This window comes from Aliagarivorans taiwanensis DSM 22990 (assembly GCF_000429505.1).
GTDB lineage: Bacteria > Pseudomonadota > Gammaproteobacteria > Enterobacterales > Celerinatantimonadaceae > Aliagarivorans > Aliagarivorans taiwanensis.
The window spans coordinates 1-55,819 of the sequence record NZ_AUBZ01000006.1; the positions used below are offsets into that span (position 1 = coordinate 1).

57 protein-coding genes (1 of these 57 cut by a window edge) are annotated in these 55,819 nt (G+C 51.6%); 24 read left to right on the top strand and 33 right to left on the bottom strand.

Going from position 1 to position 55,819, the window contains the following annotated elements; all coding sequences use genetic code 11:
* Positions 1-141: IS4/Tn5 family transposase DNA-binding protein (locus G462_RS21820; protein ID WP_035476872.1), on the bottom strand; the 141-nt coding region annotated here is incomplete at its 3' end.
* Between the two features lie 142 nt (positions 142-283).
* On the bottom strand, positions 284-1,936 hold the full coding sequence (gene pgi / locus G462_RS0105545) for a glucose-6-phosphate isomerase (RefSeq protein ID WP_026958117.1): 1,653 nt from the start codon (positions 1,934-1,936) through the stop codon (positions 284-286).
* Positions 1,937-2,242: 306 nt separating this feature from the next.
* Between pgi and G462_RS23800 the strand changes: the two genes are divergently transcribed.
* From G462_RS23800 to G462_RS0105590, 9 genes are all read left to right on the top strand, one after another.
* Positions 2,243-3,388 (top strand): GGDEF domain-containing protein, encoded by a 1,146-nt coding sequence (locus tag G462_RS23800; protein WP_051326553.1) that lies wholly within the window; start codon positions 2,243-2,245, stop codon positions 3,386-3,388.
* On the top strand, positions 3,385-3,657 hold the full coding sequence (locus G462_RS0105555) for a YihD family protein (RefSeq protein WP_342664362.1): 273 nt from the start codon (positions 3,385-3,387) through the stop codon (positions 3,655-3,657). The genes G462_RS23800 and G462_RS0105555 overlap by 4 nt, the downstream gene beginning before the upstream one ends.
* A gap of 113 nt (positions 3,658-3,770) precedes the next feature.
* The gene (gene ccoG / locus G462_RS0105560) at positions 3,771-5,168 is read left to right on the top strand and encodes a cytochrome c oxidase accessory protein CcoG (protein WP_026958119.1); all 1,398 of its coding nucleotides are present in this window, start codon (positions 3,771-3,773) and stop codon (positions 5,166-5,168) included.
* Between the two features lie 156 nt (positions 5,169-5,324).
* Positions 5,325-5,711: an MAPEG family protein gene (locus G462_RS0105565; RefSeq protein WP_026958120.1), complete on the top strand. Its 387-nt coding sequence runs from the start codon at positions 5,325-5,327 to the stop codon at positions 5,709-5,711.
* An 81-nt stretch (positions 5,712-5,792) separates the two neighbouring features.
* On the top strand, positions 5,793-6,764 hold the full coding sequence (locus G462_RS0105570) for a serine/threonine protein kinase (protein ID WP_026958121.1): 972 nt from the start codon (positions 5,793-5,795) through the stop codon (positions 6,762-6,764).
* Between the two features lies 1 nt (position 6,765).
* On the top strand, positions 6,766-7,239 hold the full coding sequence (locus G462_RS0105575; protein WP_026958122.1) for a CYTH domain-containing protein: 474 nt from the start codon (positions 6,766-6,768) through the stop codon (positions 7,237-7,239).
* 47 nt (positions 7,240-7,286) lie between these two features.
* Complete coding sequence (locus tag G462_RS0105580) at positions 7,287-8,954, top strand: AMP-binding protein (RefSeq protein ID WP_026958123.1); 1,668 nt, start codon at positions 7,287-7,289, stop codon at positions 8,952-8,954.
* A 110-nt stretch (positions 8,955-9,064) separates the two neighbouring features.
* Positions 9,065-9,667 (top strand): thiol:disulfide interchange protein DsbA/DsbL, encoded by a 603-nt coding sequence (locus tag G462_RS0105585; RefSeq protein WP_026958124.1) that lies wholly within the window; start codon positions 9,065-9,067, stop codon positions 9,665-9,667.
* 5 nt (positions 9,668-9,672) lie between these two features.
* Positions 9,673-10,155 (top strand): 2-thiouracil desulfurase family protein, encoded by a 483-nt coding sequence (locus G462_RS0105590; protein ID WP_026958125.1) that lies wholly within the window; start codon positions 9,673-9,675, stop codon positions 10,153-10,155.
* 155 nt (positions 10,156-10,310) lie between these two features.
* On the opposite strand, the gene G462_RS0105595 is transcribed toward G462_RS0105590, so the two are convergent.
* The 3 genes from G462_RS0105595 to G462_RS0105605 are packed head-to-tail and all read right to left on the bottom strand — an operon-like array spanning position 10,311 to position 13,658.
* Positions 10,311-11,045 (bottom strand): substrate-binding periplasmic protein, encoded by a 735-nt coding sequence (locus G462_RS0105595; protein WP_084404947.1) that lies wholly within the window; start codon positions 11,043-11,045, stop codon positions 10,311-10,313.
* The gene (locus tag G462_RS21830) at positions 11,036-12,721 is read right to left on the bottom strand and encodes an ABC transporter substrate-binding protein (RefSeq protein ID WP_425393727.1); all 1,686 of its coding nucleotides are present in this window, start codon (positions 12,719-12,721) and stop codon (positions 11,036-11,038) included. The genes G462_RS0105595 and G462_RS21830 overlap by 10 nt, the downstream gene beginning before the upstream one ends.
* Positions 12,722-12,728: 7 nt before the next feature.
* Entirely contained in the window at positions 12,729-13,658 is a 930-nt protein-coding gene (locus G462_RS0105605; RefSeq protein WP_026958127.1) for an acyltransferase, read from the bottom strand.
* Positions 13,659-13,793: 135 nt separating this feature from the next.
* On the opposite strand from G462_RS0105605, the gene G462_RS0105610 reads away from it, so the two are divergent.
* Both G462_RS0105610 and G462_RS0105615 read left to right on the top strand, forming a co-directional pair.
* The gene (locus G462_RS0105610; RefSeq protein ID WP_026958128.1) at positions 13,794-14,216 is read left to right on the top strand and encodes an HIT domain-containing protein; all 423 of its coding nucleotides are present in this window, start codon (positions 13,794-13,796) and stop codon (positions 14,214-14,216) included.
* Between the two features lie 47 nt (positions 14,217-14,263).
* Entirely contained in the window at positions 14,264-14,500 is a 237-nt protein-coding gene (locus G462_RS0105615) for a hypothetical protein (RefSeq protein WP_026958129.1), read from the top strand.
* A 46-nt stretch (positions 14,501-14,546) separates the two neighbouring features.
* Here G462_RS0105615 and G462_RS0105620 read toward each other — a convergent pair whose 3' ends face one another.
* The 7 genes from G462_RS0105620 to gmk form a co-directional block, all read right to left on the bottom strand.
* The gene (locus G462_RS0105620) at positions 14,547-16,163 is read right to left on the bottom strand and encodes a methyl-accepting chemotaxis protein (RefSeq protein WP_026958130.1); all 1,617 of its coding nucleotides are present in this window, start codon (positions 16,161-16,163) and stop codon (positions 14,547-14,549) included.
* Positions 16,164-16,372: 209 nt separating this feature from the next.
* Positions 16,373-17,059 carry a cache domain-containing protein gene (locus G462_RS0105625; protein WP_084404948.1) on the bottom strand — a complete coding sequence of 229 codons (687 nt, stop codon included), beginning with the start codon at positions 17,057-17,059 and terminating at the stop codon, positions 16,373-16,375.
* 144 nt (positions 17,060-17,203) lie between these two features.
* Positions 17,204-17,917, bottom strand: a complete 714-nt coding sequence (gene trmH, locus G462_RS0105630; protein WP_026958132.1) for a tRNA (guanosine(18)-2'-O)-methyltransferase TrmH — start codon at positions 17,915-17,917, stop codon at positions 17,204-17,206.
* Between the two features lie 88 nt (positions 17,918-18,005).
* Entirely contained in the window at positions 18,006-20,072 is a 2,067-nt protein-coding gene (locus G462_RS0105635) for a methyl-accepting chemotaxis protein (RefSeq protein ID WP_026958133.1), read from the bottom strand.
* 57 nt (positions 20,073-20,129) lie between these two features.
* The gene (gene spoT, locus G462_RS0105640) at positions 20,130-22,238 is read right to left on the bottom strand and encodes a bifunctional GTP diphosphokinase/guanosine-3',5'-bis pyrophosphate 3'-pyrophosphohydrolase (RefSeq protein ID WP_026958134.1); all 2,109 of its coding nucleotides are present in this window, start codon (positions 22,236-22,238) and stop codon (positions 20,130-20,132) included.
* A 131-nt stretch (positions 22,239-22,369) separates the two neighbouring features.
* Positions 22,370-22,645 (bottom strand): DNA-directed RNA polymerase subunit omega, encoded by a 276-nt coding sequence (rpoZ, locus tag G462_RS0105645; protein WP_026958135.1) that lies wholly within the window; start codon positions 22,643-22,645, stop codon positions 22,370-22,372.
* 72 nt (positions 22,646-22,717) lie between these two features.
* On the bottom strand, positions 22,718-23,344 hold the full coding sequence (gene gmk / locus G462_RS0105650; protein ID WP_026958136.1) for a guanylate kinase: 627 nt from the start codon (positions 23,342-23,344) through the stop codon (positions 22,718-22,720).
* A 171-nt stretch (positions 23,345-23,515) separates the two neighbouring features.
* Here gmk and ppk2 point away from each other — a divergent pair, with 171 nt between their 5' ends.
* The 3 genes from ppk2 to ung all read left to right on the top strand — a co-directional run bounded on the left by ppk2 (position 23,516) and on the right by ung (position 25,869).
* Positions 23,516-24,301, top strand: coding sequence for a polyphosphate kinase 2 (gene ppk2 / locus G462_RS0105655; RefSeq protein WP_026958137.1), 786 nt, complete (start codon positions 23,516-23,518; stop codon positions 24,299-24,301).
* A 122-nt stretch (positions 24,302-24,423) separates the two neighbouring features.
* The gene (locus G462_RS0105660; RefSeq protein ID WP_026958138.1) at positions 24,424-25,161 is read left to right on the top strand and encodes a glycerophosphodiester phosphodiesterase family protein; all 738 of its coding nucleotides are present in this window, start codon (positions 24,424-24,426) and stop codon (positions 25,159-25,161) included.
* Between the two features lie 51 nt (positions 25,162-25,212).
* Positions 25,213-25,869 carry a uracil-DNA glycosylase gene (gene ung / locus G462_RS0105665; protein ID WP_026958139.1) on the top strand — a complete coding sequence of 219 codons (657 nt, stop codon included), beginning with the start codon at positions 25,213-25,215 and terminating at the stop codon, positions 25,867-25,869.
* Positions 25,870-25,942: 73 nt separating this feature from the next.
* Here the strand turns inward: ung and G462_RS0105670 are convergent, their stop codons facing one another.
* Positions 25,943-26,389 (bottom strand): NfeD family protein, encoded by a 447-nt coding sequence (locus tag G462_RS0105670; protein WP_245579536.1) that lies wholly within the window; start codon positions 26,387-26,389, stop codon positions 25,943-25,945.
* 16 nt (positions 26,390-26,405) lie between these two features.
* Positions 26,406-27,341, bottom strand: coding sequence for an SPFH domain-containing protein (locus G462_RS0105675; protein ID WP_026958141.1), 936 nt, complete (start codon positions 27,339-27,341; stop codon positions 26,406-26,408).
* Positions 27,342-27,587: 246 nt separating this feature from the next.
* On the opposite strand from G462_RS0105675, the gene trpB reads away from it, so the two are divergent.
* Positions 27,588-28,811, top strand: coding sequence for a tryptophan synthase subunit beta (gene trpB / locus G462_RS0105680; protein WP_026958142.1), 1,224 nt, complete (start codon positions 27,588-27,590; stop codon positions 28,809-28,811).
* A 6-nt stretch (positions 28,812-28,817) separates the two neighbouring features.
* Here trpB and G462_RS21835 read toward each other — a convergent pair whose 3' ends face one another.
* The 4 genes from G462_RS21835 to G462_RS0105700 form a co-directional block, all read right to left on the bottom strand.
* Positions 28,818-29,237 carry a YbaN family protein gene (locus G462_RS21835; protein WP_051326555.1) on the bottom strand — a complete coding sequence of 140 codons (420 nt, stop codon included), beginning with the start codon at positions 29,235-29,237 and terminating at the stop codon, positions 28,818-28,820.
* A gap of 80 nt (positions 29,238-29,317) precedes the next feature.
* Positions 29,318-30,553 carry an OmpP1/FadL family transporter gene (locus tag G462_RS0105690; RefSeq protein ID WP_026958143.1) on the bottom strand — a complete coding sequence of 412 codons (1,236 nt, stop codon included), beginning with the start codon at positions 30,551-30,553 and terminating at the stop codon, positions 29,318-29,320.
* Positions 30,554-30,912: 359 nt separating this feature from the next.
* Positions 30,913-31,194, bottom strand: a complete 282-nt coding sequence (locus G462_RS0105695; protein ID WP_026958144.1) for a hypothetical protein — start codon at positions 31,192-31,194, stop codon at positions 30,913-30,915.
* 117 nt (positions 31,195-31,311) lie between these two features.
* On the bottom strand, positions 31,312-31,611 hold the full coding sequence (locus G462_RS0105700) for a hypothetical protein (protein WP_051326556.1): 300 nt from the start codon (positions 31,609-31,611) through the stop codon (positions 31,312-31,314).
* Positions 31,612-31,794: 183 nt separating this feature from the next.
* Between G462_RS0105700 and G462_RS0105705 the strand changes: the two genes are divergently transcribed.
* Positions 31,795-32,628, top strand: a complete 834-nt coding sequence (locus tag G462_RS0105705; RefSeq protein ID WP_026958146.1) for a mechanosensitive ion channel family protein — start codon at positions 31,795-31,797, stop codon at positions 32,626-32,628.
* A gap of 57 nt (positions 32,629-32,685) precedes the next feature.
* On the opposite strand, the gene G462_RS0105710 is transcribed toward G462_RS0105705, so the two are convergent.
* The 4 genes from G462_RS0105710 to G462_RS0105735 form a co-directional block, all read right to left on the bottom strand.
* Complete coding sequence (locus tag G462_RS0105710) at positions 32,686-33,330, bottom strand: nitroreductase family protein (RefSeq protein WP_026958147.1); 645 nt, start codon at positions 33,328-33,330, stop codon at positions 32,686-32,688.
* 519 nt (positions 33,331-33,849) lie between these two features.
* Positions 33,850-34,134, bottom strand: coding sequence for a helix-turn-helix domain-containing protein (locus G462_RS0105725; protein ID WP_017043871.1), 285 nt, complete (start codon positions 34,132-34,134; stop codon positions 33,850-33,852).
* Positions 34,131-35,825 (bottom strand): DUF927 domain-containing protein, encoded by a 1,695-nt coding sequence (locus tag G462_RS0105730; protein WP_026958149.1) that lies wholly within the window; start codon positions 35,823-35,825, stop codon positions 34,131-34,133. The genes G462_RS0105725 and G462_RS0105730 overlap by 4 nt, the downstream gene beginning before the upstream one ends.
* A 246-nt stretch (positions 35,826-36,071) precedes the next feature.
* Positions 36,072-36,407 (bottom strand): hypothetical protein, encoded by a 336-nt coding sequence (locus G462_RS0105735; RefSeq protein ID WP_026958150.1) that lies wholly within the window; start codon positions 36,405-36,407, stop codon positions 36,072-36,074.
* Positions 36,408-36,551: 144 nt separating this feature from the next.
* On the opposite strand from G462_RS0105735, the gene G462_RS0105740 reads away from it, so the two are divergent.
* Both G462_RS0105740 and G462_RS0105745 read left to right on the top strand, forming a co-directional pair.
* Positions 36,552-37,394, top strand: coding sequence for a hypothetical protein (locus G462_RS0105740; RefSeq protein WP_035476876.1), 843 nt, complete (start codon positions 36,552-36,554; stop codon positions 37,392-37,394).
* Positions 37,395-37,410: 16 nt separating this feature from the next.
* On the top strand, positions 37,411-38,127 hold the full coding sequence (locus tag G462_RS0105745; protein WP_026958152.1) for a hypothetical protein: 717 nt from the start codon (positions 37,411-37,413) through the stop codon (positions 38,125-38,127).
* Positions 38,128-38,304: 177 nt separating this feature from the next.
* On the opposite strand, the gene G462_RS24450 is transcribed toward G462_RS0105745, so the two are convergent.
* Positions 38,305-38,580: a hypothetical protein gene (locus tag G462_RS24450; protein ID WP_157378562.1), complete on the bottom strand. Its 276-nt coding sequence runs from the start codon at positions 38,578-38,580 to the stop codon at positions 38,305-38,307.
* 5 nt (positions 38,581-38,585) lie between these two features.
* The gene (locus tag G462_RS0105755) at positions 38,586-39,551 is read right to left on the bottom strand and encodes an integrase domain-containing protein (protein WP_026958154.1); all 966 of its coding nucleotides are present in this window, start codon (positions 39,549-39,551) and stop codon (positions 38,586-38,588) included.
* 1,032 nt (positions 39,552-40,583) lie between these two features.
* Here G462_RS0105755 and G462_RS0105765 point away from each other — a divergent pair.
* Positions 40,584-42,119 (top strand): DNA cytosine methyltransferase, encoded by a 1,536-nt coding sequence (locus tag G462_RS0105765; RefSeq protein WP_026958155.1) that lies wholly within the window; start codon positions 40,584-40,586, stop codon positions 42,117-42,119.
* Here the strand turns inward: G462_RS0105765 and G462_RS0105770 are convergent.
* Positions 42,103-43,473: a hypothetical protein gene (locus G462_RS0105770; protein WP_026958156.1), complete on the bottom strand. Its 1,371-nt coding sequence runs from the start codon at positions 43,471-43,473 to the stop codon at positions 42,103-42,105. The two genes, G462_RS0105765 and G462_RS0105770, sit on opposite strands and share 17 nt — an antisense overlap.
* An 8-nt stretch (positions 43,474-43,481) precedes the next feature.
* Positions 43,482-45,629, bottom strand: a complete 2,148-nt coding sequence (locus G462_RS0105775) for an ATP-binding protein (protein WP_084404949.1) — start codon at positions 45,627-45,629, stop codon at positions 43,482-43,484.
* A 400-nt stretch (positions 45,630-46,029) separates the two neighbouring features.
* Between G462_RS0105775 and G462_RS24745 the strand changes: the two genes are divergently transcribed.
* Positions 46,030-46,626 (top strand): hypothetical protein, encoded by a 597-nt coding sequence (locus G462_RS24745; RefSeq protein ID WP_211234191.1) that lies wholly within the window; start codon positions 46,030-46,032, stop codon positions 46,624-46,626.
* 188 nt (positions 46,627-46,814) lie between these two features.
* On the opposite strand, the gene G462_RS0105790 is transcribed toward G462_RS24745, so the two are convergent.
* Together G462_RS0105790 and G462_RS0105795 are read right to left on the bottom strand one after the other, a co-directional pair.
* Positions 46,815-48,020 (bottom strand): tyrosine-type recombinase/integrase, encoded by a 1,206-nt coding sequence (locus tag G462_RS0105790; protein WP_026958159.1) that lies wholly within the window; start codon positions 48,018-48,020, stop codon positions 46,815-46,817.
* A 184-nt stretch (positions 48,021-48,204) separates the two neighbouring features.
* Positions 48,205-49,065, bottom strand: a complete 861-nt coding sequence (locus G462_RS0105795; protein ID WP_026958160.1) for a YicC/YloC family endoribonuclease — start codon at positions 49,063-49,065, stop codon at positions 48,205-48,207.
* 134 nt (positions 49,066-49,199) lie between these two features.
* Here G462_RS0105795 and rph point away from each other — a divergent pair, with 134 nt between their 5' ends.
* The 3 genes from rph to G462_RS0105810 all read left to right on the top strand — a co-directional run bounded on the left by rph (position 49,200) and on the right by G462_RS0105810 (position 51,291).
* Positions 49,200-49,916, top strand: a complete 717-nt coding sequence (gene rph, locus G462_RS0105800; RefSeq protein ID WP_026958161.1) for a ribonuclease PH — start codon at positions 49,200-49,202, stop codon at positions 49,914-49,916.
* A gap of 21 nt (positions 49,917-49,937) precedes the next feature.
* Positions 49,938-50,582: an orotate phosphoribosyltransferase gene (gene pyrE / locus G462_RS0105805; RefSeq protein ID WP_026958162.1), complete on the top strand. Its 645-nt coding sequence runs from the start codon at positions 49,938-49,940 to the stop codon at positions 50,580-50,582.
* A 250-nt stretch (positions 50,583-50,832) separates the two neighbouring features.
* The gene (locus tag G462_RS0105810) at positions 50,833-51,291 is read left to right on the top strand and encodes a hypothetical protein (protein ID WP_026958163.1); all 459 of its coding nucleotides are present in this window, start codon (positions 50,833-50,835) and stop codon (positions 51,289-51,291) included.
* Here the strand turns inward: G462_RS0105810 and G462_RS24455 are convergent.
* The 5 genes from G462_RS24455 to coaBC form a co-directional block, all read right to left on the bottom strand.
* Complete coding sequence (locus tag G462_RS24455; RefSeq protein WP_157378563.1) at positions 51,288-51,440, bottom strand: hypothetical protein; 153 nt, start codon at positions 51,438-51,440, stop codon at positions 51,288-51,290. The genes G462_RS0105810 and G462_RS24455 overlap by 4 nt on opposite strands.
* A 649-nt stretch (positions 51,441-52,089) precedes the next feature.
* The gene (gene mscS, locus G462_RS0105820) at positions 52,090-52,920 is read right to left on the bottom strand and encodes a small-conductance mechanosensitive channel MscS (protein ID WP_026958164.1); all 831 of its coding nucleotides are present in this window, start codon (positions 52,918-52,920) and stop codon (positions 52,090-52,092) included.
* Between the two features lie 114 nt (positions 52,921-53,034).
* Positions 53,035-53,628 (bottom strand): nucleoid occlusion factor SlmA, encoded by a 594-nt coding sequence (slmA, locus tag G462_RS0105825; protein ID WP_026958165.1) that lies wholly within the window; start codon positions 53,626-53,628, stop codon positions 53,035-53,037.
* 32 nt (positions 53,629-53,660) lie between these two features.
* On the bottom strand, positions 53,661-54,116 hold the full coding sequence (gene dut / locus G462_RS0105830) for a dUTP diphosphatase (protein WP_026958166.1): 456 nt from the start codon (positions 54,114-54,116) through the stop codon (positions 53,661-53,663).
* Complete coding sequence (gene coaBC / locus G462_RS0105835; RefSeq protein ID WP_026958167.1) at positions 54,113-55,348, bottom strand: bifunctional phosphopantothenoylcysteine decarboxylase/phosphopantothenate--cysteine ligase CoaBC; 1,236 nt, start codon at positions 55,346-55,348, stop codon at positions 54,113-54,115. Before coaBC ends, dut begins: the two co-directional genes overlap by 4 nt.
* A gap of 167 nt (positions 55,349-55,515) precedes the next feature.
* On the opposite strand from coaBC, the gene radC reads away from it, so the two are divergent.
* Positions 55,516-55,819: the start of a RadC family protein gene (radC, locus tag G462_RS0105840; RefSeq protein WP_026958168.1), read on the top strand. Its footprint extends 371 nt past the window's final position; only the first 304 of its 675 coding nucleotides appear in the window; it begins with the start codon at positions 55,516-55,518; its stop codon lies off the right edge, out of view.

The following is a 55,819-nucleotide window of genomic DNA, read 5'->3' on the forward strand; positions in this document are numbered from 1 at the left end:
AGCCAGTTTAGACACAGCGACTCCGGGTTGGCTGGCAAGTGAAGCAGCTAGCGATATAAGCCTTTGAGTACGTCTGGGGTCATTGAGCTCTGCCTGACTAAACTGCGCTTGTGCCCACTCCATTGGGTTTGAACTGTCCATCGTAACCATCTCATTGAGAAATCTAAATGATCTGATCACAAGGTGAGGATTGAGTTCAAAAAAAATCCCCGAACGATGTTCGGGGATTTGTGTATAAGAGACAGGCATATGCGGCCTTTTTCGTTACGCGTTTGAGCTTAGCTTAGCGCCATGCTTTGAATGCGTTGATCAAGCCGTTGGTTGAGCTGTCATGGCTTGCGATAGCTTCATCGCCAGCCAGCTCAGGCAAGATCTGGTTAGCCAGCTGTTTACCTAGCTCAACACCCCACTGGTCGAAGCTGAAAATGTTCCAGATGATGCCTTGAACAAAGATCTTGTGCTCGTACATGGCAACCATCGCACCCAGGCTGAATGGGGTCACTTTCTTAACCAGCATCGAGTTGGTTGGCTTGTTGCCATCGAAGATCTTGAACGGAACTAGTTTGGCCACCTCTTCCAGGCTCTCACCGGCTTTGACGAACTCAGCTTCCACGGTAGCGCGGTCTTTACCAAAGGCCAGTGCTTCGGTTTGTGCGAAGAAGTTCGACATCAGCTTCTGGTGGTGATCAGACAGCGGGTTGTGGCTGATAGCAGGAGCAATGAAGTCACATGGGATCAGCTTGGTACCTTGGTGAATCAGCTGGTAGAAGGCGTGCTGGCCGTTGGTGCCAGGCTCACCCCAGATGATTGGACCGGTTTGATAGTCAACCGGGTTACCGTTACGGTCTACGCACTTACCGTTCGACTCCATGTCACCTTGCTGGAAGTAGGCAGCAAAGCGGTGCATGTACTGGTCGTAAGGCAGGATCGCAACGCTCTCTGCACCGTAGAAGTTGTTGTACCAGATGCCTAGCAGGCCCAGGATAACCGGCAGGTTTTGCTCGAAGTCGGCGTCAGCAAAGTGCTTGTCCATGGCATGGGCGCCATCGAGCAGCTCGATGAAGTTGTCGTAGCCAACGGTTAGAGCAATCGACAGGCCAATGGCTGACCAAGACGAGTAACGGCCGCCAACCCAGTCCCAGAACTCGAACATGTTGTCGGTGTCGATGCCGAACTCAGCCACTGCGGTTGCATTAGTTGATAGCGCCGCAAAGTGCTTCGCAACGTGGGCTTGATCGCCTGCAGAAGCCAGGAACCAATCACGCGCGCTGTGGGCGTTGGTCATGGTTTCTTGGGTGGTGAAGGTTTTCGATGCAATCAGGAACAGGGTGGTTTCTGGGTCGACTTTCTTCAGGGTCTCTGCGATGTGGGTGCCATCAACGTTGGATACGAAGAAGGTCTCGATGTGCTCAAGTTTGCAGGCGCCCAAGGCTTCGGTAATCATTACTGGGCCCAGATCAGAGCCACCGATACCGATGTTTACAATACTTTCGATCGCTTTACCGGTGTAGCCTTTCCACTCGCCAGAGTGAATCTTCTTACAGAAGCCTTTCATCTTCTCCAGTACCGCGTTTACGCCCGGCATAACATCTTCGCCAGCCACCATCACTGGGGTGTTTGCGCGGTTACGCAGTGCAGTGTGCAGTACTGCACGACCTTCAGTTTGGTTGATGGCTTCGCCAGAGAACATTGCCTTGATGGCTTGGTCCAGCTTGGTTTCCTTGGCCAGGTCTACCAGCTTCTGCATGGTTTCTTCGGTGATCAGGTTCTTCGAGTAGTCCAGTAGCAACTGGCCTTCGAAGTTCACCGAGAATTTGTCAAAGCGCTGCGCATCGGCTTTGAACAAATCAGCAAGTTGCATCTCTTTGTTGGCGTCAAAATGCGCCTGAAGGGCTTTCCAAGCCTCGGTTTGAGTTGGATTGATATTTTCCAGCATGGTGGCTTCCTAATTATGTTGACCGAATATCGGCGCAGCCCGCGCCAATGGAGAAGAATTGTCCTTATGAACGGCACAAAGCGCAAGGGTATTAGATCAATGTTTATTGCGGGTTAAATCGACAGTGCGCCTTGAAACTTGGTGAAAACGCTAAGAAACACCAGTTTAAACTGCTATCCATCTGAAAATACGATGGTTTTGTGAAGAAAACCGTCCTCGCCGCGAGCCCTTGCATTGTTGTCGCTCAGCCTTGGTTATACAATTTGTTGCGCAAATGATGATCAATATCCACAAGGAACAGAGTACTTGCCAGCCACCAGCGCCCCGATTCGACAGGCCCACAACCAGTTCTTGCGCTTAGGTGGCAGTATTACTGCTTTGGTGCAAGCTGGGTTTGCCTGCCTGTGGTGGTGGCTGCTTACGCCAAGTATCGATGCCTTGCTACCTTCGGTTTGGCTGATAGCCTGCCTGATACTGTGTATTGCCACCTCACTGCATATTCGTCGCCATCTGGCGCACCACTCCCTTACCTACCTGGTTCAGCAGCGCTGGTATTTTGTGCTGTCTAGCTGCAGCGGTCTGCTGTGGGGGCTGGGTATCTTACTGTTTGCTCCGGCGCTGGATAGTGAATGGCAGCTGGTGATTGTGCTGTTGGTGGGCCTGATGATGGGCCTGTTGGCGATCCCCAACCTGCTGAGTATTCGCAGTTTCTCCGGTACCGTGCTGCCCTCATTGATTGCCTTGGCGGTGATGGCGGTCTCTGCCAGTCCTGCGGTGATACTGGCGGTAGTACTGGTGTGGTTGGTGTTCGGTATGTTGATATTGCTGCTTAAGCGCGCCAAGTTTTGGTTGGGCAGCAGCTTGGATCAGCACCATCGCGACCGGGAGCTGCTGAGCGAGCTGACTTCTGATCATCAGGCGATGCGTGAGCGCAGTGAACTGGACTCGCTGACACAGGTGTATAACCGCGCCAAGTTTGAGCAGATGCTTGAGCATTACTGGCGCTTAGCCAGCCGCGCCTCGACCAGCATGAGCGTGCTGATGATCGATGTCGATTTCTTCAAGCCCTATAACGATAACTATGGCCATGTGGCGGGTGACCAATGTTTGCGCTTGGTGGCGGATACCTTACGGGCGGCACTGCAGCGGGAAGATGACTTGCTGGCGCGTTATGGCGGCGAGGAGTTTGTGATGATCCTACCCACCACCTCGAGCAAAGGAGCGATCCAGGTCAGTGAGCGAATAAAGCAGCACATGGCCACGGCAAGTTTGCGACATGAATACTCTGCGGTGGCAAGTCATGTTACTGTTAGCATCGGAATCTGTTGTTTAACACCCAGTTATCATAACAGTAGCATTGAGATACTAGAAAAAGCCGACCAAGCCCTCTATCAAGCCAAGCTGAGAGGACGAAATCAGGCTGTGATCGCCGCACGTGGAGAGCCTTTATGAGCATGCAGTTGCATCGAGTCGAAGAACTAATTGAACTATTAACCCCAATCTGGAAACGCCAACCGGAACTCAACTTGGTTGAGATGTTGGCGCTGGTAGCCGAGCGTGCCGGCTTCGAGCAGCCGCTGAGCGAACTAAGCGACGACATTTTGATCTACCAATTGAAGATGTGGGATGCCGACAAGAGCGAGATGATCCCCGGTATCGCCAAAGATTGTGAAGATGACTTTAAAGCGGCGCTATTAAAGGCACGCGGCATCAAGCAGTAATCCCCTGAAATAACTAAAAGCTACAACATAATAAAGGCGGGCTTAGCCCCGCCGTCGACTCCCCAAGGAAGGGAGCCCCGTTAATCGGGAGCAACGTGGAGAAGGAGTGAGCCATGAGTGAGCGGATCCCCGTAAAGCAGGTCGAACCCAAAAAACGCAAGCCCCAGGGCGACCGCTATAACCCCAAAGACAAGATCTATGTGCGTGCCCAGCTAGGGCGCTTCCAGCTGTTGCGTAAGTACATGGGCTGGCTGTTTATCGTGGCATTTTTGTTGGTGCCGTTTATCCCTTGGGGAGAGCGGCAGGCGATCTTGTTAGACATTGGTGCCCGCCAATACCACTTCTTTGGTTTGACCTTGTGGCCGCAAGACCTGCTGCTGCTAGCCTGGTTCTTTATCGTGGCGGCCTTCGCCCTGTTCTTTATAACCACCTTCTTGGGGCGGGTGTGGTGTGGCTATCTGTGCCCACAAACCGTGTGGACCTTCATCTTTATCTGGTTCGAAGAGAAGATCGAGGGCTCGGCCAACAAACGCCGCAAGCTCGACCAGATGCCGATGGATGGCAGCAAGTTCTTCAAGAAGTTTCTTAAGCACTTCGCCTGGCTGGCGGTCTCGTTATTCACCGCACTGGCCTTTGCCGCCTACTTCGTTCCGGTGAAGCAGCTTTGGGTAGAGTTCTTTACCTTCCAATCCAGTGCTGCCGTAACCTTCTCGGTGCTGTTCTTCACTTTGGCGACCTATGCCAACGCTGGCTGGATGCGCACCATTGTGTGTACCCATATGTGCCCTTACGCGCGCTTCCAAAGCGCCATGTTCGATAAAGACACCTATATTGTGGGTTACGACGAGCAGCGTGGTGAGCAGCGCGGCCCGCGCAAGCGCAAGGCCGATCCAAAAGCGCTTGGCTTGGGCGATTGCGTTGATTGCGACCTGTGTGTCCAGGTCTGCCCGGCGGGGATCGATATCCGCGACGGCCTGCAGTACGAGTGTATTAACTGCGGCGCCTGTATCGATGCCTGTGATGTCACCATGGAGCGGATGAACTATCCGAAGGGGCTAATCCGCTATACCACCGAGCACAATCTAGCGGGCCAGCAAACCTCGGTGGTGCGATCCAAATTGATTGGCTATGGCTTGGTGCTGTCGGTGATCGTCGTCGCCTTTGTCATCACCTTGTTGAATGTGAAGCCGATGCAGCTGGATATTATTCGTGATCGGCAGGCCCTGTTTGTCACCAACAACGAGGGCTGGGTGGAGAACTCCTACACCTTGAAGATCATTAATAAATCCAGCGAGCCCCAGCAGTTTGAGTTAAGCCTGCTTGGCTTGGAAGACTATCAGTGGATAGGTCCGCAGGCCCTGCAGATCCCGGCCAATACGGTTTGGACTCAACCGATCACCATCGCTGTCGACCCCTATGAGTTGGAGAGCCCTAATCTTGAGGTGCAGTTTGTGCTGAGCAGTCGCGGTCATCGTTTGGAGCATAGCAGCCGCTTTATCAGTGGTGGTTAACAGCTAAAGGGCTGCCTGCGTTCGTTGCGGGCTGCCCTTTTCCGTTATCTGCTCGGATCCGCCAACGCGTACTAGCGCACAGTTTAAATTCAAACGCCTGTTCAATTTTTCAAACTGGTCTAACCTTATCGTTCTTAATCTACATGGAGGTAGAGCGTGAGCACGGCGTTACTAACACTGACTTGTTTAATCATCTTGCCCTATTTGCTGGCAGCCTACGGCGGCCTGCTGAAGATGCGCCAGCATGGCAAGATCGACAATCGCGACCCGCGCCAACAGGCGGAGCGCCTCGATAACTATGGCAAACGGGTCTATGCAGCACAGCACAATGCCTGGGAGGCGCTCGCTGTGTTCTCTGCCACCTTGCTTATAGCCTATATTCAACAAGTGTCAGATACTCTGCTCAGTATTGCCTCCTTGGTTTATCTGCTTACCCGGATTGCCCATCCCTTGCTATATCTAAAGGGTTTGGCAACCTTGCGTTCGCTGGATGTGGTACTCGGTTGGTTAAGCTGTTTGGTTGTGATCACTGCAGCGCTTTAGAGTATTTACTCTAGACTGGTAGGAACAGTTTGATTACCCAAGACTGGTACACTCCCCCAATATTTTATCCGGTGAATAAGAATGAGCGCCTTTTTATTTTCTGATTTAACCCCTGAACGGATCCTTGATGCCTTGGAATCTATCGGCGTGTATCCGGCCAGTGGGTTGTTGGCGCTTAACTCCTATGAAAACCGGGTCTATCAGTTTGCCGCCGAAGATGGCCAGCGTTACGTGGCCAAGTTTTATCGCCCCGAGCGCTGGAGTGAGCAGCAGATCCGCGAGGAGCATGCCTTCTCTATTCAGCTCAATGAAGCGGATATTCCAGTGGTGGCCCCCATCCAGCGCGATGGCGAGAGCCTGTTTAACTTCCAAGGCCTGTGGTTTTGCTTGTTCCCCAGTGTCGGCGGTCGCACCTATGAGGTGGACAACCTCGATCAATTGGAGCGGGTTGGCCAGTATTTAGGGCGAATTCACCAGCTAGCGGGCGCGCAAACCTTCACTGCACGCCCAACCATTAGCTGTAGCGAGATGCTCGATGGGCCTTTGGCGCTACTGCGCCAGTTTGTGCCTGAGAATCTGCAAGACGCCTTCTTTACCATTGCCGACCTAGTGGCCAATGAAGCGCGCGAGCGTTATCAACCCGAGCAAGTTATCTGCCTGCATGGCGATTGTCACCCCTCCAACATCTTGTGGCGCGATGGCCCGATGTTGGTGGACTTAGACGATGCCCGTAACGGCCCGGCGGTCCAGGATCTATGGATGCTACTGGCCGGCGATGAAAACGAGCAGCGCCTGCAGCTAGAGGTATTGCTGGAGTCCTACGAAGAGTTCGCCAGCTTTGATACTCGCCAGTTGGCCTTGATTGAGCCGCTACGGGCGATGCGGATGATTCATTACATGGGGTGGTTGGCCAAGCGCTGGCAAGACCCGGCCTTTGGCCGCGCCTTCCCGTGGTTTAACACGCAGCAGTATTGGGAGCAGCAGGTGTTGGCGCTGAAAGAGCAGATGGCGGCAATCCAGCAAGGACCGATTCGATTAACACCGGGGTACTAGGATGGCACAGGAAATCGAGCGCAAGTTTTTAGTAAAGAGCAGTGACTATCGCGCGCAAGCCAGCTCTGATGCACGTATCGTGCAGGGCTATCTGAACAGCGCGGCTGAACGGGCGGTGCGGGTGCGGATCTATGGTGAGCAGGGTTTCCTGACCATTAAGGGCAAAAGTAATGACAGCGGCACCAGCCGCTATGAGTGGGAACGGGAGATCCCGCTGCAAGACGCCGAAGAGCTACTAGGCTTGTGTGAGCCGGGAGTTATCGATAAGCGCCGCTACCGGGTAGAGATCGATGGCTATTGCTTTGAGGTGGATGAATTCGCCGGTGACAACCAAGGGCTGATTATGGCTGAGGTTGAGCTGAGCGACGAAAACGAGTCCTTTCCCCGCCCTGATTGGCTGGGAGAGGAGGTAACCGGACAGGTTGCCTACTATAACAGTGCCTTAAGTCGGCACCCTTTTAAATCCTGGGCTTAGCCCAAGGCTGGCCAGCGCAGCCAGCGTAAACAACAACGAGGAATAGCATGACTCAGCTACTCACCCCCGTGGACGCTTTGTTGCATTGGACGCAAGAACACCCTGAACGGGTTTATCTCCGTCAGCCGATTGCTGGCGAGTTCCAAGAACGCACCTGGGCAATGGTCGCCGATGAAACGGCACGCATTGCGGCAGGCCTACAAGCGCAGGGGCTGGAGCGTGGCGACAAGGTCGCTATTCTGGCCAAGAACTCTGCCGAGTGGTTCATCATCGACCTAGCGATCACTATGGCCGGTTGCGTGAGTGTACCGATCTACTCCACTGCCAATGCTAACACCGTGCGCTACATTCTGGAGCACAGCGAGTCGAAGCTGATCGTGGTCGGTAAGCTGGATAACCCGGATGCGCAGGCGAAAGGTATTCCAGAGGGTATTGCGCGTATGGCGATGCCTTATCCGACTATTGAGTCAGAGCACCAGTGGTCTGATTGGCTCAAGCAGTACGCACCGCTGGCTGAGCCGGCCCAGTGGCAAGAGCAAGACATCATGACCTTGATCTACACCTCGGGCAGTACTGGTGAGCCAAAGGGCGCCGAGGTGAGCTTTGGCGCTTACCGCGCCGGTAGCTTGGGTTGGATGGAGGTATTCCAACCGACCAAAGAAGATCGCGCCATTTCCTACCTGCCGTTGGCGCACATCACCGAGCGCGTGTTGCTGCAAGGTGTGAGCCTGTACAATGGCGGCGTTGTGGTGAGCTTTGTTGAGTCGCTGGATACCTTTGCCGATAACCTGCAAAGCGTACAGCCGACCATGTTCCTATCGGTGCCGCGCCTGTGGGCTCGTTTCCAGCAAGCGGTATTTGAGAAGCTGCCACCGAAAAAGCTGCACTTCCTGCTAAAAGTGCCAGTCATTGGCGGCCTTATCCGCAAGAAAATCCGTACCAACCTCGGCCTGCATCATGCCCGCTTACTTGGCTGTGGCAGCGCACCGGTGGCACCGGCGCTGCTGGAGTGGTACCGCGACAAGCTGGGGCTGAACATCGCTCAGGCTTGGGGGATGACCGAAAACATGGCATATGGCACGGTGAACCTGCCGTACCGCGCGGATAAGTATGACACCATCGGCAAGGCCTCGCCGGGTGTTGGGCTAAAGATCTCCGATGAAGGCGAGCTGCTGATGCGCAGCGAGGCCATGATGACCGGTTATTACAAGCACCCTGAGCTGAATGATGAGTTCTTTAGCGACGGCTGGATGCATACCGGCGATAAAGGCAGCATTGATGCAGACGGCTATGTGAAGATTATTGGTCGGGTGAAAGAGAGCTTTAAAACCACCAAGGGCAAGTATGTCGCCCCGGTGCCGATCGAGCAGAAGCTCGCTGAGAACTCGATGGTTGAGCAGGTATGCGTATGTGGCCAAGCGCTGACCCAGCCGATCGCCTTGGTGGTGCTGGCCGATGAGCTTCATCACCATAGCCAGGAACAAATTGTTAACAGTTTGACCCGCACCGTTAAAGAGGTGAACAGCCAGATCGAGAGCCACGCACGGATCGCCCATGTGCTGGTGGTCGATCAGCAGTGGAGCATCGAGAACGGTCTGCTGACGCCTACTCTCAAGATCCGCCGCCCACAAATCGAAAAGCACTACGATGCGCTGATCCATCAGCAGCATAGCCAGTTGGTCGACTTTGAGAGAGACGACAACTGGGGACGTTAAGCAATTGTAAATTAGCGTAAATCCCCACAAGCTGCGGGTGGTGTCATTGACGCCACTCGGTTGGGGATTTAAGCTCATGGCTTGCGATTAACCGAATCTAGGGAATTTCAATGAAACGCATCATTATTGCTGTACTGGCAATGCTTACTCTTCCCAGCGCCATGGCCAACTTCAAAGAAGGTACCCACTTTGAGGTGGTGCGCCAAACGGCGACGGCCAAGCCTGAAGTGATCGAGTTTTTCTCCTATTACTGCCCCCACTGTTTCCGCTTTGAGCCGGTGGCTGAAGAGATCAAAGCCAGCCTGCCTGAGGGAGTAAGCTTCAAGAAGAACCACGTGAGCTTCCTGGGTGGTCCAATGGGCGAAGAGATGGCCCGTGCCTACGCGACCGCAGAAGTACTGAAGACCGAAAAGACCTTCTCTGCTGCCATGTTTGATGCGATCCATCGCCAAGGCCAGCGTTTCAGCGGCCGTGATGATATCCGTAAGATCTTCGTTGCCACCGGTGTAGACGGCGCTGATGTTGACGCTGCCTCTGAGAGCTTTGTGGTTAACGGCATGCTGGCGCAGATGGATAAAAACACCATGACCTACCAAATCCGCGGCGTACCTGCGGTAGTCGTGAACGGTAAGTATCAGGTGAACACCGGGTCGGTGAAAAGCGTTGAAGAGCTGGTGGAGTTAGTGAACTTCCTGGTTGCCAAAAACGACTAATCCTTTTGCACAAGATCCTGATTAGCCGCTGCCTGTTAGGTGAAGCGGTGCGCTACGATGGCCAGGCTAAACGCCTGGCCTCTGAGTATCTGAGCCTGTGGCAGCTACAAGGTCGTTTGGTGCCAGTCTGCCCTGAGGTGCTGGGCGGCCTACCCACCCCACGCCCACCTGCCGAGCGGGTCGCCAATAAGGTGCTTACTGCTGAGGGTGAGGATGTAACGGCGGCCTTCCAGTGCGGTGCGCAACTTGCCGCCAAGTTGGCTCAGCAACAACTGTGTCGCTTTGCCCTGCTTAAAGCCAACAGCCCTTCCTGCGGTAACCTGCAAATCTACGACGGAAGCTTCTCAGGGCGTTTATGCCCGGGTAAAGGGGTGAGCGTCGAGGCCTTGCAAGCATGCGGTTTGCAGGTGTTTAATGAATTTCAACTAGAAGAGTTGCAGCAAGCGCTGTTGCAGGCAGATGCCTGTAATACCAATCCACATAAGTAACTGCTCATTCTTACCGGTTAAAATCATTGATGACAGCGTCAGCGCTTTTGTAATTAGCCCACTAGTCACGGCAAACGTTTCCTCGTCCTCAATGATTTTCCCTGCGCAATCTCTGATCACTTACTTATCCGGATTGGTATAAGCAATGCCTCAGCCTACAAGCCCATTGATAGCTGGTACTGCTGTTCGTAGCGCTGTAACAGCTTGGCCAACCCCCCACTTTGATAGAATGCATCGAGGCTTTGCTGCAAGGGCTGCAGTAGGGCTTTGTCTGTTTCTGGATGGCAAGCGATGGAGCGTACTGAGCTAAAAAACTCCACCCCGTTTTGCGGCAGCGGCAGTTGTTGGCGCAAGTAGGCGGCGGTGAGCACATCGCTGGCCCATACCTGAACCCGCTCGCGTAGCAACAGCTTGGCTCCCTGTTCTGGGGTTTTCGCCACCACCACATCCATATCAAAAGAGCGCAAGTACTCAGCAACCCCGCTACCAAAATGGGCGCTGATTTGCTGGCCTTGCAGCGCACTCAAACCGGGTTGAGTGGCCTGCTCAGGATCGGCATTAAACAGTGCATAACGGCTGATGCTTAGCGGGCTTACCCAGGCAAACTGCGCTTCTCGGCTTTGGCTACGCTCAATCGCAAACACACAATGATTGGGCTTGGTTTGCGCCAGCTTATAGGCGCGTCGCAGCGGGTGTAACTCGATTATCAGCTCTACCTCACTGTCGCTTTGCAGATGGTTAATGATGTCGATCCACAACCCGCCGAGTGAGTAGTCTTGCTGCATCACATAGGGAGGATTCAGGTAGCCGTGTAGCACCAGTTGCTTGGCCGAGGTAAGCGCTGGGCTAAACAGGCAACTAGCCAGCAGTGCGGCTCGTATCATTCCCATCGCTTGAGTAACTCCGAATAGCTAAGGGTGCGCCCTGCTGGGTTTTCGTTATCCAGTTTGGCTTTCGGTGAGCCGGGCTGAGCGAACCAGACGCCCTTCTCTTGCTGTGGGTTTAGCCGCGGTGCGCAGGGAGAGTCGCTGCTATTGGCAAGCTGCTCCAGTTTGCTATCCATTGCTACGGCGAGCTGCTGCATCACCTCGGGAACTGGCTCATTTTCGTAGCTGGCCAGGCCAGCATACTGCCACCATAGCGTCGCCATTTGTGGGTAGTCGGGGACGTTGCTGCCGGTTGGTGTCCACTCTTGATGGGCACTGCTTTGGTAGAACTCCACTAGACCACCGAGCTTCGGTGCCATGGCGCTGAACGCCTCTGAGTGGACATCGCTGTAACGGATTGGGGTTAGGGTCTCGAGGGTTTTGGTCAGTGATACGCTTTTTGAGACCGCAAACTGGGCGTATAGCCAGGCGGCTTGCTGCCGTTTAAGCGGCGTTGATTTCAGCAAGGTCCAGGCCCCTACGTCCTGATAGCCCGACTTCATTCCCGCTTGCCAGTATGCGCCAGTGGGCGACGGTGCGACCCGCCATAGCGGCTTGCCGTGCTCATCGGTGATTGGCAGCTCTGGGCGGGTGAGCTCAGCGGTAAAGGCGGTGTACCAGAATATCTGTTGGGCGATATGGCCCTTGGCGATCTCGGCACCGGCTTCACTGAAGTTCATGTTCTGCGCTTCGGGTGGGGCGTAATCTTTAAGCCAGTCGACGTACTTTTGAATGGCATAGATACTGGCAGGTGCATCGATAGCGCCGCCGCGTGCCACACTGGCACCCACTGGGCGACAGTCTTCAACTCTGATGCCCCACTCATCAACGGGTATCCCATTGGGCAGGCCTTGATCTCCGGTTCCGGCCATCGACAGCCAGGCATCGGAGATGCGCCAGCCTAGCGAGGGATCGCGCTTGCCGTAGTCCATGTGCCCGTACACCCGTTGGCCATCGATCTCTCTGACATACTCACTGAAGAACTCGGCGATATCTTGATAGGCAGACCAGTTGACCGGTACATCTAGCTCGTAGCCGTACAGCTCCTTAAACTGCTGTTTTAGCTCGGGGCGGGAGAACCAGTCTTGGCGATACCAATAGAGGTTGGCAAACTGCTGGTCGGGTAGCTGATAGAGCTGGCCATCGCTGGCGGTGGTAAAGGGCAGGCCCATAAAATCGTCGAGATCGAGCGTGGGCAGTGTGACCGCCTTGCCCTCTCCCTCAGTAAAACGGCTCAAGCTGACCACCTGCTGATTGCGAAAATGGGTGCCGATTAGGTCACTGTCGTTGATGTAGGCGTCGTAGATATTCAAGCCGGTCTGTTGTTGGGCCTGCAGTTTCTTGATGACATCATCTTCGCTGGTTAGCTCATGGATAACCTGGATCCCAGTCAGCTCGCTGAACAGCGGCGCGAGTACATTGGACTCATACCAGTGGGTGTAGATCCGCTCCGATACCACCCTGACAGTCATGCCTTGGTAAGGTTTGGCGGCATCGGCAAACCACGCCCACTCCGCGAGTTGTTGCTCTGGGCTTAGGGTTGATTGGGGAAAATGCTGAAGGAGTGCGGTGTGTTCTGTATTTGCTGCGGCTTGCCAACTACAGCAAACCACGAGCAGCCTCCACAATGTCGATCCCATAGCTTACTCATTGCTCGTCCTTGGAAATAAGCGTAGTAAGGGATTGATTGTCTTGCCCTTGGCGAGTGATTAAACGTGATAAGTAGCGATCTTTTTGCCGCCAGCGTTGCTCGAGCCAACGTTTGAAGTGCTGCTTGTAGTGCTTATCTGCCAGGTAATCGCCACGAAGCGCTTGGGTGACTGGGATACTATCGAGCTTGACCACTACACTGGAGAGCTCGCCGCAAAGCAGGGCCAGAAAGGGGCTCTGCGATTCATCGAGCCCGGGGTAACACAGTGTGACATCGATAACTTCTTCAAACTGCTCACCGAGTACCGATAGCGCTTGAGCCATACCCAATGCTTTCGGTGGGAGCAGGTGCTGGTAGCTGCCTTGTTGTTTATCGTGGCTATAACGGGTGCCTTCAACAAAGTTCACCACCGTGGTGGGCACGCTGCGAAACTTCTCGCAGGCGCGGCAAGTGGCTTCGAGGTCTTTGCCGCGTTTCTCTGGGTGACGCAGCAAGTAGCTTCGAGAGTAGCGGCGCATAAACGGCATATCCAGCGCCCAGCACGCTTGGCCGATAAAGGGAATGTACAGCAGCTGTTGTTTTAGGAAAAACTTTGGCACCGGGGTGCGCTTTGCTAGCACCATGCAAAGGATGACGATGTCCGCCCAACTGCGGTGGTTGCTGATCACCAGATACCACTTATCGCGGCTAAGCTGGGTGTTATCGTCAATCTCAAAATGGCTGCCGTTGATCAGCCAAAAGATTGCTTGGTTGACGCTTATCCACTGGCCCATCAAGACGTTGGCAATCCGTGTGACGCTTGGGTAGGCTCCTTTTGGCAACAGCAATTTAATAAGTCCGCACAGCGTGACAGCACTACCAAACAGGATTGAATTGGCTATCACCAGCGAAGCTGATATAAAGGCGGTCAAAATCTTTAGCAACATCCGTGGCGGGTCCTTTGTATCGCGGCGGCTTGATAAGCGGGCTGACATGGCTTTGCCCAAGCCATGGGCTAAAGTGTAACAAATTGAGTAACATGCGAAAATGCTGAAAGATTGATCAGCCAAGTGAGAGAAACAATGAGCGAGTTCCAGCTTCACCCCCAGCTTGAGAAAGACTGTTATGTAGTTGGGGATCTAGATATCTGTCGGGTACTTTTGATGAACGACAGCAACTACCCTTGGTTTATCTTGGTTCCCATGGGCAGTGAGTTACGCGACATCCATGAGCTGGATTTTTGCCAGTCATCGCAGTTCTGGCGCGAATCGAAGCGCTTTGCCAAGGCGTTGATGGATATCTTCGACGGCTACAAGATGAACGTTGCGGCGCTGGGCAATATGGTTGAGCAGCTGCACATACACCATATCGTACGTTTTAAGGACGACCCTGCGTGGCCTGCGCCAGTATGGGGCGCCGTGCCAGCTAAGCCTTATGCTGAAGAGCAGGCTCAGGCGATTATCCAGCAGGTGCGTGAAGCACTTAGCGAGCACTGGGTTGCTTAAAGCGGTCGCCTAGAACGGGTTACTAGTCGCTGATCCAAGGAGGGGTTATGCGCTTTTTCAAACTGATATTGCTGCTGGCGATGCTAACGATGTTGGTGCGCTGTGATATTCAGGCCGATCTCTACAAAGCCAGCAACAACAGTATTCACCTGACCTTCCCGCGGATGGTGGAGACGCCGATCTTTTGGTTGGACAAAGAAGTCGGTCAGCCGCTGGAATGGGGCTTTAACGCGCCATGGTCGGAAGACTATCAGTGGCGCTGGCTAAGCCTCGAGGAGCAGTAAACAAGGCCTTGCTCACTGCTCCTGTTATTGGCTTATAGTGGCTTAGTTAGGCGATTTTCAGTTCAATTAGCAACTGGCTTAAGCCGTTCGCCACGTTCTTAAGGTGGCTAAGCGCCTGTTCGCTGCGCTCGGCGGCTTCGGCGCTCGCCTGACTATCATCTCGCAGAGTATATACGTTGCGCGTGAACTCTTCTGAGGCCTGACGCTGCTGGTCGGTGGCAACGGCAGTTTCCTGACTACGCTGCTCCAACCGTTCGATAGCTTGGCGAATGGTCTCCACTGACTCGATGTTTTGGTTGGCCAAGCCACACTGTTCCTTAAGCTCCTTGATGGTGTGGGTTAGCTCTTTGTCCACGGTGGTGGAGACGCGCTGCAGTTGGCTGATGGTCTCCATAATCTCCGAGGTCGACTCCTGAGTCCGCGACGCTAGGTTGCGCACCTCATCAGCCACCACCGCAAAGCCGCGTCCATGCTCGCCGGCACGGGCTGCTTCAATGGCGGCATTTAACGCCAGTAGGTTGGTCTGCTCAGAGAGGTTGTTGATCACATCCACCACGTTGCCAATGTTTTGGCTACATTCACGCAGCTCTTCAAGAGCAGGCTGACTTAGCTCTACTTGTTGGCTAAGGCCTAACAAGGCTTGGGCGGCATCAGAGGAAGCCTGAATACTTTGCGAGGTGCGATCACAGGTTTGCTGGCTGACCGAGGCGGTCTCGGCGCTGTTGCTGGCGACTTCCTCGACCGAGGCATTCATCTCGGTAATGGTGCTGGCCATGCGCTCAATCTCGCCAAACTGGCGCTTAGAGCTTGAGGTGGCCACATGGCTGCTCTCCTCCAGCGTTTGGTTGGCAAGCAGCAGGGTATTGCTGGCTTCGCTGATACCTAGCAGCATCTCTTGCTGGTCGCGTCGTAAGCCCTCTAGTTGACGACCCAGCTGGGCAAAGTCATTGTCACCGTCTACGGAGATAGGGCTGGTGAAATCCCCCTTGGCCATGGTACGCATGCTCTCAGAGAGTTGCTTACTCTGCACCTCGACTAAGCTCTTCATACGGTAAACCAATACGCTAATGATTAGCATGGCCAGCAAGGTGCCGATTAGGGTGCGGTAGAGTGAGCGGGCTAGGATGGCATCGATATTGGCGATGCTCACGCCGGTGCCCAGTATCCAGTTCCAGCCGTCAATACGACGAACATAGCTAAGCTTGGGAATAATCTCGTTGCTAGACGGATGCAGGAAGTCGTAGCGCACAGCGCCCTCGCCCTGTGCTTGAACCACACTGCGCATCGCTTGCCAATGGTGGTTGCCACTGGCATCGGCCACCTGAGTCATATTGCGGCCAATACTGCTGGCACGGATCGGGTGCATCAGTAGTTCTAGCTGCATGTTGTTGATCCAGAAATACTCTGGACCATGGCGTAGTGCGGCAACCGCGTCCATCGCTAAGGCTTGCGCTTGCTCGGTGCCGAGTTCTTTCTCCTGACTGCGGTAGTGCTCAACTAAGGTGACCGCAATATCCATACTTGCTTGCAACTGGCGCTCGTAGGCGAGATACATGTCGTGTCGGTTCTGTGCCCGAATCAAGCTTGCCTGACTAACAATGGCGACAAGGGTAAGGATGCCAAACAGCATAAAGACGCGGCTTAGCTTAATGGTTTTTAGCATTTAGCGGTTCCTGTTTTCGATTTGCGCTTTCGAGTGAGTGCAACGCAGTGGTTCCCAGACAGATGTCGGCAGGACGCTTGCGTTATTTAGCAATTACTTTTCATTTTGCGTGATGGTAGCGAATCATATCTCATTAATGAGAATAATCAGCGAAAAAGTAGGTTTTTGGGCCGGTATCCCTAGAAATTAACCAAAGATACCGGACATGTTTATAACGGGAGAGGGTCTTCGCGAGTGGATTTTGGCTCGTCGCCGGGGTTTTTCAAGGTCTGGTGCATGGCGCGGGCGAGCAATAGACAGATCACCAGGCAAAGGCTGAAGATGCCGATGGTTATGTACAAGCCGTTTTTCACAGCGAGCTTGATATTGGTGAGGTAGATACCTGTGCCGATGATCCAGTCCCAATCTGAGATACGCTTTACGTAGCTCATCTTGGCTGACACATTGCCACTTTTGGGGCATAGATAGTCGTATTTCACATAGCCATGATCGTTGGTTTCGATTTGATGTTGCATGTCACGCCAATGGTAGTTGCCTTTAGCATCACTGACTCGCAGCATGTTGTTGCCTTCTTCATCCGCCCGATGCGGATGCATCAGCAGGTTCATCTGCAGGTCGTTAACCCAAAAGTACTCGTTACCTTGATAGCGCAGATCGCGCAATGCATCCAACGCGAGCTGTTGAGCCTGTTCACGGCCAATGCTGGCTTCCAGCGATTGGTAGTGTTCGACCAAGCTGTTAGCAATATCTACGTTGGCGGATAGCTGTTGCTGGTGGGCTAACTCTAACTCGTAGTTGAGGTGTTGAAGGTTAAACCATGCTTGACTGGCAAGCATCGATAAGGTCACTAAGCACAACAGGGCTATTGACTGTGATGCTCGTGGCTGAGCTGACATGTTGGGCGATCCAAGGTTAATTGCTGGTAACAAAGCCGGCTGCAAAGCCAGCTATCGCTCATTATTATCCAAGCTATCGATAAAAAACTGTTTGATTTGAATCAAAAGGTAATCGGCTTGTTATCAGCTGGTTGGGGAATGGTTTTATTCATCGTCCAAATGTTGCCATGCATCCTGGCTCATCTGCATTTTGCTCCACCACTCTTCATCGGCCACGATCTGCCCTTGGTCATCGATGGCTGGAATCGGCAGGCCTTTGCGCTTACAGGCTTTGGCGAATATCGGGTGACCACCTTCGAACAGGATGCGGTTCTGTTCCTGATCGCTCACTTTACAAGGACCTTGGTACATCCCGGCTAGCGAGCGCTGGCGCTGGGCTTCATATAGCACGGTTGCTGCCGCTACCGATACGTTGAGCGATTGCACCATGCCCACCATGGGAATAATGATGTCTTGGTCGGCTAAGGCTAGGGCTTCATCGCTGATGCCGTATTTCTCTTGGCCAAGCAGGACGGCGGTAGGTTTGGTGTAGTCGATTTCACGGAAATCTACCGCTGAATCAGAGAGGTTAGTGGCCAGGATCTGCATGCCTGCTGCGCGCATTGCCTTGACTGCCTCCTCAATATTGTTGTGGCTGTTTACGGTGACCCAGTTTTGGCTGCCCGTAGCGGTGCCACCAGCCAAGCGGTTGGCATCTTCGGCCCAAGTGGCATGTACGTGGTCGACCCCAATGGCATCACAGGTTCTGACGATGGCGCTTAGGTTGTGGGGTTTATGGACGTTCTCCATGCAGATGGTCAGATCGGTCTGACGGGCATCGAGCATCTGACGGATCCGTTGATAACGTTCTGGGGTCATGACAATAGCCGTATGAAAAAAGGCTGATTATAGCGTTAATCAGCCTTTTACACGAACAGCCTATGTAACTAGGGCTAGGCGCTACCCGTTAGCCGGGTTGGTTATCCAGCGACATCCCGTGTGGATCTGGGATCGCATAGCCACGTTTGTGGGTATCGCTAAACTCACTCTTCATCCGCTTGTAGGCAAAGATTTCCTGTAGCTGGTCACGTTGATCCTGATTGAGGCTCTGGTATTCAATATGGTAGCTGCGTTGGCCGGCATCACTATTGGTATCAACGATACGCCCTACCACCTCAATCTGCTTATTCTGGCCTTCGTACAAGTAACTGATCGACAAGCCCACTGGCTGAGAGGGATTGAACGGCGTTGTCAGAGCTGTCACCACTTTAAGCCCGCCCATACTGACGTCCTGGGTGAGTCCCTGAGCGCGCAGCTCGCCTTGGGTGAGTACATAGCTTAGGGCGACATCTAAGCGAGGGAAGTTGCGCTTATCGTTGCTGTCGCGCTGGATGGCGTGATGGCTGGTATCTAAATCGAAGCGATCCAGCAGGTCGCCAACGGTTTCGCTGACCTTGGAGAGCTGATCAGCCACCATGGAAGAGGTCTCGGTTTTCTGGTGACTGTCCTCGATGATCTGATGTAGCTCTGCTTGCGAGGTGGCCATCACATCTAAGTGCTGATTTTGTGCCTCGATCTGATGGTCGACCTGTTGCTGGGAGTTGGCCACGCTTTGGATGGTCTCGCGTACCTGATTGATGCCTTTGGCGGTCTCCTGAGACTTGGTTCGACTGTCGTTTACCTTCTCGCTGACCGATTCCATGCTGGTCACCACCTGCTCTACGCCATCGGTTAGGCGGGTAATCAAGCTGGCAATTTCATCGGTGGACTCACCGGTGCGCGCAGCCAAGGTTCTTACCTCATCGGCAACCACCGCGAAACCGCGTCCTTGCTCGCCGGCGCGAGCTGCCTCGATGGCGGCGTTCAGTGCCAGCAGGTTGGTTTGCTCGGAGATGGCGCGGATCGCGTCAACAATACCGTAGACCTGTTCTGCGGTTTGGCTCAAGTCGCGGATCAGCACCGAGGCCTTCTCGGTTTGCTGGGTGGTGGAGTCCATCATTTGGATGTTTTCGCCTACCAAGTTTGAGGCATTTTCCGATAGATCGAAGCAGGAGCCGACCAGTTGCACGGTATCTTCGGAGATCTCGTTAAGGCGCTGCGACGCTTCTTTCAGTGCCGAGGCACTGTCGCTCATGGCATCGAAGCGTTGCTGCTCAGACAGGTTAGAGGCGTTGATCTGCGAGGCCAGTTCGCTCACTTGATTTGACGAAAGGGTAATGCTGGAAGAGGCCTTATGCACATCGGACAGCGCTTCTTGCAAGGATTCGCGCATCAGCTCGATATGGTGGGCCAGCATGCCGACTTCGTTAGCGGTGATATATTGGGTGATCTCTTCGTCTGGTTGCAGGTTACCGCGGCTAATGCGACGGCTGACTAACACCAGGTAGTTGATCGGCTTCATGATGTCGCTAACCAGCAGCCAAGACAGGCCGATGATCATCGCAAGAAACAGCGCGCCTAACTGCAAGCTTTCGACAATCAGATGATCCAGCTTCTGATTGGCATAGCCAGTGTAGATACCCACCGCCTTGTTCATCTCCGCCATAGCTTTATGGTTTTGCAGCAAAAAGCGGCTGGCTAGCTGGGAGCGTTGGGTGTCGTCGGTGGCTGCCTCAAGCTGACGGGCCAAGTCGAGTTGCTGTTGCCAGTTTTGCTGAACGATATGCAGCTGATCGATAAACGGCTTATAGCTTGGGGTCGGCAGCTGGATTGGCTTGGTCATGCCCAGATCGGCGTAGGTGGTGCCACCTTTGAGCAGGGCATCGAGCGAGGTCTGATAAAGATCCGCGGTTTTACCTGCCACTAGCGCGTTAGCCAGCGCTGATTCGCCAACGGTGACCCGGGCCAGCTCTTCCGCCGAGAATTTCTTGGTGAGCATACGCTGTCGTCCGGCAACGTTTATCACAGTGGCGTCGTCATGGTTTTGGCTCAACGAGTAGTACTCGAGGCCAACCATCGACAACAGCGCGATGGCAAAGAATACAGGTAAGGCAATCAGCTTATTGCGGATCGAGATCGACTTGAGACTTAACATGGCGCATCCTTGCAAATAATTTCATTGTCAGTATAGAAGCTGCGCCTGATTTTGCTATTAGTTACGCGTCCTTACAACTCGCAGTACCTCAGGCATTACGCGGATTTTACGCATGATGTCTGCGAGGTGAATTCGGCTGTGGGTGGTGAGCAGCAGATCGACGGTATAGACCCGGCCTTCCTTCTCTTCAGTGACAATGTTCGAGATATTGGCACCGGTTGAGGCAACCACCGTAGTCAGGTTCGCCAAGATACCTTGGTGATTGACCATGTCGATGCGTACTTCGGTCTTGTATTCGGCCTCTGAGGCGGCTTCTTCAGACCAATCCACATGGATGTAGCGGTCCGGTTCTCGCTGGTAGCCGGCGATGTTCTTACAGGATTCGAGGTGGACCACCAGACCCTTACCCGGGCTGATATGGGCAACCACATGGTCGCCTGGAATCGGGCGGCAGCAGTTGGCGTAGGTGATTAGCAGGCCTTCTGCGCCCTTAATCGCAATCCGCTTACCCTGCTCTTCTTGGCTTAACTCTTCGCTGCTGCCAAGTAGGCGACGGGCAATCACGATGCTCATGGCATTGCCCAGGCCGATCTCGGCCAGCAAATCGTCCAGATTCTCTGCTTTCAGGTCATCGAGAACCTGCTCTAGGTTTTGCGGGTTGATTTGGTCGAGCTTGGTCTTGCCAAGGGCATGGTTGAGCAAGCGGCGGCCGAGGTTCACCGACTCTTGGCGACGCTGGTTCTTCAATAGCTGGCGGATCTTACCGCGCGCCTTACCGGTCACCACAAAGTTCAGCCATGCTGCATTCGGGCGAGCCCCCGGTGCAGTAATAATCTCAACGCTCTTACCGTTGGTCAGCGCCTTGCTTAATGGATAAGGCTGGCGGTTCACCCGGCAACCGACACAGGCGTGGCCAACATCGGTATGTACTGCATAAGCGAAGTCGACCGGGGTCGCGCCTTTGGGCAGCTCGATAATCCGGCCTTTTGGAGTGAATACGTAGATCTCATCCGGGAATAGATCGGTTTTTACGTTCTCGATAAACTCGAACGAGCTACCGGCGCTTTGCTGCAACTCTAGCAGGCTTTGCATCCATTTCTGGGCGCGGATCTGCGCGGTGGTGCCACTCTTACCGCCTTGCTTGTACTGCCAATGGGCGGCGACACCCTTATCGGCCATCTGGTCCATATGCTCGGTGCGGATCTGCACCTCCACCGGCACCCCGTGTGGGCCCACCAGCGAGGTATGTAGGCTTTGATAGCCGTTACCTTTAGGAATGGCGATGTAGTCTTTGAAGCGGCCTGGGCGCGGCTTATACAGACTGTGGGTAATCCCCAGCACCCGATAGCAGGTGTCGAGCTGATCGACGATGATGCGGAAGGCATAGATGTCCATCACCTCGTGGAACTGCAGCTCCTTGTTCACCATCTTTTTATAGATGCTGTAGAGGTGTTTCTCGCGGCCTTTTACTTCAGCTTTGATACCGGCTTCTTCGATACGGCCACGGAATTCTTCGTAGATACCGTTGATCAGCTCTTTGCGGTTACCACGCGCGCTTTTTACCGACTCTTTAAGGACCCGATAGCGCATTGGGTAGAGCGCTTCAAAGCCCAGCTCTTCCAGCTCATTCTTGATGCTGTGAATACCCAAGCGGTTAGCGATGGGCGCATAGATATCGAGGGTTTCGCGGGCAATCCGGCGGCGTTTGTCTGGGCGTAGCGCGCCTAAGGTGCGCATGTTATGGGTGCGGTCGGCCAGTTTAATCAGGATAACCCGAATGTCCTGGACCATCGCCATCATCATCTTGCGGAAGTTTTCCGCCTGCGCTTCTTTTTTATCGCGAAACTTAATCTTGTCGAGCTTACTGACCCCTTCCACCAAGTCGGCTACATCGATGCCGAACTTTTGCTCAAGTTCCTCGTGAGTGACCGAGGTATCTTCGATGGTGTCATGCAAGATGGCCGCAGCCAGGGTCTCGTGGTCGAGGCGTAACTCAGCCAGTAGCCGGGCAACCGCCAAAGGATGGGTAATATAAGGTTCGCCACTAGAGCGGAACTGCCCTTCGTGGGCATCGCGCCCCAATAGGTAGGCTTGCTTGAGGATTTCTACTTGGTCATTGCTCAGATAGCCGACGGCTACTTCGCGTAAGCTCTCAAATAAATACAATCTCTACCTCGTAAGCGGGCGGTAAGGGGCTAACTAGTGGTTTTAAGTATGAAAGCTTTGCCGTGCTTAGTAAACCAGCACGGCAGGCTTAGAGCTTGGAAGGAGATTCAGACTCTGATGGAGACGCTGACTTACAGACGCTTGTCAGCGATAGCCGCTACTGCAGCCAGTTCTGCCGCTTCACGCTCTTGGCGTTCTTGACGGTCTTGAGCGTCCATGGTCTCGGTGTTTACCAATCCTTCTTCGATTTCACGCAGCGCGATAACGGTGGGTTTGTCGTTATCTTCTTCCACTAGCGGCTCTTTGCCTTCTACTGAAAGTTGACGTGCGCGACGCGCGGCGATTAGTACCAGGTCAAAGCGGTTGCCAACCTGTTCTACTGCATCTTCTACTGTAACTCGTGCCATGCACAGCTCCGTTGACTAAAAATGACGCAAGATCCTAGCCGATCTGGCAGTGTTTTACCAGACCCGCAGGGGCTATTTTGCCAGTAAATCGGCGAGTAATTCTCTATGTTTAGCAGCTTGGCTTGCGCTCTGCAATCGCTGCGCGGTGATGATCGCTGTCAGCTCGCTAACCGCTTCATCGAAATGGGTGTTGATTATCAGGTAGTCGTACTCGTTGTAGTGCGACATCTCGCTTTCCGCTTCATTCATGCGTTTGGCGATGACTTCTTCGCTGTCTTGGCCGCGCATGTGTAGGCGTTGCTCTAGCTCATGGCGGCTTGGCGGCAGGATAAACACCGATACCGCCTCTGGCATCATCTGCTTCACCTGACGGGCGCCCTGCCAGTCGATATCCAGGAACACATCGATGCCTTTAGCGAGGGTTTCTTCGATGGTGCGGCGCGAGGTGCCGTAGTAGTTACCGAATACTTCGGCGTACTCGAAGAAGGCCTGCTCTTCGATAAGCTGCTCGAACTGGGAATGATCAACGAAGTGGTAGTGTACGCCATCTTGCTCACCGGGACGGGCGGCGCGGGTGGTGTGTGACACCGAAACCTGAGCGGGGAAGGCCTTATGGCGCGACAAATACGCATTAATCATACTGGATTTGCCCGCTCCGCTTGGAGCCGAAACGATATAGAGGGTGCCTGTTGCTGCCATGGTGCGCTCGTTTACAAGATGCGTGGAATTAAAGGCGCCTAAGGGTACCATTTTCTGGTTAATTTTAAAGCCCGTTGGCAACTTTGCTGTGCGATGGTTGACAGTAAAACCCGCCAACCGCTAGTACAGAGTGTAGAGCACGGAATTTACAGTTGTCGCAGGGGATGTCATATGGGCAAGAAGCTAAGCAAAGAGCGCTATGAGAGTGAGCTGCTGAGTCTGCAAACCGAGCTGGTTAAATTGCAGCAATGGGTGGTGGCGGAAGGGCTGAAGGTGGTAGTGGTGTTTGAAGGGCGCGATGCTGCCGGCAAAGGTGGGGCCATCAAGCGCATCACCGAGAAGCTCAATCCGCGGGTATGCCGTATTGCGGCGCTGCCCGCGCCCAGTGAGCGGGAGAAGAGCCAATGGTATTTCCAGCGCTATGTGGCGCACCTGCCTGCCGCCGGTGAGATGGTGTTGTTTGACCGCTCCTGGTACAACCGCGCTGGGGTTGAGCGGGTGATGGGCTTTTGCAGCGACGATGAGCATGAGGAGTTTCTGCGCGCCTGCCCGGAGTTCGAGCGCATGCTGATCCGCTCTGGGATTATCTTGCTCAAATACTGGTTCTCGGTCTCCGATGAGGAGCAGGAGAAGCGCTTTAGCGAGCGCTTGAGCAACCCCTTAAAACGTTGGAAGTTCTCGAAGATGGACCTACAATCGCGGGCCCGCTGGGTGGAGTACTCCAAAGCCAAGGACGAGATGTTTGCCTACACCGACACTAAGCACAGCCCTTGGTGGGTGGTGGAGGCCGACAACAAAAAGCGTGCACGGCTCAACTGCATTCGCCATCTGCTCAGTCAAATCCCCTACCAGCAAGTGAAGCACCAAAAGATTGAGCTGCCGGAGATAGATAAGAGCGGCTATGTGCGGGTGCCGATGCATGAGCAGAGCTTCGTGCCGGATTACTACTCGCATTGAGCTGGAATTAGACCTCCTTTGTGCTGGTTTCGACAAAGAGTGCCAAACTGTCACAAAGCCATGCTATAACGCGCTTTTTGTTGCTGTAAGAGCCCTGAGATTGTCGAGGCAGTGAAGAGATTATGATTATTGCGGGACACCGCGGGGTGAAAAGTGTTTGCCCTGAAAACACCCTTGTCGGGATCGCTAAAGTGGCGGAGTTGAGCTTGCCGTGGGTTGAGATCGATGTGCAGCTAAGCGCCGACGGGGTGCCGGTTATCATCCATGACCGCACGGTGAATCGTTGCAGTAATGGCCGCGGCAAGGTGGGTGAGTTAACGCTCGAGCAGCTGCGAGAGCTAGATGCTGGCAGTTGGTTCGATGCAGCCTTTGCCAATGAGCGAATCCCCACGCTTGCGGAAGCATTAGCACTCTGCCAACAGCTTAAGCTCAAGCTTAACCTCGAGCTTAAGGTCTATCGGGGCGATAACGTTGAAGCGCTCTGCCGGGCGGTGGCGCAGCAGCTCGCCGACTGCCAGTTTGCCAGTGCCGATCTGGTGCTCTCTAGCTTTGAGCACCAAGCCATGTTGCTTGCCAAACAGCTTATGCCCCACTACCTGCGAGGCCAGTTATGGGAAGGCGTACCGCGCAACTGGCAGGCGCAGTTGCAGGCCTTGGACGCCTACAGCGCTCATTGCGATTGGACACACCTTAGCGAGGCTGAGGCGCGCGCCATCAAGCAAGCGGGCTATCAGCTCTACTGCTATACCGCCAATGAGCCGGCCAAGGTGCGAGCCCATCACCAGTGGGGCGTGGATATGTTGATCAGCGACAGCCCCCAAGCATTTATTAATGACCGCGAGCACGATTGGCTTGCGTGAGCGATCACTTATCCCTAGGCTAGTCCCCGAGCTAATTTAACAGGGGGCAGTATGCAGTGGAGTGACTTGCTGGGCGAAGAGAAACAGCAGCCATATTTTCAGGAATTGATGGCCAAGGTGGCCGCCGAGCGTGACGCTGGCAAGGTGGTGTACCCACCGCACGATCTGGTGTTTGAAGCCTTCAAAGCTACGTCCTTGGACCAGCTAAAGCTGGTGATCCTCGGCCAAGACCCCTACCACGGCCCCAACCAAGCCCACGGCTTGTGCTTTAGTGTTCAGCACGGCGTAAAAACGCCGCCGTCACTGGTCAATATGTACAAAGAGCTGGCGCAGGACATTCCCGGATTCCAGATCCCCCAACATGGCTACCTGCAAAGCTGGGCAGAGCAAGGCGTGCTGTTGCTCAACACCGTGCTCACCGTTGAGCAGGGTCAGGCCCACTCCCACGCCAAATTTGGCTGGGAGCGTTTCACCGACACGGTGATTAGTCAGGTTAACCAGCATTGCGAAAACGTGGTGTTCCTGTTGTGGGGCTCACATGCTCAGAAAAAAGGTGCGGTTATCGATGCGCAGCGCCATCATGTGTTGAAAGCGCCACACCCATCGCCACTGTCGGCTCACCGCGGGTTCTTCGGCTGTCAGCATTTCTCTCAGGCAAATGCCTACCTGCAAAGCATCGGCAAGGCACCGATCAACTGGCAGGTCTAGCCGTATAAGCCGAGAACAAAAAAAGGTCGCCGAGGCGACCTTTTTACGTTTGGCTGTTTTAGGAAGGGCCGTGTTAGCTGACGGGCTTAACCCAGAACACCGCCACTTCCACATCGACCACTTCAACTTCGGTGCCGGCTTCGATGGGCTGTTCACTTTTCAGCGCCCAGCTCACCCCGCTGTGGCGATACTGGCTAAGTCCGCGCTTATCGATTTCTTGCTCGCTGTAAAAACGCAGGCCATGGAAATCGCTGGTGACCCGCTTTGGGCTTTGCTTGTTCTGCATCTTCTTCAGCGGTTTCCACAGCAGGGCTGCGAGCAGCGCAGTGAGTACCGCGTTGCTCAGGGCAATGGTGTTCCAGCTGTCGCCCATCCACCCCAAGGCGATGAAGGTGCCGCTGAGTACCATCGACAGGCCGAGAAACGCCAGGATAAAGGTAGAGAACCCCAATGCCAGCACCTCGAACAAGATCAGTACAAAGCCGCCGACAATCAACAGTTGTGGGATGTATTCGGACATAAACAGCACCATAGGCTTAGCCTTTGTTTAACGCATTCAAAATGGTGGTCGCTTGCGCTACCAGTGAGCCAGCCTCGGTTTGACCATCTGGTAGCAATACCACGCTGCTCTCTTTAGCGATGGCGGCCTTGGCTTCAATGGCCTTGGTGGCCAGCTCCAGTTGTACCGCTTTTTGACCCATTTCGGTAGAGGCGGCTTCACCGACTACGCGCAGCGATTCAGCTTGGGCCTCTGCAACCGCGATGATCGCTTGGGCTTCACCCTGCGCTTTCAGTACCTGCTCTTGCTTCTCAGCTTCTGCCTGCAGAACGCGCGATTGTTTTTCACCTTCGGCAATGTTGATCGCCGCTTGACGCTCACCCTCTGACTCTAGAATCTTAGCGCGACGCTCACGTTCGGCCTTCATCTGTGATTCCATGGCGTCCATGATCGACATCGGCGGGGTAATGTCTTTAATCTCGTAACGCAGTACCGCAACGCCCCAGGCTTGCGAGGCCTCGTTGATTTGCTCAACGATCTTGGCGTTCAAGGCATCGCGCTCTTCAAAGGTTTTATCCAGGTCAATCTTACCGATCTCTGAACGCATGGTGGTTTGCGCCAGTTGGATTACCGCGAAGGCATAGTCTTCTACGCCGTAGGTCGCTTTGTAAGGGTCAAGTACGCGGAAGTAAAGTACGCCGTCTACGGTCAACGAGATGTTGTCTTTAGTGATCGCACCTTGGCTAGGCACGTCGTAGGCCTGCTCTTTCAGTGAGCGCTTGGCAGATACCTTATCGGCAATCGGGATCAGGAAGTTGATACCCGCTTCTCGGGTTGAGTTGAATTTACCGAAACGCTCGACGATCCACGCCTCGTTCTGAGGAACGAATTTGATCGACGATTTCAGGATCATAATGGCAAGTACCAGCAGTATCACTGGAACGGTAAACAATGCATCAACTATGTAAGGCATAACAGGTCCTTCGTTGTTTTGAGGGGATAAACAATCTGCTCACTATACTCGCAATCGATGGGGCTTAACATCGCCTCAAGCGCAAATAACGATGATATTTTAATGACTTAGTTTCTGTAGGTGGTTACACCTCACATTAACCATACGCAAATTGTGTTTTTTGATTTGGGTCTCTACTCAGCCTGCCTGCTCTCGCGGTAATCTTTCCCCCAGTGCATCTAACACACAGATTTTCAAGGAGAGAACATGCGCAACAGCTTTGACCATCCGTTGCCCGACGCGGCTGGCTATTTTGGTGAGTACGGTGGCAGCTTCATCCCTGCTGAACTGCAGGCGATTATGGATGAGATTACCCAAGCCTATCTGGAGATCCGCCAAGAGCCAGATTTTCTGGCTGAGCTAGCTCGCCTGTACAAGCACTTTGTGGGTCGCCCTAGCCCAATCTTCCACGCCCAAGCCTTGAGCGAAAAGTACGGTTGCCCGATTTACCTCAAGCGTGAAGACCTCAACCACACTGGCGCCCACAAGATTAACCACTGTCTGGGCGAAGCGTTGCTCGCCAAGAAGATGGGCAAAACCAAGCTGATTGCCGAAACCGGCGCGGGCCAGCATGGGGTAGCGTTGGCCACCGCTGCTGCGCTGGTGGGGCTGGAGTGTGATATCTACATGGGCGAGGTGGATATTCGCAAGGAGCACCCGAACGTGGTGCGTATGCGTATCCTTGGCGCCAATGTGATCCCCGCAACCCATGGTCGTAAAACCCTAAAAGAAGCTGTGGATGCAGCCTTCGAGGCCTATATGGGCGACCCGGTTAATCAGTTCTATGCCATTGGCTCGGTAGTGGGGCCACACCCCTTCCCGATGATGGTCCGCGATTTTCAATCCATCATCGGCAACGAAGCCCGCGAGCAGTTCCAAGAGATGACCGGTCAGCTGCCAGACAACTTGGTCGCTTGTGTCGGTGGTGGCTCCAACGCCATGGGCCTGTTCTCGGCCTTCCTGAACGATCAAGGCGTGGCGATTCATGGGGTTGAGCCGGCTGGCCGCACCTTAGATGAGCTGGGTGAACATGCGGCAACCTTAACCTTGGGTGAGCCGGGTGTGATGCATGGCTTTAAGTCCTATATGCTCAAAGACTCACAAGGTGAGCCGGCCGAGGTGTACTCGGTGGCCAGTGGCCTGGATTACCCGTCGGTGGGTCCGCAGCACGCCTTCTTAAAGGATGCTGGTCGGGTGGCCTACGGTAGCGTGAACGATAAAGAGGCCATCGACGCCTTCTTCGAGCTGTCGCGTTTGGAAGGGATTATCCCGGCGATTGAATCGGCCCACGCGGTGGCTTACGCCATCAAGCTGGCTAAACAAGGGGAGCAAGGCGCTATCTTGTTGAACCTATCTGGTCGTGGCGACAAAGACATCGATTTTGTGGTGGAGCACTACGGCAAAGAGTACGGTATCGAATCGTTGCTGTAGCCTGCGTTAGTCTGAATCAGCGCGCTGCGAGTCTTCTGGCTTGGCAGCGCGTTGCTGTTTTTGGGCCGGCGCTTGTGAGGGGCGACTCCATAGAAATACCAGCACCGCGCTTAGGCAGCTTATCGCCACTAAACGCAGGGTTAGCGGCATGTCGTTGAGCAGCATGATGGCCAGTGAGATCCCCACAAACAGCGTGGCCATCCGCTTGGCCTTCAAGCTGATCACCCCATCACGCCGCCAATCTATAATCGGCGGGCCAAACTTAGGGTGATTGAGCAGCCAGTGCTCAAAGCGTGGTGAGCTGCGCGAAAAGCCCCAAGCGCTCACCAGTAGAAACGGCACCGTGGGCAACAGTGGCAGGGCAATACCAAGGATGGCCAACAACAACGACATCCAGGCCAGGGCTTGGTAGAGCAGCTTTAACATCGCAAGATCCGGTGAGAGAAAACGCCAGTATTTACCCTTGCCCGGTTTCAGGCAAGGGCCTTAGTGCGCTTTTGCGGCGCTTAGAAGCGGTGGTTGTACTGCAATCCGGCTAGCCACACATCGCCGCTGGCACGGCCGTTAAATACATCAACCGATTGGCCAAGCTCGGTGTACTCGGTGATATTGGCTGATCGGAAGTGAATATAGGTCAGGCCAAGATCGATACTGGCGTTGGGGCTCAGTTGATAACCAACACCCGCGCTGTACCACAGGCGATCCGAATCAGGGATGGTGATGGTACGGAACTCATCGTCTACCGCGCCCTTGTCATAGGCAAAGCCTGCACGCAGCAGCCATTGCGGGTTGAGCTGGTAGCTACTACCTATAGCCAGGCGGTAGGTGTCGTCCCAGTTCTCTTGTTTAACCGGCACGGTTACGCCTTCTACGTTGGCGGTCAGGCTTTCAAAGCGCGACCAGCCGGTCCAGTTGAAGCTAAAGTGCAGGCGCAGTGCATCGCTTATCTGGTGTTCACTGGCAAGCTCGGCCATTGCTGGCAAATCGATAGGCAGGTTACCGTTACCCACAGGGCCACCGATATCGCTGTTCGCGCTACCTTCCAGATCCAAGGTCACATGATGCTTGTAGGTCAATGCTACGCGATGCTGAGGATTAATCTGCCACATCGCCCCCACATTCCAGGTCCAGGCGTGGTTATCGCCTTCCATATCTAACATGGTGGCGCCACCGACTCCCGGGAAGTTGGCGGGCAGCGTGCTGCGGATGCGGCCTTCACCAATGATCAGGCTTGCCCCTGCGCCCACGCTTAGCTGCTGATTCACTTTGTAAGCAGCGCTGAAGTTGATATCGGCGGTGGTAATCTCCGCCAACTGGCCAAAATGGGTGGCGCTAAAGTCTGAGCCAAACTCGACCCCGGTATTGAAGTTGGAACTGGCTGATAGCCCCAGCCACCAGCGATCGTTTAGTGGAACGACGATAGAGGCGTTCGGCACGATACCGCTTTGCGCAACGTCGTTGGCCGTCGACGGGCCAAAGGCGGCCGAACTGCCGGAGATATCTACGCGTGGGTCGACGTAGGTGCCACCGACCGCGAAGCTGATGCTGTCGAAGTAGCTCATGGCGGCTGGGTTGCGGAAGATAACCGCAGTGCTTTCAACGTTGGCGGCTTCACCGGCATAGGCGCGGCTCAGGCCTCCAACAGAGTGTTCATTTAGCTGAAATCCAGCGCCGTAGGCCAGGCTGCTGCCGAGTCCGGCCAGCACAACAGCGGTTCGAAGAGTAGAAGTAGAGATGCTCACGTTGCGTCCTTTTAGTTGTTACAGAGGATTGAAGGAAGCAGGTGATGGTCTGGGCAAAACGTATCCGTACATAGTTGTAGAGCGATGTTGTGGAGCGATTCAGGCCGACGTAGCGCATTCAGCGAGCTTACTTCAGGGCGACGCATCCTAACTCTGGAGTTTTAACTCTAACAAGAGAAAATTTACTAAAAATAAAATACAGGATTTTATTCTGTTTGAGTTGGCCAAAGGCTGGTTTTGTGGTGTGTAACTAGCTGATATAGCTGCATTTTAAGCTAACGCTTGTACGCTGTATCGGCGTACGGGCGTTAGCTGAATTGGCTCAATTTTCGCTTAGTTTTTTATGAGCTGGGTGGCGGTTAAACGAAGGTGTCGATGCGCTTATACAGGCCGCGATCATCGGCTTGCGCTTGGTTATTGAAGCGCTGCTCGGTATCGAGTTGGGTACCCTGCACGCCCTGACCGGAGGGGCGATAAAGTTGGCTGGCCTCCACATCGCCAGAGGGTTGATTGAGTCCGACCCGATCATCCGGGCGAGCGGCGGTGGGGTTGTTAAGATCTTGCTGCTGCACCTTCTCTTGCGCAGTGTCTGGCTTTTGGACCACCAGAGTATTGAGGCTGTTAACGGCTCCGACTTGCATGGCGAACTCCTTGTCTTGACCAGACAAGTATAGCCAAGCTTGCCGATTTGGCTGGGCACGCTGGTATCGGAGGCGCTACTGTATCGCTTAGAGCATGGATTGAGTTAAAGAGAGTGATTACACCGCCAGTGCAATCAGGCTACCGATGGTGGCGGCGGCCTTAAGGTACTGCCCCATGGTGTAGCTCTTATCTTCGGTTTCTTCGACTTGGGCAGGATGGTCCATGCCCAGAGCGCCATAGCTAAACGACTTTAATTTACTGGGGTTTTCATTGTCCTCGACGTCGGCTGCGGTGTTTGCTGTTGCTTGAACGGGCACTGTTTGCTCTGCGGGTTTCTCCGCTGGTGCGGGTGCCTTCACAGGCTGGGATGCTGCGGGATAATAGGGATTTACTGAGCTCGCTGAGTTGATGTTCATTCGCTTTCCTTGCCGAGTACTGCATATAGCTAGGGTTATCGGCAGCGAGCAAGGTTAGTTTAGTGAAGGCTTAATTATTTGAAACTTGGGTATGCGCTCAACATACCTGACAGTTATCGGTGATAGCACCTATAGTTAAGCGAGAAAAATCAAGAGTTAAGCGAGAAAAATCAAGGAGGTAGAATGGAACAAGAGCTGGCTGAGTTGCAGGGCTATTACCAGATCATTATCGATTATCTGCTGCGCTACAGTTTCTCGTTGGTTGCGGCACTGTTTATCCTGCTGATTGGCCTGTGGATCGCCAACCGGATAGGCCGCTGGCTGTTTCGTTTGATGGAAGGCAAAGGCCTGGATGTCACTTTGGCTAACTTCTTGGCGAATGTGGTCAAAGTGCTGTTGATTGTGATGACCGTGGTGATCTGTCTGGGCAAGATCGGCATCAGTGTCACGCCTTTTGTTGCCGCGATCGGTGCGGCATCTCTGGGGGTCGGTTTGGCGGTGCAAGGGACCTTGTCCAACTATGGCGCTGGCCTGGCAATCATCCTTACTCGCCCGTTTGTGCTGAAAAATACCCTTAGCGTTAAGGGCTACACCGGGGTGGTGGAAGAGATCAATCTGGCCACGACCGTGCTATGCAGTGAAGATGGCGAGCGCATCACCATCCCCAACCGACACATCATTGGCGAGATCCTGATGAACACCGAAGCCAACTCGTTGGTGGAAGGGGCCATAGGCGTGAGCTACGCCACCGAGCCAGAGCAAGCGATTGCCCTTATTGAACGTACCCTGACACAGATCGACGCAGTGCAAACCGAGCCGGCGATGAAAGTCGGTATCGACAGCTTTGGCGACAGCGCCATTAATATCGGCTACCGCTTTTGGGTGCCCTCGCAACAGCTACACCAAAGCCGCTATCAGGCCAATCTGGCGGTGTTCAAAGCCCTCAAAACCGCAGGCGTTACCATTCCCTTCCCGCAGCGGGAAGTACGCTTGTTGGACAACACCAAGAGCAAGTAGAGGGCAAGCCTTTACTTGTTCATGGTGTATAGCAAACAGTGGGTGATCGCCGCCGGCTTAGGCCAGTTCGGTAATCATCGCCTCGCGTGGGAAGCGAACCTTGGCGGCTTTATCCAGAGTGTTAAAGTCGTCTTCACTACGCTGGCCAATCGCCACTGCGACGACTGAAGTCAGGCCTTTGTCATGCAGCTCCAGCGCATCGTCCATCTGCTCCGGCAGGAAGCCTTCGATAGGGCATGAGTCCATCTCCAGCAGTGCAGCGGAGAGCATGCACTGACCAAATACCAGATACACCTGACGCTTTAGCCACTCGATACGCATCTCATGGGACATGCTGTTTACGTAGTTGGTCATCATCTCAACGCGCTGCTCGTTCACCTCGCCACCGCGAACCTGTGCCACCAGCTCTTCAATCGCGCGGATTTCAGCCTTACCAAAGTTGGTTTTGGCACAGAACAGCAGTACGTGCGACGCATCTTGAAACTTACCTTTGTTGGCGTCCCAAGCGGCCTTGGCCATGCGGGCCTTTTGCGCTTGGTTGGTCACCACAAACAGGTGCCAAGGCTGGCTGTTGATGGAGGTAGGCGCTAAGCACAAGGTGTCGAGCAGGGTGTCGATTTTATCTTGTGGCGCCGGATTAGCGGGATCGAATTGCTTGGTTGAGTAGCGTTGCTCCAACGCAGTTTTAAGCTGATTAGTCATTCCTTCCTCGAATTACAGCAGAGAAATATGTTCGAGGATATGCCTAACAATGCCCATATTGCAATGGAATCAGGATGTTGGTGAGCACTATTTACCTAGAGAAGATAAAACAGAGGCCGCTATCCGCGACCCCTGCAAGAATCAATCACAGGTTCAGTTACTATTCAATATTCTGGATCTGCTTGTAGAGTAGCACTGGCAATGCCCTGTGATACCAGTGCTTTCAAGCGATTATGGTGAGTAACTGTATCACGTTACTCACCGATATACTCACCAAAAAGAATTTGGTTAACATCACCGATGTTGCATCCAAAGCAGCAGATCGGACAGCAACCAGGACTTGGTTGCACCAACTTGCTTGGCTACCGGAACTTGGCCTTTTCGGCTTAGTCTCCACCAAGTGGTGTTGCTGACGGAGGTGATCTGTTTACGCTCAGCTTCTCTCACCAGGCGCTCCGATTCACCGTATGCCGTCAAAATCTCTGCTCTTTGTGTCAGAGTCGGTTCAGTATAAGGCATTTATTTTTCCTCCTCCACCCGGTGGGACATCAACCATGCATCGAGATCATCGCGCTTGAAGTACAGCTTGCGATTTGGCTTGTAGTGCGGGATCTGCTTGGCATGGGTCAGTTTGTATATGTACTTAACTGACAGACCTGTGTATTGGGCGGTCTCTTCAGCACTAAGAAACTGCTTTTGCGATGTGATCAAGGTGCGGAGTTCTTCTGTTGCGGTTTTGATATCTGCCAGAAGCGCTTTAGCTTCCGCTCGTTCCTTCTGGGAAATGGGAAAGTGGGAAATCATGCTTCACCTCCTTGTTGGAAACGGCTTAAATCAATGTCGATATCGAGGTCCTTTGCGATCTGGCTGGGAAATAGTTTGAAATGCCTTTCTGCTTTCCCTGAGATGCTACTTTTAAATGTGCCTCGTGATGGTTCGTTAGTCTGAAGCCAGCCTTGCTTTTTTAATATCATGGCGGCTTGAATAACTTGATGATCAAATTCGAGTTTAAGGCCAGTTTTAAATGCATCACGGCGGATATGCCAGCTCAATTCATTACTATTCAATTTCCACCATCCGACCTTAGTATCCGTACCTTGTGATTTGATTGAATACTGGCTCTTGGGAAGAAACTTGCGCAGTTGCTCGCGAATATGCCGTTCCTCGTAATCAAATTCTTCGCTGTAGTTGGCTAGCCATGCTTCAAACACTTTCTCTATCTCAAATCTGGCGGAACCCTTTTCCCAAGGTATTGCTCCCAGGTCGATAGCGAGCTCCCCAACAGCAGCTAGAAATGAAAATCGATCGGCAGCAAATGCCACTTGATTACTAGGATTGATTTGCAGGTTATCAATCCAAGTTTGGGAAATTTCTTTGATTTGAGCGGTAATGGTTTGTTCTAGGTTTGGCATCGCTGAAATCTGATTCAGGAACGGTTGCAAAGCCGTACCAAATTGTTGTTTCGTAACTTTGGCAATACGTTCGGCAAATTCTTTGGGTGACGCTGAACCATGTAGGTTTTCAAACACACCAAAAGTCTGAAAAAGAGGGATCTGAAAAAAACGCATCAATTGGCCAGCTTGAGGTTTTTTGTTTGCTTCTGCGAGCTTTTGTTCAAGGCTAACCTCACCTGTTGATAGCCCGATCAAACTCCAGTAATCCTGAGATCTCGGACCACCGTCCCTATTACCCCTCAGCTTAGATACACCATTACCTATTTGGTAGATGACTTTGGAAACATCTTCAGGTTCTGCTTGGTGAAGTTCATCGAGTAAAACCAGCATGCAGTTTCTATCCTTAGCGCGGCCTGCGAGGCCGTTTGCTGTACTGCTCCACGTGTCTCGATATTGGTAGTCAGAATAAACAGATGCCGATAAGCGTATTAATGTTGTTTTGCCATTTTTGGATGAACCCAAAAAATGGATTATAAACGAGTCCCAGTCGAGTTTATCGAGTAAGGGTGCTGCAAGTGCCGCACACAAAGTGAAAATCATCAAAGCATTATCCTGACAGAGTGTGGCAACGTTATCTTGCCACTCTAAAAAGGTGCCATTGGAGTTTAATTGATCAGGTGAATCACCGTTGTACATCACCTCTTGCTCACCGAAACCTGCGACCCAATTAGGTGTAACAAATTGGCCAAAGTACCAACCCGTCTTTTCAACGGTTACTACTGTTTTATCTGGACTCTGACTCATCAAGTAGTCGAGAATGAAGTGCCAATAATTTGATTTGTGGTGAATAAATAATCCAGTGTCGGCTAATGACTGAAGCATGTTTTTTCCGCTATCAGCCAAAATATCTCTCATTTTGAAAACGCGCTCGTGGGCATTTCCTGAGCGAGATGTCCATTGTAAAAGTACTCCGAAGTCCTTCATAAAGGTTGGATCATAGGTGAAGGCTTTTACATGAGTTGGTCCTGCGATTAGTATTGGAGCCTTATTTTTTTGTTCTAGTATCAAGCCAACTTTCTTGGCTATAACGTTCTGGTTCATAACAAATTCCTATTCAATAAATAGGCTGCAGCGCTATAGTTTTCAGCTGATTTCAGTTCATTTCGTTAACGATTGCTATGGTAGCTGTACTGACTTAATAACTAGCGCTCTGGAACTGTCCCAAATGGGCTGTTTGGCAGTGAATTTAGATAGGAAGTGGGGCGGTATTGGCGAAACAGGTTTTACAGGGTCATAAAGTGATACGCTTGCACATGTGAAAGTGTGAGGTCGAAATCGAGAGCGGTATTATAGGAACAAATATTTCAACTGGTGCTTAATGCCAAATTCCTTAAGGTTGCCAAATTTTTTCTGTGCAGCAATGAACAGTTTTTCATCAAATTTGGTCGGAAACATTACTATTTTGCATGGTGATTGCGACGTGACGTAAACCCTGCAAGGTTGAAGAATACCGCATGGATTGTTGGAACCGTACATCCTCGAATCAGATGAAAACTCGCTGTAGTCAGCATTGATAACCAGAACCAGCTTATCGAAATGCCAGCTGATGTTGGCATCTCCACCCTGGCAGCGATCAATCGCTTCTTTTATTATTTCTAGCTTTGCTTGATTTAAGTTCTTCATACTTATCCTTAACTGTGTTGACAGTGTTTTTAGTGCTCTGAATTGTCTCGTCAGAACATCGCTAAGTTATTGATTTTTAGGTGGTTGCATGTTGGTTTTTTCGTGAGATTATTAATTGATTCACTAATTCGAAGGAGTGTTAAAATGAATAAATTAATCTATCTCTCGATAGCCACCTGTTTGGCAGTCACAGGCTGCGCTTCAACTTCAGAACCAATCGTTTATGACAGTAGCCATAGCCGCGCTTACAACATTGCGCAGGCCGGTGGTTTATATGACGTTAAAGACAAGAAGGTTCCGCGAGCCGACTATGAATTGTTAAGCTTTGCAGGTGATGCGGCTGCAAACACTTTGCTTTTCACTTCATCTGCGGGCTTGGGCATGAGCCTTTCAGAAGGCTTCGGAATCGGCTTGCTCACCGCTGCTCTGGAAAACCCAGATCCGGCCCAACGAAATAGCATCGTAGCTTGGATGCCACAATCTGAGGCAGAATCGCCAGCACAGGCTCAGAAGCTCCTACTCAATCAGGTAACGAAGGCGATGTCGGAAACTTTGGATGAACTTGGTGTTGGCTATGAAAAAACATCAGCCACCGATGATGAAACTACCGAGTTCTACTTTTATAGCAATGCTCTAGGGTGCCCACAGTATGAACAAGGCATGACCAACCGCGATCTTTGCTACATGCGTGCCCAGATCATTGAGCCTTATGTTCACGCTAGCCCTGATTTTGTCGAGAGCAGTACTCAAGCCTATACCTTCAGCTCCAACCACAAGTATCGTTACCATCGTTTCAAAGTAACGCCTGGAAAAACAGCGACTCTTCCCCTGGAGCAGATTTATGCTTCAGTCAGCAAAAAGTTACCGGAGTGGGCTTACTTATACATTGCGTCTGGCAACTTACAGTTCGGTGAGCAAAGCGTAACTGTGCCTTACCTGCTTGAGCAAGGTAAGCCTCATCTGCTCATCACTCAAGATGACTCCTGAGTAAGAGGCTAAGCTGATGATGACATTAACGACATTTTCCGAGAAGCAATCTGACTCACAAGCATATGTATACTGGCGTGTTGGCACCAAGCGAGGCGGCGTTCTTAACGTAACTTTAGGGTTTGAGCATAGCGACAGTGCGCTGATTACGGAGCTGTATGCCATCCAACATTTGCTCTTTGTCGAGCTGGTACTTGGCCGTGAGCCGGGTTCTGGTCACGGGTATCGTTTGACTGTATCGAAAGGTGCAATTAAAAAACTTGCCCTTGGGCGTTCAGATAAAAAATATGCCTTTAAATATTCGGCCTTCCTGCAAAATCGAATGGCTGGTGTCACCATTGAGGTTTCACGGTCGCAGGATTTTCTGCCAGTGCTTAACGATTCACTGACTCAAGTTCTGACTGTTGGTTCGACCGATATAGCTAGTGAGCTTCAGACCATTAGTACACCAGCCATGGGAAAAGTGAGAATTACCAAGCATGCTGTAGAGCAATATGTATCCCGACTCAGCTCAGGCAAGCCTAAGAATCCCTGGCTTTCGCTGGTTAAGCGTTTGCAGCATCCTAAGTTATGCTGCTCCCTTTTAACGGACAAGGTTCGCCAGCATAAGGCTCGAAAATATGGCACCGCTGATAACATTGAGGAGTGGCGGCACCCTGACGATGAATTTCGCTTCCTTGTGTTAAAACACGGGGATACTCGCACATTAGTGACCAGCTATCCCCGCTGTTGATGTTGGGCTCCGATTTTCACATGTGAAAGTCGGAGGCTAAGTAAATGCTGATTGTTTTTCGCGGCCAGCTACCGCGTATTCAGTGAGTTATTGCTCACTGAAGTTATTACATTTTATCTGTTTCCATTGGCGATTGCGCACTCTGTAGTTGCCCATTCTGGGCGCAACCCTGTCGATTTAAGGCTTTGGCGGTTCACCTGTTCTGCCAAGCAGCTTCCAGAGCAGGCAAAATGCGTAAAAATGATCTCTCAAAGTAGCTTCACTCAAATCGCCTCGCCGGTTGTAGTAGCGATGAATATGCGCACGACCCACTTGCGGAGGCTGTTTCACTCCATGTTCGTGCACTGCAATGTCTTCCAATGCAGCAATCAGTCGTTTCACCATATTGCGACGAGCAACTTTACCGCCATGGCGAACGTATTCATGACACCTCTGCTTGACCCATCGTTCCATAGTCTTCAGCCCAAATAACTGTTTGTCACATCAATACGCCCGTGCCCAAGTTCTCGCGCTACTTGGCTACGGATCTCTTTATCCAATGCCCTAGCATGTGAAACGCTGATCTTCAGCTTTTCAGCAAGGTATTGATGATGAGGCCTACCGTGACCAACTTCCGCTCGAACTGGGCATTCAGCTCGCATCAGTGTCAGGTAGCGCTCTTGAGCATAATGGTGGCGCTCTCCGTGAAAATTTACCGGTAAACGGGCGGCTTCTTTATAAGCATCTTGGCGAAATTCTTTATAGGTCTGGTGAGCAGGGATCAGGCTTCTGCCATCTTGAATTGCAGCCGCTCGTTGTAAAACTTCTACTTGTTGCTGAGAGAGGATGGGCACGCAACGGTCGCGTCCTCCCTTGGTGCCATCTTTAATATCAATTACAGACTTTGTTGTCGCTTGTTTAAGCGCGGCTTCAGCATTTAACTTGGCTGACTCTTCAAATCGCAATCCAAGTTCCCGTTGCAGATCCAGCAGCACGCCAATTCGGTCCGACGCAGCTGAAATTGCCAGATTATGAAGCTCAGGCGTGGTACTTCGACTTTGTTCACAAACCCCGGCTCTGGTTGGTAAGCCGCCCTCACGGACGGGGTCAACTCGCACCTGGTTATCTCCACGGGCGATCTCCATCACCCGATTAACTGCACTCATGTAGTTTTGTGCAGTCGCCGGTGAGATCTGGTCACGCTCAAAGCGATCTCGCAAATGCGCAGCATATTGTTGTAGGTGATGAGTCTCAAGCTTGCGCATGTCTTTTATCCCAAGCTCCGCTTTCGCCCAAGTCGCAAACACCCGCCATCGATCATGGAGTGTTTCTCGTGTTTGAAAACTTTGCACATCTTCCTTTAGCGCATTTAACCCAGCTCGGGTCATATCCCTGTTTTGTAAGCCAAAGTTGTAAGCGTCTGGATTTGCTCGTTCGCACCTCATTGCTGTCGTCCCTCAGGTTATTCAACTAGCGGCCATGCTTTTCATCATTGATTGGTAAGTGATAAGGCAGTTTTTCTAACAGCTCTGCTTGCTGCTTGGCCACCAAGATCTTGCTCGGCACATAGGGTAGATAAGCCCGATACCCACGGTGTTAATTACTGTTAAACAGTTACGAATGAACATCGCTATGGAGAAAGCAACTCATTCAACTACCTGGTCCGTTGCATTGCTTTGTTGCATAGATGCGTTGTTCTGGTAGCAGATCCGGCTAATGTCATCGTCTTTGTCTCCTTGTATTGATGGAACGAACCTGCGATAAGCAGGATTTTTCGTGCATTTTCGTGCGCGGTGCGAAAGCCCTGACGCATTGAGCGTCAAGGCTTCCGTCGGGGGTAGCTACCCCCGTCTCTGTTCCCTGACGGGAGACAGAGACGGGGGCTGGTGTACCGCTGAGTCAACGGTGATGTAGTTTGTAATGCTGAGCAGGAGGTGCCCTGGTTGAGTAGGCTGGCTCAAAGTTGAGCCAGAATTCTGCAATCAAACAAGCCTGAACGCAGACAAATTTTGCTGTGCAGTAAAGCGTACGCACAGCAATGCAGCAGCATAGTGCTGCAAATATAATCATTAAAATCATGGTGTTTCCCTCAGTGTGAGAATAATCAGGCGAGGGAGTGCCCAGTAGGGGCAATTCCCCCGTTCTGGGTTAGAGATTTAAAGGCCAAAGCCTTTGAGTAGATAGGTATTTTGTTATTGCTGTTTTTGGCCAGCTACCGTTGATGCCCCTTCATCTTTGCGCAAGAAAAGAGCAGCGTCAATCGAAATCGAAAAGCGACTTTTAGGTTGGTTTTGGATTGTTAAGTCATAGCTTGTGCTTTGAAACTTAACAGTTGTTTTTTGATTGTGTTTTGACCGGGTAAGGGAATAAAGAGCGTACACCAGTCTATTTGGAGAGTGGAGGCATAAAGTAATTGTTTATGTTTATTTGCCTGGTATGATTGCCTAGCGTTTAAAAATGACAGTAATAGTGAAGTAATGAAAACAGGTGAAGTTCTTGTAATTGACCTTTTTGCAGGCCCAGGCGGGTTAGGTGAGGGGGTATCTTCAGTCACTGATAAGGAAGGAAATCGACCATTTAAAATCGGTGTGTCTGTTGAAAAGGAACCATCTGCGCACATGACGTTAACCACAAGGGCTTTTTACAGAAAGGTAAAAGATACTGAGGTGGGCTTAAGAAGCTACAACGATTATCTCTTGGGTAAGTTAAGCCGAGAAGAGCTATTTGCTCGCTTCGCAAAAGAGGCTGAACAAGCACAGCAAGAAACGCTTTACACTCCTCATGCCCTTGGTGATGACAACGACGATATTCATCAACGTATTACAAAGCTAGTTAAGGAGCATGGCAACAAGCCTAGAGTCGTCATAGGCGGGCCGCCATGCCAAGCTTATTCACTGGCTGGCCGTTCTCGCAATGCAGGGATAAAGAACTACAAGGCAGAAAAAGATCATCGTAACTTTTTGTATAAAGAATATTTAAAAGTGCTATCTATTGCGCAGCCGGATGTTTTCGTAATGGAGAATGTACGCGGTATACTTTCTGCAAAAATAGACGGGGAAATTATGTTCCCTCGCATTTTAAAAGATCTTAGAGCGCCGGGGCGCGTTACTAAAATAGTAACACCGAGATACAAGGTTTTTTCTTTGGTTGTTGATGCCAACGACCCAACTAACCCTACTTATGACGACCCTACCAACTTTCTAATTAAGTCGGAGAACTATGGTGTTCCCCAAGCTCGTCATCGTGTCATTCTACTTGGTGTACGTGCTGATATTGAAAAAGTACCAAGGATACTTACACCATTTGAATATAGATCAACAGTAGAGCAAGTATTGGCTGATTTGCCTAAGCTCAGAAGTGGCTTTTCTAAGCGTAAAGACAACGCGACTGATTGGGGGAGCGTTGTCTCTAAGAATGCTACCCAAGTTAAACGATTACTGAAGACGCAATTTAATCAATCAAAAGATTTAGACATTAAACCGCATAAGAATCTCGCTCGCTCTGCGTCTCAGCCCGTCGAGTACCCAATTCAAATGCCCGAGCACTTAATTGAATGGTATCGAGCGGTTGAGCCACCTTGTGTGTTAAATCATGAAACTCGTGGCCATATGGAAAGTGATTTGCTCCGTTACGCTTACAGCGCTGCATATACACAGCTAAGTGGTGGTACTTCTCCTAAGGCGAAAGATTTCCCAAGAGATCTTGCTCCTGCTCATGAGAACTGGAATTCCGGCTCTCATGCTGACCGCTTTAGAACTCAAGCGGCAAACAAGTGCTCAACAACGGTGACAAGTCATATTTCAAAAGACGGGCATTACTTTATTCATTATGATCCGAAGCAATGCCGAAGCTTAACAGTTCGAGAGGCCGCTCGTTTGCAGACATTTCCGGATAATTATAAGTTTGAAGGGAATAGAACCCAGCAATATGTTCAAGTTGGGAATGCTGTGCCACCCTATTTGGCACAGCAGATAGGTAAGATTGTGATTGAGCTACTTAGTCAAAGCGAATAATCCCTGGTCGTGCTGCATGTTGAAATGCATTGAAGCTAATATCTGACAAAATCTGATCTTTTAGCCTAAAAATTGGCTTGCCAAGCCATTTGTTAAAATCTGGAATTGCCCCAACCTGATACATAAAAGTTACTTTAACGATATATTCCTGTTCACAAACTCTAATGTTAGGTAAACGATAAATCCCAGAATGCTTGGTTTTGTCCTGCTCTCTAAAAAATGTAAATCTTTCGTATTCAACAGGGATCATTGCGGATAAAAAGTATCTGTGAAGCTTTGTTTTCCGCTGTGCTTGATCACATTCCGCAGACAGCTCTAGAAAGCCTAGCCTTGTTGCTGCGTGAGCTTCGGCTCTTTCAGTACTGTCACCAATATCGCAGTTTAGAAATTCTTCATTCAGTAGCGCTTTGATTTTTCTGCCAAAATGGTTTTTGATTTTCTGAGCATTGTCAGGGTTATTCATGTAGGTAGGTTCAAACTCTACCCAAGTCCCACGTTTGGTATTGGAGGCCTCAGCGTCTAACTCTTCGACATGATAAAAGGAGTTTAGATATGCTTTCACATCACTGTCTGCCCTGATTCGCTTTCCAATCTCATTGGCTGCATCAGTCCATACAGAAGGTTCTATTTGCTCATACATTGATTGTATATGGTCATGAAGCACTGGTTCTAAGCCAAGCTCTATCGCTATATCTGGTTCTTCTGCAGCATTTTTTACACCCAAGGTTTCATTACCAATTACAGATAGCATGGACTGAAGTTTGGTAGTGGTTTTATCTTTATATTCACCTAAACTTTCATGTTCGGTCGCGCGAGCTAAGTTGAACAATGAATCTGTTGTTTTTTGTGCTGCAGTTGAGACCCGGCCTTCCCAGCTACATAATGCATCGAACACCTGACTTTCTTTAGTTATAGTAGTAATTCGTTCTGCTAGGTCTTGTTGACCTGATTTGAACTGAGTCTTGTCTAGTACTCCCCAGTGTATAGGATGAGGTATATCGGTATATCGCTCATAAATCACTTGCATTACAGGATCGACAGTGCCTGCATTACGAGACCAAAAGTACAAGATGAATGGGCCACTCAGCGGTAACTTATGTAGAACTTCTGCAATTGGGCCAGCTAGTTGTTTTTCATCAACTTTTTGAAGCTCTTGAAGGTTAAGATCAGAAATTACGATGCGTGGCTTGATCATGTCGAGTTTGACGTGATCTATTCCTGACTCATTGGCGGGATCATCTCCTTGATAGTGTATAGGGAAGCATGGGTAGCCCATGCGCGTAAAACTATCTTGAAGTATATCTAAGTCTTCTTTGTTATCGTCTATAAGAACGATACTTGGTAAACTGATCATTATTATTCCTAGCAAAAAATCATTACTACTGCTGCCCCCTGATATGCTTCAGGTAGGTCTAAATCTTCTGGGTTGCATATTTGAAGTCTACCTCCGATTGTTTCCATCACTTTATCGGCGTAGTAAAGCCCAACCCCCATACCGCCAGGTCTAGAGGTTTTGAAAGGCTGGATCGCTTCTTCTGGGGTCAAACTAAAGCCAGGGCCATTATCCATAACAACTAATGCTGGACCTTCCTTAAACCAGTTGGGAAGGGTATCGATACGTATAGCAGGTTTAAAATCACTACCTTTTTTCTCAGCTTTTAAGTTTGTCCAATGAATTGAGTTATCGATCAGGTTAGTTAAGGTTGCTTGAAGTAAACCGAATGGTGCCGTAACCTCAAACGATTCTGATTCGTCAGTATTGACAGGACAAGATATAGTCACATTGTGGTGTTTGAATCGATGTGTATTAAGTTTGATAATCTTTTGAGTAAGAGCTTTGATGTTAAACGTTTTCTGTTCATTACGGCGGAGAAGTGGAGCAAAGCCCTCGAGTAATTCAGCAAGATGTTCTGCTCGCTTTAGAAGGGTTTCGTAATCATCAGACTGTCGGATTGCTTCGTTTAGATCATCAACCCCCCTTTCTACCTCGTGAAATATTACAGCCAAATTGATGCCAGCTATGCCAGAGCTTAAAGTAACCTCCCTCATTTGAAGATAGTCTGATTCAATTTGTGCAACTTTACCGCTCATTTCTTCTTCAAGCTTGTGTTTTTTGATTGTTTTTTTAATGTCTTCAATGCTCTCGGTGAAGCGAGTTGTTGCTGGTGACGCATCTTTAATATCTCCTTTTAGGTAGGCATCAAGAGCTTCACGATCATTTCTGTGCTTTAAGTGAAAATCTTCAATCACACTAGCGACTATCCATCGATAACGTTTATAAGTGTCATTATCATCAAAACCCTCACGGTTTGTTTTTTCCTTGAGACCGGCGCTATCCTCAAGGTTTAAATCAATACCACCAATAACCATTCCTGTATCGATTTTTTGACCAGGCATATTGATTCTTCCTGCGTTTAAACCGAGCCAGTCATCTTTCCCTTCGCCATAGTTGAAGACGCGGATACCATCTCGGTATACGCGTACTCCAGATTGTTCCTTTAAATAATCTTTAATTAATTGGGGAGAACCAATAGCGCTTAACACAGCTCCAGTTTTCATGAATATATAAAAGGTGCCGGATATAGGACCGATTCCCTTAATATCTTCAGGTTTTAGCAATAATGATTCGCGAATCGCTTCTTCGCGAGCCAACTCTTCTTCTTTGCTAGGTTCTAAAAGTTCAAGTTGCTCATCTTTAGTTTCTATAGAGGAAGAAGCTAGCTCTTTGAATGTTTGAGGAGGATTGAAAGAGTAGGTCGACGAAAACTGACCATTTTCATCGATAATGAAATCATATGTCCACAGTGCCTTGTCGAGTATATCTTTAGCTTCTAGTAAATCTGCGACTTCCTTTTCTCTGCCTGGAACATTCAAATTTACATCGAAGTCAGATACAGTCTTGAATGGCGAGATAAGGCTAGTCAATAGGCGTTTAAGGCGTCTTAAATCACCACGAGTCCAATGTGTGTTGTTTAAGTCACCAATTTCAATTCTTGTCCCCGTTTCTGATTTGAAATACTTAGGTGTTTCTAGAGGTGTAATTGTTACTCGCGTATCTTCAATGTACTGAGCTTCGTCAATCAATTTGGGCCAATCAATAGTTATCTGGTGTTCTGCAGAATCTTTAGCTCTTGTGTTGATTGTAAGTTGCTTACCTAATTTATGAACAGCTAGGCGGCCAACTCCTTTTTCTCCTAGAGGTAGGCGATTAAGTGGAGCTGGAGTCCTGATTTTATTTTTGCTACGTTTACTGTTTGTACCTATTTCCATCCACTTGTTTAGGATGTCCTCTTTGGTCATACCGAAGCCGTTGTGATCCCATATAATAATGTGCGGGTTATCACCATCTAAGTTCAGCGTAACGTCCACTTTAGTTGCGTTGGCATCGTAAGCGTTTTTTACGAGCTCAAATACAGCCAAACGGTCGTCGCCAATTAATTCATCACCTAAAAGCTTGAGCAAGTGGGCATTTGCTCTAAACGGCGTAATTAGTGGCATTTTATCTTCCATTTCTACCTCTCAAACATGAGTGACCTAGCCTTCTGCATAATCAAAGCTTTTGTGTTTTATTCGGTGGCCTACGATAAGTAAACTTAGAATACTGTAGGTGAGGGAATCTTGCTGATTGCCTTCACTGTTCCAATTTTATGATTAAGCAAGTAGTTTTAGCTATTCGTCTGTGATAATGCCCCTAATATCATAATTATTAAACTAGTTTTGTACTCTATGGGGTTTAGCTCACACCAATTTTTGTGTGGTTCAGGGGGGCTTTCAGCAGCGTAATAGCTTAAAATTCTGAGGTTTCTTTTAGTGTTCTGTTAGTGCATTTCATTTGTTTTCAATTGCTTATTGCGTATTCGATGTATTGTGCCAGACTGGTTTATGAGGTGTAACTAAATGAGGAACTGGTATGGCTATCAAAATGAAAGCTGTTTCAGCGGAGGCTGCGGCAAGGCACCCTGGCAGCGCTGGTATTGAACCTCATGCTTTCACAGAAAAAGAGGCGGAGACAGCAGTTATTCGTGATTGGCTCTGGCCGTTAAAAGTGATGGTGAAATTGGTTCTTTTTGTGGCGTTGTTGTTTGCCTTGCCCAGCCCAATTTCATTTTTGATTATCCTGTTTACCGCAGCTTATTGCGTGAACAAGCTACATCGACGTTATGGCAGGCCCAGAGCCAGCACTAACAGGGTGAGACGGTTCCAAGGGCATGGATCGATATCGATGGGAGCTAGCTCGGCATCTGGCTTATTAAGTTCAGGAGTATACCAAGCTGGATTGGTTGATGCGGTAGGTGTGGAATTGATACCAGATGCCGCAGATTATGCCTCTGATTCGAGTTCTTCATTTTGGTGTGGTGATATCAATCCAGCAAGTGGCCTTCCCATGATGGAAAACTCCTGTATTGATATCGGCGGCAATGTGTTTGGGGATGACAGCATGACCAGTATTGATACTGGCTTCGATTGTGGTGGTATTAGCTGCGATCCATTTGATTCAACGATTTAAGGAGGTTGTATGGATCTGCTTTGGTATTGGCTCGTGGGGCTGCTTTTGACGATAGCTGCCGTTGGAGGAGTGTATTGGTATGCTGCTTATCAGGCCAAACGGTGTGGGAGCTGCAAGGAAGAATAGTGTTCCCAATTTCCCTGATTTCCCACTTTCCCGCGCTTCCATGGTAAAGGAGGCCAGTTAACTCAAAGATACTTGGCGAGGCGATCTGCAACCTTCTGGTGAGCATCTCTTCGTTCTTCCAGAAAATCGTGACGGTTGTAGATACCCTCAACACCTTTGAGTTTGTGGTTTAAGCAACGCTCAGCCACCTGCCCATCAATGCCTTCGGCAGAAGCCAGTGTTCTGAAGGTACGACGCAGGTCATGGACAACAAAGTAATCAACATCCCCCATTTTGTTTTGGGTCGGCCTGGCTTTGTCCTTACCAAACAAATATTTAATGGCGGTGGTTATCGTATCTGAGCCCATGTGTGCTCTTTTGCTTCTTCGTCTACTTGGGAAGACATATTCAGAATCAAGCGCCCTGATCTTGAGTTCTTGCAGCCAATTTACAGCTTGGTGAGGTAGGGGAATGGTCAATGGGATACCGTTTTTACTGCGACTGGCTGGTAGCTCCCAGATAGCCTTATCTAAGTCGATTTCACTCCAAGGGGCTTGGCAGAGTTCGCTATTTCTGACGCCTAGCACTAGATACAGGCAGCAGGCCAGATAGTTTTCTCGCGTAAAGCTCACGTTGTTTTCTCTGAACACCCGAAACACAGTCTCAATCTCTTCTTCAGTTAACACTCTGGCGCGACTCTCTTCAACACCTCCGGCGTCATTGACACGAAAAGCGGCGGCGGGATTTATCTGGGTGAGATCCAGCTTATTGGCATGTCGAAACAGTTGCTTCATATACATGAGAGTGTCGTTGGCGATGGTTGGCCGATTGCTATCCACAATACGTCTGATGACTTCTCGCACATCTAATGCTGTTACCTTATCGATTTTAAGCTTCCCAATTACTGGGCGGATCTCTTTGGTGTAAACACGTTTTGGAATGTTCGGGTGCTTGAGCCTATCTTTAAGATCATGCTCAAACCAGTCTTTGAATAAGTCATCTATGGTTTGTATGCCGGACCATTGGCGGCGTTGGCGTTCTGCCAGTGGATTGATGCCTTGCTGGATCAGCTTTCGTTGCTGGAAGGCTGCATCACGTGCGTCAGCAAGCGATAGTTCTGGATAGGACCCAAGTGTCATTTCTGGACGACTGCCGTTGATTGAAAATCGCAAGATCCAAAAAGGTTCTCCAGAAGTCGGTACGACGAAGTAGAGGCCGTTGCCATCTGCGGTTTTGCGTGGTTCATCTTTGGCTAAAGCAGCGACTTTTCGTGCGTTGAGCTTACCCATATAGTTCTCCTTATCATGGAAAGTTACTCACCATTTAAGGGCATACTAGATCAATCCTACTCACCACTAAACTCACCAGTTGGTTGAAAATTCAGGCAAAGACCTGAAATCTCCTGAAAACAAAAAAGCCCCTATTTACAGGGGCTTGGTAAGATTAAGTAAGCTCAAAGAGACTCAAAAAACCTTATTCGATATTTTGGATCTGCTCGCGCATTTGCTCAATCAACACCTTCAGCTCCACCGCTGCCTGAGTGATCTCGGCATTAATCGACTTAGAGGCTAGTGTATTCGCTTCGCGGTTGAACTCTTGCATCATAAAGTCGAGGCGTCGACCGCAGGCGCCGCCTTTTTTGAGGATCTTGCGGGTTTCGGCCACGTGGGCATCGAGGCGATCGAGCTCCTCGGCGACGTCGACCTTTTGCGCGGTCATGATCATCTCTTGCTCGATGCGCTGTGGGTCCATCTCGTCTTTGATTTCCGCTAGGCGGTTTTCCAGGCGATCGCGTTGCCACTGCATGACTGCTGGCATCTCGCCGCGTACAAAGCTGACTTGCTCGGTAATGGCTTGCAGGCGCGCTTCGATAAGCTCAGCCATCTTCTGGCCTTCGCTGGCGCGGCTGGCGATAAAGTCTTCCAAGGTGGCTTGCCACTCACCTAGCAGCTCTTTGCTGATGGCATCGGCGTCTTGCTCGGGGGCTTCCATTACGCCCGGCCAGCGCAGTACGTCGACTGGGTTGATCTGGCCGCCGGCGTGCTCTTGCACCCATTTGGCAGAGTTGATGATCTGTTCTGCCAGCGCTTCGTTGAGCTGCAGGTCGCTGCGGTTGGCTTGGTCGGCCTCGAAACGCAGGTTACATTCCACCTTGCCGCGCTGCAGTGCCTTGCGGATGCGCTCGCGCAATACTGGCTCGAGTGAGCGGAACTGTTCCGGCATGCGCCAGTAAGATTCCAGGTAGCGTTGGTTTACGCTGCGAATTTCCCAGGTCGCGGTGCCCCACTCGGCTTTGTGTTGGCGGCGGGCGTAGCCGGTCATGCTATGAATCATCAACTGTTCTCAACAAAGGTTTTGCGCTGATTATACTTAACTGCGTTAATCTCTCCAGTCTTGGCCTATTGAGCCGTGACCCCACCAGCTTTCGCGCCTATAATAGGCCGCAATTTGTCACTACGGAGTTTCCTATGCGCCCCAACGGCCGAGAGCAAGGGCAGATGCGCCCGATCACCATTACCCGCAACTACACAGCCCATGCCGAAGGCTCGGTTTTGGTGGAGTTTGGCGATACTAAAGTACTGTGTAATGCCTCGGTAGATGATGGTGTGCCGCGCTTTTTGAAAGGTAAAGGCCAGGGCTGGATCACCGCCGAATATGGCATGCTGCCTCGCTCTACCCACTCGCGTATGGGTCGTGAAGCGGCGCGCGGCAAGCAAAGCGGTCGCACCCAGGAAATTCAACGCCTTATCGGCCGCTCTCTGCGTGCTGCGGTTGATCTTAAAGCGCTGGGCGAGTTCACCATCACCGTGGATTGCGATGTGATTCAAGCCGACGGCGGTACCCGAACCGCAGCCATTACCGGTGCCTGTGTGGCCCTGCAAGATGCGCTGTGGTGGCTGATGGAACAGAAGAAGCTGAAGATCAGCCCGCTTAAGCAGATGATTGCGGCGGTATCAGTCGGCATTGTCGATGGCCAAGCGGTGTGCGATCTGGAGTATGTGGAAGACAGCAACGCCGAGACCGACATGAACGTAGTGATGGGCGCAGATGGTCGCATGATCGAAGTACAGGGAACGGCAGAAGGCGAACCATTCAGCCATGAAGAGCTGCTGGAGATGCTAGCACTGGCCAAAGATGGCATTGAGCAGATCATCGAGGCGCAAACCCAAGCCTTAAATAGTTAACCTGTTACAGAAGAGAGCACCATGAAAGCTTATCAACGCGAGTTTATCGAGTTTGCCCTGAGCAAGGGCGTACTGAAGTTTGGCGAGTTTACCCTGAAATCAGGCCGTAAAAGCCCCTACTTCTTCAACGCAGGTTTGTTTAACACTGGCCGTGACCTAAACCGTTTGGGCAAGTTCTATGCGGCGGCGCTGGAAGACTCTGGCGTGGGTTTTGACCTGGTATTTGGCCCTGCCTACAAAGGCATCCCAATCGCTACCACCACCGTGGTGGCGCTTGATGAGCACTACGGCAAAGACTACCCCTACTGCTTTAACCGCAAAGAAGCCAAAGACCATGGCGAAGGCGGCAACCTGGTGGGTTCAGAGCTGAAAGGTCGGGTGATGTTGGTGGATGATGTGATTACCGCGGGCACCGCCATCCGCGAGTCGATGGACATTATCGCCGCTCACGAAGCCTCACTGGCTGGGGTACTGATTGCGCTAGACCGTCAAGAGAAAGGCAAGGGCGAGCTAAGCGCGATTCAAGAGGTGGAGCGCGACTACGACGCCACCGTTATCTCTATCGTGAAACTGGCTGACCTGATTACCTACCTTGAAGAGCAAGGCGACAATCAAGAGGCGCTGGCGGCGGTACGTGCCTACCGTGAACAGTACGGTATTGCCTAGCTGTTAGGGCGAACATCCAATCCGACAAAGAGGCGTAAGCCTCTTTTTTTATGCCTGTTCGTCTGCTGAGAGCTAGCCCCGATTTCGACTAAAGGTTAGTGCTTTTACTCGCACTCTATGAACTGCTGCACAAATTCACGATTCGAGGCGGGGCAAACTTGACGTGTATCAAGGGGAATCGGTCTTTGCTCATCGCTTTAGCGAGGAGATCTTAGACTTTAGCTATACGCCACAGCCGGAGGAGAGGCATATGCGCTTTCAACAACTCAAAGAGCTATTGGATCATTTCGAGAGTGACCGCCGCCAGCTGATCAAACTCTATCGCCATCTGGAAAACCAGGCCGATGACGAGCGGGTAAGAATGCTGCTCTCTTACTTGCAGCAGCGCGAGCATGAGAACTGCCAACAGCTTAAATCCAGCTATAGTGAAACGCCGAAGGATGTGCTGGAAACCTGGGTCGACCTAAGGGCTGAGAACGATATTGCTGAGATATGCAGCAAGGTGTTTTTACCCGCTAACATGCATGTAGAAGAGGTGTTGGCGGTGGCAGTGGAGCTGGAGGGTAAAACCCTCGAGCTGCTCAATACCGGGGTACTGCAGCTGGCCAGCATGGCCCACGCTAAGGAGTATCTGGAGAACCTGTTGGAGCATCAGCAAAAACGCGAGCAACAGCTCGTTCACTCAGCGCACCGGATGGACGATATCTAGGGCGTAGCCAAGGCCTGCTGCCAGGCTTGGTCGGCGACGGCTTTATAGGCTTGCCAGTCGCCGCTGAGCCAGCGCTGACGGCCCTTTTCAGCGTAAAACAGATAGAGCTCGTCGCCAAAGAACTCCCACACCTTACCGTTGGTTGCCACTATACCCGAGCAACCTCAATATGCTTGTTCAGCGAGATTTCCAGTCCCTCAGGCAAGGCACTGTTCCGCTGGTCTAAATCAAGGAGCAGTAACGCAGTATGAGGGACTGGAAATCTCGCCCTTTGGGAGGAGCTCAATGTCCATAGTTCTTCGTTAAAAACACTCGAAATGGATTACCATTCCTTCGCATTTTCGCCTCGCTCTATGGGCATTGAGTTCCTCTGAATCCTGCATTTTGAGGTTGTTCGGGTATAGTCCTTCTCCCAAGCTCAACGCATTGGCGCATTGGCGCATTGGCGCATTGGCGCATTGGCCGTTGTAGTGCGGCACATAGTCCTCTGGTGAGGCGGCAAAGCGCGCGGCTGACTCGGCCGAAGCGAAATACCAATCGGCCGCTTGCCAGCGCCCCTTGTGTTGTTTGCTGCCTTCTAGCGTATCGCCTGCGTAATAGCCGAGTGTGTCGTGGCCGCCAATGGCTTTTTCGCTTCAAAAACTGGTGGCGACTGGTTCGCTGGCCCAGCTAGCGGCGCTGAGGAAGAGCAGTGCGACTGGGATAGCTCTCATAGTGACACTCCCGATGCAATTCAAACGGTGGATGTAAAAAAGCCCATGCTAAAGCATGGGCTCGGCAGCTGCGCTTGCCAATCTGTTAGCTGGCAGCCTTGTCCAGATGCACATCCATCTGTGGGAAGGGGATCTCGATACCGGCGTTATCCAGCTCGTTCTTGATGTTTTCCATCAAGTCAAAATAGGTACCCCAGTAATCGGCGGTACGCACCCATGGGCGGACCACAAAGTTCACCGAGCTGTCGGCCAGCTCTACTACGCCCACGGTGATATCAGGGTCTTTCAATACTCGCTCGTCGGCTTCACACACCGCGCGCAGCACTTGCTTGGTTTTGGCCAAATCAGCGTTGTAGCCAACACCAATGACAAGGTCGATACGGCGTGTGTCTTTGGCGGAATAGTTGACGATGTTGCCGCCGAGTACCGATGAGTTAGGCACGACCACCAATTTATTATCGGGGGTGGTCAGCACGGTAGTGAAGATCTGCACCGATTGCACGGCGCCAGAGGTTCCTGCGATCTCTACGAAATCGCCTGCCTTAAATGGGCGGAAGCCAATAATCAGTACGCCTGCAGCAAAGTTAGAGAGCGAGCCTTGCAGCGCTAAGCCAATCGCTAAACCAGCGGCACCGATGACAGCGACAAACGAGGCGGTTTGCACGCCCACCCTTGATAGGGCCGCGATGATCACGAAGGCGATAATGCCGTACTTCACCAATGAGGCGATGAAGTGGCTGATGGTGTTGTCCAGATTACGGGCATTGAGCAGCTTCTCTACGCCGCGGGCCAAAATCCCTGCCACGATAAAACCGATGATGATGATAATCAGTGCGGCGGCAATGTTGACCAGATACTGAATGATTAATTCTTGGTTTTGTTCAATCCAAGAGCTACCGGATCCAAATACGTCCATGTATGGGCTCTCCAACAAGTGAGGTTAAAAGTGAGTCGCGTTTTTAGCGCCTTTCTAATCTAGCAGCTTCCCTGCGGCTTTGCTGAAAAAAAGCCCTCATAAAGAGGGCCTTAGTTAGCTTGCGCTCATCTGGCTTTCGAGGAACTGCCAGTGCACATCAAACTGTGCGGTGGGCTTGAGTTTGAACTCGCTGCGCACGTATTGGCTGACTCGGCCCTCGGTGTAGGCCAGCAGCAGGGTTGCGAGTGAGCCTTCTTCGATGTCGAAGGCCTCGCCTTCACGTAGTTTGCGTTCGCGCAGTACCTGCTTAAGCTGCAGCTCGATCTTCTCGAACAGCACGCTAACGCGCGCCCGCAGGCGTTCGTGCTCACCCTGCAGCGCATCACCGGTGATGATGCGGCTCAGGCCTGGGTTGCGCTCACAAAAGCCCAAGATCAGCAGCAGAATGCTCTGGCAGCGCGCCAGGGTCTGCTTTTGCTCGTCTTGGATCAGGTTGATGCGTGATAGCAGTGCTTCTTCAATAAACTCGATAAGACCTTCGAACATCCGGGCCTTGCTTGGGAAATGGCGATAGAGCGCCGCTTCCGATACCCCTACCTGTTTGGCCAGGTTAGCGGTGGTAATGCGTTGACCGTGGTTGGATTCCAACATTTGGGCAAGCGCTTGCAAGATTTGTTCGCGGCGATTGGTTTTATTATTTCCCGCCATAGTGCTGTATTTCCTTCTCTGCGCAGGTGGAATTAGTGTTTACCGGTGTGGCCAAAGCCACCTTCACCGCGCTCAGAGTCGGCAAATTCCTCAACAATCTCGAATTGGGCTTGTACTACCGGTACAAACACCAGCTGGGCAATACGCTCACCGGGTTCGATGGTGAAGCTATCTTGGCCGCGGTTCCAGCAAGAGACCATCAGCTGGCCTTGGTAGTCGGAATCAATAAGGCCCACTAGGTTGCCCAGTACGATGCCATGTTTATGGCCCAGGCCCGAGCGCGGCAGGATGGTGGCGGCCAGGCTTGGGTCGGCGATGTGGATGGACAAACCGGTCGGCAGCAGCTGGGTCTGGCCCGGCTCTAGGGTGACCGCTTCATCTAAACAAGCGCGCAGGTCCATGCCGGCAGAGCCGGGGGTGGCGTAGTCTGGCAAGGGGAATTCGTTGCCGATCCGCGCATCGAGGATCTTTAATTCAATTTGCTTCATTGTGTTGGTTTCGTCTTTTGGTAGTGCTGTGCTACTAAGTTCATTAATTGCTCGGCCAGTTCAGTCTTGCTGCAGGGCGCGAGCTCCTTATTACCGTTATTCCAATAGACACTTAAGGCATTGTTATCGCTGTTAAAGCCTAAATCTGTGTTGGATACGTCGTTAGCGGCGATCATGTCCAAGTTTTTAGCTTTGAGCTTACCTAAAGCGTAATCCTTCACATTTTGGGTTTCGGCGGCAAAGCCGATGGTGAAGGGTTTGTTATCCAACGCCGCAACGCTGGCGACGATATCTGGATTCTTAGTCAGCGACAAATGGATATTGTCGCCACTCTTCTTAATCTTCTGCTCGGCCACTTCCGCCACGCGGTAATCGGCCACGGCTGCGCAGCTGATGAAGATATCGCATTGGGCGATCTCATTCATGCTCGCCTCGAGCATCTGCTGGGCGCTGGTGACAGAGGTGCGCTGTACCCCACTTGGGGTGGCCAGATTAACTGGGCCGCTAATCAACTCTACGTCGGCGCCCAACTGTTGCGCTGCTTGGGCCAGAGCAAAGCCCATCTTGCCGGAGCTGTGGTTGGAGATGTAGCGCACCGGGTCGATGGCCTCGCGGGTCGGGCCCGCGGTGATCTTAATACGGGTGCCTGCCAGTAGCTGGGGCTTTTGCTGACTCTCGAAGAACTGGCTAACGGCTTCAACCACCGCCATCGGTTCGATCATCCGGCCCTTGCCAACATCGCCACAGGCTTGTTCGCCACTGGCTGGGCCCCACTGATGCACGCCACGCTTGGCCAGCAGTGCAAGGTTGTCTTGGGTGGCTGGCGCGCTGTACATCTGTTGATTCATTGCCGGCACGATGGCGATTGGGGCGTCGGTTGCCAGCAGTAAGGTGCTGACTAAATCGTCGGCCAGGCCATGGCTCAGCTTAGCGACGATATTGGCGGTAGCCGGGGCGACCACAATCAGATCGGGCCATTTAGCCAACTCGATATGGCTCATTGCGGCTTCGGCTTCGGGATCGATCAAGGCGCTGCTAACCGGTTCACCGGAGACAGCTTGCAATGTCAGTGGCGTGATAAAGCCCTGAGCATGTTGAGTCATCGCGACGCGTACCTCGATACCGCGGTCTTTTAATCGACGCACGATTTCCGGGGTTTTGTAGGCGGCAATGCCACCACTAATCGCTAAAAGTACCTTGCGGGTTGCCTGCATATTCAGAAAGTTTCCCATTGATCACAATGCGTTGCCAAGACTATCACAAATCCATAGCAGCGAATATTGCCGGATGCGAAACAGCCTAATGGCGTCTTTGTGATGGCAAGTAAGGACTGGCCAACTATGCTAACAACTCTAATGTGTTAATTGTCATTACAAGGGCAAAGTATGGCGATCAGGATATGGCGATAAAGCATTGGCCCAAGCAGCAGCGGCCGCGCGAAAAACTGTTAAGCCAAGGCGCTAAAGCACTTAGCGATGCCGAGCTGCTGGCGATATTCCTGCGCACCGGCATTCCCGGCTTGGATGCGGTGGCGTTGGCGCAGCATCTGTTAGAGCGTTTTGGCTCGCTGCGTGGGGTACTGAGTGCGCCGCTAGAGCGCTTCTGCCAAGAGCTTGGGCTGGGCGAGGCCAAGTTTGTGCAGCTGCAGGCCAGTATCGAGATGAGTCGCCGCTATCTGGAGCAGGAGATGCAGAATCTCTCCG

What these genes read in the sequence shown, in the direction of transcription:
- pgi (WP_026958117.1), bottom strand. Translation starts at nt 1,936, where the DNA reads ATGCTGGAAAATATCAATCCAACTCAAACCGAGGCTTGGAAAGCCCTT.
- G462_RS0105555 (WP_342664362.1), top strand. Translation starts at nt 3,385, where the DNA reads ATGAGCATGCAGTTGCATCGAGTCGAAGAACTAATTGAACTATTAACC.
- ccoG (WP_026958119.1), top strand. Translation starts at nt 3,771, where the DNA reads ATGAGTGAGCGGATCCCCGTAAAGCAGGTCGAACCCAAAAAACGCAAG.
- G462_RS0105570 (WP_026958121.1), top strand. Translation starts at nt 5,793, where the DNA reads ATGAGCGCCTTTTTATTTTCTGATTTAACCCCTGAACGGATCCTTGAT.
- G462_RS0105575 (WP_026958122.1), top strand. Translation starts at nt 6,766, where the DNA reads ATGGCACAGGAAATCGAGCGCAAGTTTTTAGTAAAGAGCAGTGACTAT.
- G462_RS0105580 (WP_026958123.1), top strand. Translation starts at nt 7,287, where the DNA reads ATGACTCAGCTACTCACCCCCGTGGACGCTTTGTTGCATTGGACGCAA.
- G462_RS0105585 (WP_026958124.1), top strand. Translation starts at nt 9,065, where the DNA reads ATGAAACGCATCATTATTGCTGTACTGGCAATGCTTACTCTTCCCAGC.
- G462_RS0105595 (WP_084404947.1), bottom strand. Translation starts at nt 11,045, where the DNA reads ATGGGAATGATACGAGCCGCACTGCTGGCTAGTTGCCTGTTTAGCCCA.
- G462_RS21830 (WP_425393727.1), bottom strand. Translation starts at nt 12,721, where the DNA reads ATGGGATCGACATTGTGGAGGCTGCTCGTGGTTTGCTGTAGTTGGCAA.
- G462_RS0105605 (WP_026958127.1), bottom strand. Translation starts at nt 13,658, where the DNA reads ATGTTGCTAAAGATTTTGACCGCCTTTATATCAGCTTCGCTGGTGATA.
- G462_RS0105610 (WP_026958128.1), top strand. Translation starts at nt 13,794, where the DNA reads ATGAGCGAGTTCCAGCTTCACCCCCAGCTTGAGAAAGACTGTTATGTA.
- G462_RS0105615 (WP_026958129.1), top strand. Translation starts at nt 14,264, where the DNA reads ATGCGCTTTTTCAAACTGATATTGCTGCTGGCGATGCTAACGATGTTG.
- G462_RS0105620 (WP_026958130.1), bottom strand. Translation starts at nt 16,163, where the DNA reads ATGCTAAAAACCATTAAGCTAAGCCGCGTCTTTATGCTGTTTGGCATC.
- G462_RS0105625 (WP_084404948.1), bottom strand. Translation starts at nt 17,059, where the DNA reads ATGTCAGCTCAGCCACGAGCATCACAGTCAATAGCCCTGTTGTGCTTA.
- trmH (WP_026958132.1), bottom strand. Translation starts at nt 17,917, where the DNA reads ATGACCCCAGAACGTTATCAACGGATCCGTCAGATGCTCGATGCCCGT.
- G462_RS0105635 (WP_026958133.1), bottom strand. Translation starts at nt 20,072, where the DNA reads ATGTTAAGTCTCAAGTCGATCTCGATCCGCAATAAGCTGATTGCCTTA.
- rpoZ (WP_026958135.1), bottom strand. Translation starts at nt 22,645, where the DNA reads ATGGCACGAGTTACAGTAGAAGATGCAGTAGAACAGGTTGGCAACCGC.
- gmk (WP_026958136.1), bottom strand. Translation starts at nt 23,344, where the DNA reads ATGGCAGCAACAGGCACCCTCTATATCGTTTCGGCTCCAAGCGGAGCG.
- ppk2 (WP_026958137.1), top strand. Translation starts at nt 23,516, where the DNA reads ATGGGCAAGAAGCTAAGCAAAGAGCGCTATGAGAGTGAGCTGCTGAGT.
- G462_RS0105660 (WP_026958138.1), top strand. Translation starts at nt 24,424, where the DNA reads ATGATTATTGCGGGACACCGCGGGGTGAAAAGTGTTTGCCCTGAAAAC.
- ung (WP_026958139.1), top strand. Translation starts at nt 25,213, where the DNA reads ATGCAGTGGAGTGACTTGCTGGGCGAAGAGAAACAGCAGCCATATTTT.
- G462_RS0105670 (WP_245579536.1), bottom strand. Translation starts at nt 26,389, where the DNA reads ATGTCCGAATACATCCCACAACTGTTGATTGTCGGCGGCTTTGTACTG.
- G462_RS0105675 (WP_026958141.1), bottom strand. Translation starts at nt 27,341, where the DNA reads ATGCCTTACATAGTTGATGCATTGTTTACCGTTCCAGTGATACTGCTG.
- trpB (WP_026958142.1), top strand. Translation starts at nt 27,588, where the DNA reads ATGCGCAACAGCTTTGACCATCCGTTGCCCGACGCGGCTGGCTATTTT.
- G462_RS21835 (WP_051326555.1), bottom strand. Translation starts at nt 29,237, where the DNA reads ATGTTAAAGCTGCTCTACCAAGCCCTGGCCTGGATGTCGTTGTTGTTG.
- G462_RS0105695 (WP_026958144.1), bottom strand. Translation starts at nt 31,194, where the DNA reads ATGCAAGTCGGAGCCGTTAACAGCCTCAATACTCTGGTGGTCCAAAAG.
- G462_RS0105700 (WP_051326556.1), bottom strand. Translation starts at nt 31,611, where the DNA reads ATGAACATCAACTCAGCGAGCTCAGTAAATCCCTATTATCCCGCAGCA.
- G462_RS0105705 (WP_026958146.1), top strand. Translation starts at nt 31,795, where the DNA reads ATGGAACAAGAGCTGGCTGAGTTGCAGGGCTATTACCAGATCATTATC.
- G462_RS0105710 (WP_026958147.1), bottom strand. Translation starts at nt 33,330, where the DNA reads ATGACTAATCAGCTTAAAACTGCGTTGGAGCAACGCTACTCAACCAAG.
- G462_RS0105725 (WP_017043871.1), bottom strand. Translation starts at nt 34,134, where the DNA reads ATGATTTCCCACTTTCCCATTTCCCAGAAGGAACGAGCGGAAGCTAAA.
- G462_RS0105730 (WP_026958149.1), bottom strand. Translation starts at nt 35,825, where the DNA reads ATGAACCAGAACGTTATAGCCAAGAAAGTTGGCTTGATACTAGAACAA.
- G462_RS0105735 (WP_026958150.1), bottom strand. Translation starts at nt 36,407, where the DNA reads ATGAAGAACTTAAATCAAGCAAAGCTAGAAATAATAAAAGAAGCGATT.
- G462_RS0105740 (WP_035476876.1), top strand. Translation starts at nt 36,552, where the DNA reads ATGAATAAATTAATCTATCTCTCGATAGCCACCTGTTTGGCAGTCACA.
- G462_RS0105745 (WP_026958152.1), top strand. Translation starts at nt 37,411, where the DNA reads ATGATGACATTAACGACATTTTCCGAGAAGCAATCTGACTCACAAGCA.
- G462_RS24450 (WP_157378562.1), bottom strand. Translation starts at nt 38,580, where the DNA reads ATGGAACGATGGGTCAAGCAGAGGTGTCATGAATACGTTCGCCATGGC.
- G462_RS0105755 (WP_026958154.1), bottom strand. Translation starts at nt 39,551, where the DNA reads ATGAGGTGCGAACGAGCAAATCCAGACGCTTACAACTTTGGCTTACAA.
- G462_RS0105765 (WP_026958155.1), top strand. Translation starts at nt 40,584, where the DNA reads ATGAAAACAGGTGAAGTTCTTGTAATTGACCTTTTTGCAGGCCCAGGC.
- G462_RS0105770 (WP_026958156.1), bottom strand. Translation starts at nt 43,473, where the DNA reads ATGATCAGTTTACCAAGTATCGTTCTTATAGACGATAACAAAGAAGAC.
- G462_RS0105775 (WP_084404949.1), bottom strand. Translation starts at nt 45,629, where the DNA reads ATGGAAGATAAAATGCCACTAATTACGCCGTTTAGAGCAAATGCCCAC.
- G462_RS24745 (WP_211234191.1), top strand. Translation starts at nt 46,030, where the DNA reads ATGGCTATCAAAATGAAAGCTGTTTCAGCGGAGGCTGCGGCAAGGCAC.
- G462_RS0105790 (WP_026958159.1), bottom strand. Translation starts at nt 48,020, where the DNA reads ATGGGTAAGCTCAACGCACGAAAAGTCGCTGCTTTAGCCAAAGATGAA.
- G462_RS0105795 (WP_026958160.1), bottom strand. Translation starts at nt 49,065, where the DNA reads ATGATTCATAGCATGACCGGCTACGCCCGCCGCCAACACAAAGCCGAG.
- rph (WP_026958161.1), top strand. Translation starts at nt 49,200, where the DNA reads ATGCGCCCCAACGGCCGAGAGCAAGGGCAGATGCGCCCGATCACCATT.
- pyrE (WP_026958162.1), top strand. Translation starts at nt 49,938, where the DNA reads ATGAAAGCTTATCAACGCGAGTTTATCGAGTTTGCCCTGAGCAAGGGC.
- G462_RS0105810 (WP_026958163.1), top strand. Translation starts at nt 50,833, where the DNA reads ATGCGCTTTCAACAACTCAAAGAGCTATTGGATCATTTCGAGAGTGAC.
- mscS (WP_026958164.1), bottom strand. Translation starts at nt 52,920, where the DNA reads ATGGACGTATTTGGATCCGGTAGCTCTTGGATTGAACAAAACCAAGAA.
- slmA (WP_026958165.1), bottom strand. Translation starts at nt 53,628, where the DNA reads ATGGCGGGAAATAATAAAACCAATCGCCGCGAACAAATCTTGCAAGCG.
- dut (WP_026958166.1), bottom strand. Translation starts at nt 54,116, where the DNA reads ATGAAGCAAATTGAATTAAAGATCCTCGATGCGCGGATCGGCAACGAA.
- coaBC (WP_026958167.1), bottom strand. Translation starts at nt 55,348, where the DNA reads ATGGGAAACTTTCTGAATATGCAGGCAACCCGCAAGGTACTTTTAGCG.